General features: G+C 62.5%; 49 protein-coding genes (2 of these 49 running past the window's edge). 18 read left to right on the top strand and 31 right to left on the bottom strand.

The features are described 5' to 3' along the window. Positions 1 to 992 carry the 5' portion of an asparagine synthase (glutamine-hydrolyzing) gene (locus ACSMXM_RS13065; RefSeq protein ID WP_460316757.1) on the bottom strand. Its footprint begins 748 nt before the window's first position, so only the first 992 of its 1740 coding nucleotides appear in the window; it begins with the start codon at positions 990 to 992; the stop codon falls past the left edge of the window. A 61-nt stretch (positions 993 to 1053) separates the two neighbouring features. On the opposite strand from ACSMXM_RS13065, the gene ACSMXM_RS13060 reads away from it, so the two are divergent. After that, entirely contained in the window at positions 1054 to 2187 is a 1134-nt protein-coding gene (locus tag ACSMXM_RS13060; RefSeq protein ID WP_460316756.1) for a glycosyltransferase family 4 protein, read from the top strand. Between the two features lie 75 nt (positions 2188 to 2262). Next, positions 2263 to 3555 (top strand): DUF2254 domain-containing protein, encoded by a 1293-nt coding sequence (locus ACSMXM_RS13055; RefSeq protein ID WP_460316754.1) that lies wholly within the window; start codon positions 2263 to 2265, stop codon positions 3553 to 3555. On the opposite strand, the gene ACSMXM_RS13050 is transcribed toward ACSMXM_RS13055, so the two are convergent. Together ACSMXM_RS13050 and ACSMXM_RS13045 are read right to left on the bottom strand one after the other, a co-directional pair. Beyond that, positions 3548 to 5437, bottom strand: a complete 1890-nt coding sequence (locus ACSMXM_RS13050) for a DUF885 domain-containing protein (protein WP_460316753.1) — start codon at positions 5435 to 5437, stop codon at positions 3548 to 3550. The genes ACSMXM_RS13055 and ACSMXM_RS13050 overlap by 8 nt on opposite strands. A 35-nt stretch (positions 5438 to 5472) precedes the next feature. Then, complete coding sequence (locus ACSMXM_RS13045; protein WP_460316751.1) at positions 5473 to 6750, bottom strand: metal-dependent hydrolase family protein; 1278 nt, start codon at positions 6748 to 6750, stop codon at positions 5473 to 5475. A gap of 318 nt (positions 6751 to 7068) precedes the next feature. Between ACSMXM_RS13045 and ACSMXM_RS13040 the strand changes: the two genes are divergently transcribed. Both ACSMXM_RS13040 and ACSMXM_RS13035 read left to right on the top strand, forming a co-directional pair. Next, complete coding sequence (locus ACSMXM_RS13040) at positions 7069 to 7848, top strand: cold-shock protein (protein ID WP_460316748.1); 780 nt, start codon at positions 7069 to 7071, stop codon at positions 7846 to 7848. Positions 7849 to 7882: 34 nt separating this feature from the next. Further along, positions 7883 to 8500 carry a ribonuclease D gene (locus tag ACSMXM_RS13035; protein WP_460316746.1) on the top strand — a complete coding sequence of 206 codons (618 nt, stop codon included), beginning with the start codon at positions 7883 to 7885 and terminating at the stop codon, positions 8498 to 8500. 17 nt (positions 8501 to 8517) lie between these two features. On the opposite strand, the gene ACSMXM_RS13030 is transcribed toward ACSMXM_RS13035, so the two are convergent. The 17 genes from ACSMXM_RS13030 to ACSMXM_RS12950 all read right to left on the bottom strand — a co-directional run bounded on the left by ACSMXM_RS13030 (position 8518) and on the right by ACSMXM_RS12950 (position 26495). Then, entirely contained in the window at positions 8518 to 9768 is a 1251-nt protein-coding gene (locus tag ACSMXM_RS13030; RefSeq protein ID WP_460316744.1) for an adenosylmethionine--8-amino-7-oxononanoate transaminase, read from the bottom strand. Continuing rightward, entirely contained in the window at positions 9765 to 10385 is a 621-nt protein-coding gene (bioD, locus tag ACSMXM_RS13025; RefSeq protein WP_460316742.1) for a dethiobiotin synthase, read from the bottom strand. The genes ACSMXM_RS13030 and bioD overlap by 4 nt, the downstream gene beginning before the upstream one ends. Next, the gene (locus ACSMXM_RS13020; protein WP_460316741.1) at positions 10382 to 11506 is read right to left on the bottom strand and encodes an 8-amino-7-oxononanoate synthase; all 1125 of its coding nucleotides are present in this window, start codon (positions 11504 to 11506) and stop codon (positions 10382 to 10384) included. Before ACSMXM_RS13020 ends, bioD begins: the two co-directional genes overlap by 4 nt. Positions 11507 to 11598: 92 nt before the next feature. Next, positions 11599 to 12015 (bottom strand): Fur family transcriptional regulator, encoded by a 417-nt coding sequence (locus tag ACSMXM_RS13015; RefSeq protein ID WP_460316740.1) that lies wholly within the window; start codon positions 12013 to 12015, stop codon positions 11599 to 11601. A 161-nt stretch (positions 12016 to 12176) separates the two neighbouring features. Beyond that, positions 12177 to 12980, bottom strand: a complete 804-nt coding sequence (locus ACSMXM_RS13010) for an energy transducer TonB (RefSeq protein ID WP_460316739.1) — start codon at positions 12978 to 12980, stop codon at positions 12177 to 12179. A 50-nt stretch (positions 12981 to 13030) separates the two neighbouring features. Continuing rightward, on the bottom strand, positions 13031 to 15226 hold the full coding sequence (locus ACSMXM_RS13005; RefSeq protein ID WP_460316737.1) for a TonB-dependent receptor: 2196 nt from the start codon (positions 15224 to 15226) through the stop codon (positions 13031 to 13033). 87 nt (positions 15227 to 15313) lie between these two features. Further along, entirely contained in the window at positions 15314 to 15997 is a 684-nt protein-coding gene (locus ACSMXM_RS13000) for a Fe2+-dependent dioxygenase (RefSeq protein ID WP_460316736.1), read from the bottom strand. A gap of 18 nt (positions 15998 to 16015) precedes the next feature. Next, positions 16016 to 16948 (bottom strand): FAD:protein FMN transferase, encoded by a 933-nt coding sequence (locus ACSMXM_RS12995; protein WP_460316734.1) that lies wholly within the window; start codon positions 16946 to 16948, stop codon positions 16016 to 16018. A gap of 56 nt (positions 16949 to 17004) precedes the next feature. Continuing rightward, a complete protein-coding gene (locus tag ACSMXM_RS12990) occupies positions 17005 to 17820 on the bottom strand; it encodes a DUF4198 domain-containing protein (RefSeq protein WP_460316733.1) in 816 nt (271 codons plus the stop codon). A 20-nt stretch (positions 17821 to 17840) separates the two neighbouring features. Continuing rightward, positions 17841 to 18353, bottom strand: a complete 513-nt coding sequence (locus ACSMXM_RS12985; protein WP_460316731.1) for a DUF2271 domain-containing protein — start codon at positions 18351 to 18353, stop codon at positions 17841 to 17843. Between the two features lie 10 nt (positions 18354 to 18363). Continuing rightward, a complete protein-coding gene (locus ACSMXM_RS12980) occupies positions 18364 to 19020 on the bottom strand; it encodes a PepSY-associated TM helix domain-containing protein (protein ID WP_460316730.1) in 657 nt (218 codons plus the stop codon). 170 nt (positions 19021 to 19190) lie between these two features. Beyond that, a complete protein-coding gene (locus ACSMXM_RS12975) occupies positions 19191 to 21080 on the bottom strand; it encodes a CocE/NonD family hydrolase (RefSeq protein ID WP_460316728.1) in 1890 nt (629 codons plus the stop codon). Positions 21081 to 21134: 54 nt separating this feature from the next. Further along, positions 21135 to 21764: a helix-turn-helix domain-containing protein gene (locus ACSMXM_RS12970; RefSeq protein ID WP_460316727.1), complete on the bottom strand. Its 630-nt coding sequence runs from the start codon at positions 21762 to 21764 to the stop codon at positions 21135 to 21137. Between the two features lie 256 nt (positions 21765 to 22020). Next, a complete protein-coding gene (locus ACSMXM_RS12965; RefSeq protein WP_460316726.1) occupies positions 22021 to 23334 on the bottom strand; it encodes a dihydrolipoamide acetyltransferase family protein in 1314 nt (437 codons plus the stop codon). After that, positions 23321 to 24340: an alpha-ketoacid dehydrogenase subunit beta gene (locus ACSMXM_RS12960; RefSeq protein WP_460317605.1), complete on the bottom strand. Its 1020-nt coding sequence runs from the start codon at positions 24338 to 24340 to the stop codon at positions 23321 to 23323. The genes ACSMXM_RS12965 and ACSMXM_RS12960 overlap by 14 nt, the downstream gene beginning before the upstream one ends. An 11-nt stretch (positions 24341 to 24351) precedes the next feature. Continuing rightward, positions 24352 to 25572 carry a thiamine pyrophosphate-dependent enzyme gene (locus ACSMXM_RS12955; protein WP_460316725.1) on the bottom strand — a complete coding sequence of 407 codons (1221 nt, stop codon included), beginning with the start codon at positions 25570 to 25572 and terminating at the stop codon, positions 24352 to 24354. A gap of 14 nt (positions 25573 to 25586) precedes the next feature. Beyond that, positions 25587 to 26495: a branched-chain amino acid aminotransferase gene (locus ACSMXM_RS12950; protein WP_460316723.1), complete on the bottom strand. Its 909-nt coding sequence runs from the start codon at positions 26493 to 26495 to the stop codon at positions 25587 to 25589. A gap of 278 nt (positions 26496 to 26773) precedes the next feature. Here ACSMXM_RS12950 and ACSMXM_RS12945 point away from each other — a divergent pair, with 278 nt between their 5' ends. From ACSMXM_RS12945 to ACSMXM_RS12935, 3 genes are read left to right on the top strand one after another with little or no spacing between them, the layout of a single operon-like run. Further along, positions 26774 to 28723 carry a serine hydrolase domain-containing protein gene (locus ACSMXM_RS12945; protein ID WP_460316722.1) on the top strand — a complete coding sequence of 650 codons (1950 nt, stop codon included), beginning with the start codon at positions 26774 to 26776 and terminating at the stop codon, positions 28721 to 28723. Between the two features lie 20 nt (positions 28724 to 28743). After that, a complete protein-coding gene (locus tag ACSMXM_RS12940) occupies positions 28744 to 29877 on the top strand; it encodes a dipeptidase (protein ID WP_460316721.1) in 1134 nt (377 codons plus the stop codon). A gap of 9 nt (positions 29878 to 29886) precedes the next feature. Then, complete coding sequence (locus tag ACSMXM_RS12935; RefSeq protein WP_460316720.1) at positions 29887 to 31560, top strand: N-acyl-D-amino-acid deacylase family protein; 1674 nt, start codon at positions 29887 to 29889, stop codon at positions 31558 to 31560. 465 nt (positions 31561 to 32025) lie between these two features. Here ACSMXM_RS12935 and ACSMXM_RS12930 read toward each other — a convergent pair whose 3' ends face one another. The 6 genes from ACSMXM_RS12930 to ACSMXM_RS12905 form a co-directional block, all read right to left on the bottom strand. Further along, positions 32026 to 34779 (bottom strand): TonB-dependent receptor domain-containing protein, encoded by a 2754-nt coding sequence (locus ACSMXM_RS12930; RefSeq protein ID WP_460316719.1) that lies wholly within the window; start codon positions 34777 to 34779, stop codon positions 32026 to 32028. A gap of 255 nt (positions 34780 to 35034) precedes the next feature. Then, positions 35035 to 36948 carry an N-acyl-D-amino-acid deacylase family protein gene (locus ACSMXM_RS12925; RefSeq protein WP_460316718.1) on the bottom strand — a complete coding sequence of 638 codons (1914 nt, stop codon included), beginning with the start codon at positions 36946 to 36948 and terminating at the stop codon, positions 35035 to 35037. 122 nt (positions 36949 to 37070) lie between these two features. Continuing rightward, positions 37071 to 38192, bottom strand: a complete 1122-nt coding sequence (locus tag ACSMXM_RS12920; RefSeq protein WP_460316717.1) for a YkvI family membrane protein — start codon at positions 38190 to 38192, stop codon at positions 37071 to 37073. Further along, entirely contained in the window at positions 38189 to 39202 is a 1014-nt protein-coding gene (locus tag ACSMXM_RS12915; protein WP_460317604.1) for a DUF1611 domain-containing protein, read from the bottom strand. Before ACSMXM_RS12915 ends, ACSMXM_RS12920 begins: the two co-directional genes overlap by 4 nt. Positions 39203 to 39557: 355 nt before the next feature. Then, positions 39558 to 40562, bottom strand: coding sequence for a dipeptide epimerase (locus ACSMXM_RS12910; protein WP_460316715.1), 1005 nt, complete (start codon positions 40560 to 40562; stop codon positions 39558 to 39560). A 154-nt stretch (positions 40563 to 40716) separates the two neighbouring features. After that, complete coding sequence (locus tag ACSMXM_RS12905) at positions 40717 to 43473, bottom strand: TonB-dependent receptor domain-containing protein (RefSeq protein WP_460316714.1); 2757 nt, start codon at positions 43471 to 43473, stop codon at positions 40717 to 40719. A 497-nt stretch (positions 43474 to 43970) separates the two neighbouring features. Here ACSMXM_RS12905 and ACSMXM_RS12900 point away from each other — a divergent pair, with 497 nt between their 5' ends. Further along, on the top strand, positions 43971 to 45473 hold the full coding sequence (locus ACSMXM_RS12900) for a serine hydrolase domain-containing protein (RefSeq protein WP_460316713.1): 1503 nt from the start codon (positions 43971 to 43973) through the stop codon (positions 45471 to 45473). Between the two features lie 77 nt (positions 45474 to 45550). Here ACSMXM_RS12900 and ACSMXM_RS12895 read toward each other — a convergent pair whose 3' ends face one another. From ACSMXM_RS12895 to gluQRS, 3 genes are all read right to left on the bottom strand, one after another. Continuing rightward, positions 45551 to 46330 carry a class II aldolase/adducin family protein gene (locus ACSMXM_RS12895; RefSeq protein ID WP_460316712.1) on the bottom strand — a complete coding sequence of 260 codons (780 nt, stop codon included), beginning with the start codon at positions 46328 to 46330 and terminating at the stop codon, positions 45551 to 45553. Positions 46331 to 46456: 126 nt separating this feature from the next. Next, on the bottom strand, positions 46457 to 47344 hold the full coding sequence (locus ACSMXM_RS12890) for a DUF481 domain-containing protein (protein WP_460316711.1): 888 nt from the start codon (positions 47342 to 47344) through the stop codon (positions 46457 to 46459). 63 nt (positions 47345 to 47407) lie between these two features. Then, positions 47408 to 48235, bottom strand: coding sequence for a tRNA glutamyl-Q(34) synthetase GluQRS (gluQRS, locus tag ACSMXM_RS12885; protein WP_460316710.1), 828 nt, complete (start codon positions 48233 to 48235; stop codon positions 47408 to 47410). A 217-nt stretch (positions 48236 to 48452) separates the two neighbouring features. Between gluQRS and ACSMXM_RS12880 the strand changes: the two genes are divergently transcribed. The 5 genes from ACSMXM_RS12880 to ACSMXM_RS12860 all read left to right on the top strand — a co-directional run bounded on the left by ACSMXM_RS12880 (position 48453) and on the right by ACSMXM_RS12860 (position 52217). Next, entirely contained in the window at positions 48453 to 49031 is a 579-nt protein-coding gene (locus ACSMXM_RS12880) for an HNH endonuclease (RefSeq protein ID WP_460316709.1), read from the top strand. Positions 49032 to 49128: 97 nt separating this feature from the next. Beyond that, on the top strand, positions 49129 to 50196 hold the full coding sequence (locus tag ACSMXM_RS12875; protein ID WP_460316708.1) for a type III polyketide synthase: 1068 nt from the start codon (positions 49129 to 49131) through the stop codon (positions 50194 to 50196). Beyond that, complete coding sequence (locus ACSMXM_RS12870; protein ID WP_460316707.1) at positions 50193 to 50861, top strand: methyltransferase domain-containing protein; 669 nt, start codon at positions 50193 to 50195, stop codon at positions 50859 to 50861. The genes ACSMXM_RS12875 and ACSMXM_RS12870 overlap by 4 nt, the downstream gene beginning before the upstream one ends. Next, positions 50858 to 51937, top strand: a complete 1080-nt coding sequence (locus tag ACSMXM_RS12865) for an NAD(P)/FAD-dependent oxidoreductase (RefSeq protein WP_460316706.1) — start codon at positions 50858 to 50860, stop codon at positions 51935 to 51937. The genes ACSMXM_RS12870 and ACSMXM_RS12865 overlap by 4 nt, the downstream gene beginning before the upstream one ends. Before the next feature lie 118 nt (positions 51938 to 52055). Continuing rightward, complete coding sequence (locus ACSMXM_RS12860) at positions 52056 to 52217, top strand: hypothetical protein (protein ID WP_460316705.1); 162 nt, start codon at positions 52056 to 52058, stop codon at positions 52215 to 52217. Positions 52218 to 52242: 25 nt separating this feature from the next. Here ACSMXM_RS12860 and ACSMXM_RS12855 read toward each other — a convergent pair whose 3' ends face one another. Further along, positions 52243 to 52482, bottom strand: a complete 240-nt coding sequence (locus ACSMXM_RS12855; RefSeq protein ID WP_460316704.1) for a hypothetical protein — start codon at positions 52480 to 52482, stop codon at positions 52243 to 52245. Between ACSMXM_RS12855 and purS the strand changes: the two genes are divergently transcribed. The 3 genes from purS (at position 52481) to ACSMXM_RS12840 (ending at position 54546) form a co-directional block, all read left to right on the top strand. Continuing rightward, positions 52481 to 52708 carry a phosphoribosylformylglycinamidine synthase subunit PurS gene (gene purS / locus ACSMXM_RS12850; protein WP_460316703.1) on the top strand — a complete coding sequence of 76 codons (228 nt, stop codon included), beginning with the start codon at positions 52481 to 52483 and terminating at the stop codon, positions 52706 to 52708. The genes ACSMXM_RS12855 and purS overlap by 2 nt on opposite strands. Next, positions 52709 to 53371 (top strand): phosphoribosylformylglycinamidine synthase subunit PurQ, encoded by a 663-nt coding sequence (gene purQ / locus ACSMXM_RS12845; protein WP_460316701.1) that lies wholly within the window; start codon positions 52709 to 52711, stop codon positions 53369 to 53371. 137 nt (positions 53372 to 53508) lie between these two features. Then, positions 53509 to 54546 carry a GGDEF domain-containing protein gene (locus tag ACSMXM_RS12840; RefSeq protein ID WP_460316699.1) on the top strand — a complete coding sequence of 346 codons (1038 nt, stop codon included), beginning with the start codon at positions 53509 to 53511 and terminating at the stop codon, positions 54544 to 54546. A 12-nt stretch (positions 54547 to 54558) separates the two neighbouring features. Here ACSMXM_RS12840 and ACSMXM_RS12835 read toward each other — a convergent pair whose 3' ends face one another. Then, a complete protein-coding gene (locus ACSMXM_RS12835; protein ID WP_460316698.1) occupies positions 54559 to 56271 on the bottom strand; it encodes a class I adenylate-forming enzyme family protein in 1713 nt (570 codons plus the stop codon). 122 nt (positions 56272 to 56393) lie between these two features. Between ACSMXM_RS12835 and lgt the strand changes: the two genes are divergently transcribed. Beyond that, positions 56394 to 57266 carry a prolipoprotein diacylglyceryl transferase gene (lgt, locus tag ACSMXM_RS12830; protein ID WP_460317603.1) on the top strand — a complete coding sequence of 291 codons (873 nt, stop codon included), beginning with the start codon at positions 56394 to 56396 and terminating at the stop codon, positions 57264 to 57266. Continuing rightward, positions 57263 to 57671, top strand: partial view of a class I SAM-dependent methyltransferase gene (locus tag ACSMXM_RS12825; RefSeq protein ID WP_460316697.1) — the 5' end (the start) only. The gene runs 581 nt beyond the window's last position; 409 of the gene's 990 nt are visible here — the first part of the coding sequence; its start codon is at positions 57263 to 57265; its stop codon lies beyond the right edge, outside the window. Before lgt ends, ACSMXM_RS12825 begins: the two co-directional genes overlap by 4 nt.

Below are 57671 nucleotides of genomic sequence, written 5' to 3'. Positions count from 1 at the left end.
CGCGCGTGGCGCGCCTCTGCATTGCCGCCATTGTCGAACAGGCCGCCATCGGTGACGAGGGCGTCGGTTTCGTGGAAATTGCGCTCTACGGTTTCCGCGAAATCATCGGGGGTGATGCGCGCATGCTTCGCCTTTTCGAAGATTTCGAGGTCGAACCCCTCGTCCTCGGCAATCTTTTTCGCGATCTGCACGTCGGGCAGGTGCGGCGCCCCGTAGACATAGACGTGCGGGCGAACGCCGGCATCACGCAGCAGCGACAGGGCCAGCCGCGAATCGAGCCCGCCGGACAGGGGACATTGTATCTTGTCGCCATAATATTCGGCGAAGGGCGCGATGAGGGCGCGCAACTGCGTCGCGGTTCGTTCGACACGATCCTGTAGCGGTTCCTGCGTCGCGGTTTCCGGCAAAGGCTTTTCGACCTCAATGGCCTTTACCGTCTGCCCCAGTTCCAGCTGGCGCCGGGGGCCGAGGCGCTGCAATTCCCGCAGGACAGTGTCATTGCCGGTGGGAAATACATTGAAGGCGAATTCGTAAACGCCCTGCGCCTGGAAGCTGACCCGGTCCAGGCTCTTCGCCGCCGCCAGAAAGCTGGTCGAGAACATGTCATGATCGGCGTCATGGAACAGCTGGAACGCGGCGAAATAGTCGGTCAGCAGATAGGCACGGCCATTTTTTCGCACAAAAAGAACGAACTGTCCGTGCAGGCGGGTCCAGTCCGTATAAGGAAACTGAAAATCCCGAAGCAGCGCCGACAGCGCCGGCCGCCCCAGTTTCCGATCATAGCTGAGCGTGCCGGCGACGGCGATGACGTCGTCCCCGTCCGCATGGAAACTGTCGGGACCGCCGTGAAAGGGGGCGGCATGGAAACCGGTAAAGCCCGCCCCGCCTATGGGCGTGGTCGTGCCGAACCCATGACGCGCAAATTGCGCGCGCGCGGCGTCCAGCCGTTCGCCGGCACGATCGTTGTCGCGGATCAGATAAAGAGCGCCCATTGCGCGCGCTTTAATGCGGCATCCCTTTATACGCTACTACTGCCCGCCTATAGGATGAGCGATGGCACCGCCCCGCATCCTGCACCTGCATTCCACATTTGACCTGGGCGGAAAGGAGGCGCGCGCGGTACGGCTGATGAACGCCTTCGGCGATGCATTTCAGCATGATATTGTTTCCGCCGTTCCCTCTGCGACGCGCGCACGCGACGCGGTTGATCCCGGTATCGACGCACGCCTGCTGACGGAATTTCCGCCACTGGCCGGGAAACCGACCCCGGCGCGGCTGAAGCGGCTGGCGAAAGCGATTGACGAGGGCGGCTATGCGCTGGCGCTGAGTTATAATTTCGGTGCGATGGATGCGGTGCTGGCACGGCGGCTGTTCGGCAGGACGCCGCTGATCCATCACGAGGACGGCTTCAACGAGGATGAGCGGGTTCGCCAGAAGCCCTTGCGTGTTCTCTACCGGCGGGCGGCGCTGCCCTGCGTGGAGCGGCTGGTGGTGCCGTCGCAATTGCTGGAGGGGCTGGCGCTGGGGCAGTGGCGACAGCCGCGATCCCGCGTCATGCGGATCCCGAACGGCATCGACACCACACGGTTCGAGAAAGCGCCCGCCGCCGATGCGATTCCCGGCCTCGACAAGCGGGACGGGGAAATCATCGTCGGGACGCTGGCGGGGCTGCGACCGGTCAAGAACCTGCCGCGCCTGGTGGAGGCGTTTGCGATGGCGACACAGATGGCCCAAATTCCCGCGCGCCTGGTGATCGTGGGCGATGGGCCGGAACGGCAAAGGATCGAAGAGACGGCGGTGCGGGCGGGCGTCGCGGATCGCCTGGTCATGCCGGGTTTTCTGGCCGATCCATCGCGATATGTCGGCCTGTTCGACATTTTTGCCCTGTCGTCGGACAGCGAGCAGTTTCCAATCAGCCTGGTCGAGGCGATGGCGGCGGGACTGCCCGCGGCGTCGACGCGGGTCGGCGACATAGAGGGGATCGTTGCCGCCGAGAACCGGCCCCTGCTGGCGCGCACGGCGGATGCTGAGGCGCTGGGCCGGGGACTGGCGCGCCTGATGGGGGATGCGCAGCTGCGCGCGACCGTCGGCGCGGCGAACCGGACAAAAGTACGCTCCGAATATGATGAGGCGGGCATGATCGCCAGCTATCGCGCGCTTTACGAGGGCGCGATGCGCGGGCAGTAACGTTGTTTATGTGGCGCCCAATATGAAACCGCAGCTTTCGAGAGCCGCCGCCCCGGCGGGCGAGTAGAGAGAGACATGTCGGCATCCACGGGGGATTATCTGATCGGCCGGGGCCGCTGGCTGTTTCGGCAGTTCGGCAAGCGCATGTGGGTGCGTGCGACGATGTTCAGCGTGGCGGCCGTGCTGACCGCGCTGCTGGCGGTGGTCGCCGGTCCCTATATGCCGGCATCCTGGGAATTGAAGCTGGCGTCCGGATCGGTCGGCAATATCCTCAACATCCTCGCCTCCTCCATGCTGGCGGTGACGACCTTTTCCCTGTCCATCATGGTGTCCGCCTATGGCAGCGCGACCAGCAATGTGACACCGCGCGCCACGCAATTGCTGATCACCGACAGCGTGGCCACAAATACGCTGTCCACCTTTATCGGCACCTTCCTGTTTTCAATCGTCGGCATCGTTGGGCTGGCCGCGAATATTTATGGCTCCAACGGGCGCGTCATCCTGTTTTTCGCGACATTGGCCGTCATCTTCATCGTCGTCGCCGCGCTGCTGCGCTGGATCGAGGAGCTGAACTATTTCGGTCGGGTGGCCGATACCACGACGCGCGTCGAAAAGCGGGCTATGGCCGCCGCCGAGAATTGGGGGCGCCGCCCCCGATTGGGCGCAAGGCCCGCCATCGACATTCCGGAGGATGCCGCGCCCATTTATGTCGAAAGGGCGGGATATGTGCAGCATATCGACATCAAGGATCTGCAGGAAATCTGCGACGATTGCGAAGTCGAGGTGCATATCGTGCAACTGCCGGGCCGGTTCGTGACGCGCAGCACACCGATCGCCTACACGGTGCCCGAATTGGGCGGCGAACGACGAGACCGGGTCATGGCCGCGTTCAGCATCGGGCATGATCGCAATTACGATCAGGATCCGCGCTTTGGCCTGGTCGTCCTGTCGGAAATTGCAAGTCGCGCATTAAGCCCGGCGGTGAACGATCCCGGCACCGCCATCAACGTGCTTGGGTCCGGCGTGCGCGTGTTCCTGGCCTATGCGGACGGCGCGGGAAACGCGGAGAGCGACCTGTTCGACAATGTTTATGCGCCCGATCTGGACATAGCCGCACTGTTCCGCGACTTTTTCAATGCAATCGCCCGCGATGCCGCCGCGACAATCGAAGTGCACACACGCATACAGCGCAATCTGGAGCTGATCGCATTGTCGCATGTCGGCCTGTTCGGCGCAGCGGCGCGGGCGGAAGCCGACGCCGCCGTTGCGCATGCGGAAACGCAGCCATTGACCGAGCGCGAAATGGAGATCCTGCGCCGCGTGTCGGCCTGGATGCCGCCCGAGAACGGCACCCAGTCGCTCAGCTAGACTGGCCGCCCGCCGCTGCGGCAGGGACGCCCTTGTCCGCGATCCAATCGTCGATCTTCCGCTCCAGCACCGGCAGCGGCAGCGCCCCCGTCATCAGCACCTGCGCATGGAATTCACGCGGATCGAACCGGTCGCCAAGCGCGGCCCGGGCGCGTGCCTTCAGCTCCTGAATCTTCAGGGCGCCGATCTTGTAGGCGACGGCCTGGCTGGGGATGGCGATATAGCGTTCCACCTCTGCCACCGCCTCCGTGCGAGTCATGCCGGAATTGGCGAGCATATATTCAATGCTCTGATCCCGGCTCCAATTCTTCGAATGGAGGCCGGTATCGACGACCAGCCGCATGGCGCGCAGCATTTCATCGTTCAGATGGCCGAAGCGCTGATAGGGATCGGTAAAGAGGCCAAGCTCATCACCCAGCGTTTCGGCGTAGAGCGCCCACCCCTCGACAAAGGCGGTGTTGCCGCCAAAGCGCATGAAACTGGGCAGTTCCGTCTGTTCCTGCGCCAGGCTGATCTGGAAATGGTGGCCGGGCGACCCCTCGTGCAGATACAGCGTTTCCATGCCCGGCGTCAGCCGTTCATCGAGATTATAGGCGTTATAATAGAAGACGCCCGGCCGCGAACCATCCGGCGTGCCGCCATTATAGGAACCGCCGGCCGCGTTTTTCTCGCGGAACGGCTCGACCGCGCGGATTTCCAGCGGACTTTTCGGGATCGTCGAGAATTGTTCGCCGATGCGTTTGTCGACCTCGGCGCCGATCTCGTAATAGCGCTCACCCAGCCATTCGCGGCTTGCCGGCTTGAACTGGGGGTCCGTGCGGATGAATTCGAAGAAATCGGACAATGTCCCATCAAAGCCGACCTCTGTCTTTACCCGCTCCATTTCCTGCGTGATGCGGGCAACCTCGCTGAGGCCGAGATCGTGGATATAGTCGGCGGTCAGGGGCAGCGTCGTCGTCGACTGCAGCAGCTGATTATAGAGTTCCTCGCCGCCCTTCATCGTACCGAGGCCCACCTCTTCGCGGGCATTGGGCAGATATTCGCTGGCGAGGTAATCGCGCATACGGCGATAGGCGGGATAGATGTCATCCTCGATCGAGGAGAGATAGGCCGCGGCCAGCCGGTCCTTGTCCGCCTTTGGCAGGCTGGCCGGGAAGGCCAGAACCGGGGCATAATAAGGCGATGAACGCGGCGCCTGAGCCAATTGCGCTTCAAGCTGTTCTATCACATTGCGGATCGACAGCTTGGATTCATAGACGCCGGTCGCCTGCCCCTCCCGAAAGCGCGCCAGCGACCGGTCGAGCATGATGACGAAATCGCGATTGCGGCTGAGATTGTTCTCGTAATCCTCCACCGTCTTGAACGGGGCCGCGCCCTGGCCGCCGGCCAGCACCGGGTAGAATGTGTGGATGCCCTGAAACCCGCTAATCGGGCGAACGGCGGTCAGCGCCAATATCTCGTCCGACAGAGCGCGTAGCTCGTCCTCTTTATTATATTCGAAGACGTCATAGGCGATCTTGTCCGCCTCTGACAGCGCATCGCGCGGGATCTGCCGCAGCGCCGCCAGTTCGGCCTCTGCCGCCGCTCGCTCCCCCGCATAATATTCGTCGGTAATATAATCGCCCAGGCGGTCGGCATAGCGCATGTCGCCGCGAAACAGCGCCGTCATGGGATTGCGCCGCAGATCATCCTCGTCGCTGCGCTCGAACAAGGCGTAGAGGGCAGTATGCGCCGCCGTCTCCGTCATGGCCGGGGCCGGGGCCGGGGCGGCAGCATTGGCGGAGGGGGTTGCGACACCCTCTTGCCCTTCATTCATCGGCACCGTCGCGCAGCCGGCGAGGCCCGCCGCGGCAAGAGCAATCATGGACGGACGGAAGAGCATTGGATTTCCTTTGGTGGGTTTAGAGGGGTGCGGGCCTACTCGCCGATCGTGTGTTCGCGGCCGCGCGCCATGACATAACGGATACGATCCAGGGCGCGAATATCCTCCACCGGGTTCCCCTCCACGGCGATCAGATCGGCGGATTTTCCGGCTTCGAGGGTGCCGGTCTCATCGGCGATACCCAGGAGATCCGCCGCGCCTTTGGTGGCCGCGACCAGAACCGCGCGGGGCGGCATTCCGCCGCGTTCGACCATCATTGCCGCCTCCTCATTATTGCGGCCATGGGCATAGACGCCGGAATCGGTGCCGAATGCGATGGGGACGCCGGCGCGGTAGGCCGCGTTCAGCCCCTTGCCGACATATTCCATGGTCTGGCGAATCTTGTCCTCGACAACGGGAGTATAGATGCCGGTGCCCAGCTGCTCCTCTATTCCGCGATAGGCCATCAGCGTCGGCACGTACCAGGTGCCGTTCTCCTTCATGGCCTCGATACCGGCCTCGTCGACGAAGGTGCCATGTTCGATGGAGGTGATGCCGGCGCGGGCCGCCGCCTCTATACCGCGTGCGCCATGGGCATGAGCCGCGACCTTCAGGCCGAGCGAACCCGCCGTCGAGGCAATGGCGCGCATCTCCTCATCGGTGAAATGCGCTTCGAGGCCGCGACCCTGTTGCGACAGAACGCCGCCCGTGGCCGTGATCTTTATGACATCGGCGCCCGCGCGGCTGAATTGACGCACGCGTTCGGAACACTCCATAGCCCCCGTGCAGGTATTATGGCCGGTCATCGCCGTCAGTATCTCGGGCCGGGCCTTTGACATGTCGCCATGGCCGCCGATGATGGAGATGGCGGGACCGGATGCAAGAATGCGCGGCCCCTCGTGCAACCCCTCATCAATGGCGCGGCGGACGGCGAACATGGTCTGCGGTGCGCTGCCCAGATCGCGAACCGTCGTCATGCCTGCGTCCAGCGAGCGGCGCGCGTTCTTCAGTCCGACAGTGACGCCATATTCGTCCGTATCGATGAAGCCCTGCTCGTATTTGGTGTCATGATCCCCCTCCAGATGGACATGCGAATCGATCAGGCCGGGCATCACGGTCAGCGCCGACAGATCCACCAGCGTCGCCCCGGCGGGTGCCGGTTGCAGGCCATCGGCGATGGCGGCAATGCGCCCATCCGTGACCGTTATGGTGGAAGGGCCACGCGGCGCCTCCGCAGCGTCGGAGATCAGCGATCCAGCGTGGATGGTGTAGGTCTGTGCGAGTCCCGGCGTTGCCAGAACACACGCGGCCAAGGTGGCGGCAATGCGGAACATGATAGGCTCTCCCCCAGAATATATGCGCCGACGGAGGTACGGCCATGCCGCCCCGTCTGCAAGCGGAGGTTTGTGAGAGGCGGAGAAGGGCGCCCGAGAGAGCAATCCATAAATACCTGTTCGTTGCGTCGTTTATGCGTTATGCCAGAAAGCTGCTCGTGCCAGGTGGTGCGAGTCGGGCCTCGCGGTGCGAGGGGCTGTTACGTAGCAAAGTAGTGAATGAGGCTTCGAGGCGACCCGCAAAAGGCGGACGAACAAGAGAAGGCTACCGGCACGGATCGCGCCCGCCGGCACGAATGAAGAGATGGACTGAATTAAATGGGTTATGAGGGACGCCGGCGCGGCCGGGGTGATCGGGATCGTCACGGTGGTGGCGGGGATTTTTACGGCGGCAATGATTCCTACGGCGGCGGTGGCGGCGGCGGTTACGACCGCGGCGGCTTTGGCGGCGGCGGATTCGATCAGGGCGGCGGTTATGGCGGCGGTGATCGTGGGGGCGGTTACGGCGGCGGCGGCGGTGGCGGTGGCTATCGCGGTGGTGGCGGCGGCGGCGGCGGTGGTGGCCGCGATGCCGGCATGTCACTCGGCCAGGCCAGCGGCACCGTAAAGTGGTTCAACCCGACCAAGGGTTTCGGCTTTATCGCGCGTGACGAGGGCGAGGACGTCTTCGTCCACATCAGCGCCGTGGAGCGTGCAGGTCATACGTCGCTTGGCGAGGGCCAGCCGGTTCAGTTCGAGCTGATCGACAAGGGCGGCCGCCTGAGCGCGACCGAACTGCAGATCGAGGGCGATCCGGTTGCGGCACCCGCCCGTGCACCGCGCGAAGATCGCGGCGGCCATGGCCAGGGCGGCGGCAATCGCGATGAAGACGTCGACTTCACGCCCGGCGAGCGCGTCGATGGCACGGTCAAGTTCTTCAACGCGATGAAGGGCTTCGGATTCGTCTCGCGCGATGATGGACAGCCCGACGCATTCGTGCACATCAGCGCAGTGGAACGCAGCGGCCTGCAAAGCCTGACGGAGGGACAGAAAGTCTCCTTTGAACTGGCACGCGACCGGCGTGGGCGTGTTTCCGTGGACCAGATCGAAGTCATCTGATTTCCCGACTTTTATCTAGCAGGACTCCACATCGATGACCGCATATCTGCACGAGGGCGACCTGCCCCAAGGCGTCTTCGGCAGTAGCGGTTCGATCGCCGTCGATTGCGAGGCGATGGGCCTGAACCCGCACAGGGACCGCCTGTGCGTGGTTCAGCTGTCCAATGGCGGGCCGGACGAACATCTGGTCCGCCTGGACCGGGGCGAATATAATGCACCGGTGCTGAAGGCGCTGCTGGCCGATCAGAACCGCCTGAAGATCCTGCATTTCGCACGGTTCGACATCGCGGCGGTGAAGCGCTGGCTGGGCGTGACCATGGCGCCCGTCTATTGCACGAAGATCGTGTCGAAGCTGATCCGCACCTATACGGATCGTCACGGACTGGCAGAGCTGGCGCGTGAAACGATCGGCCAGGACATGTCGAAGAAGCAACAATCGTCCGATTGGGGCGCGCCGCGCCTGTCCGATGCACAAGTCGAATATGCCGCATCCGACGTCCGCTATCTGCACGAGATCAAGCAGGTGCTGGATGAACGCCTGGCCCGCGAGGGGCGCACGGCGCTGGCGCAGTCATGTTTCGATTTCCTGCCGATTCGCGCGGAACTGGACCTGCTGGGGTGGGACCAGGTGGATATTTTCGCGCATAGCTGAGGGCGACGAGCCCAATATCAGGTGCCGAGGCTCGCTGCCTCCGCGATCGCGCGGTGCGACAGGCCCAGATCATCATCGCCAATGCAAAAGGGCGGCATGACATAGACCGTGTTGCCGAGCGGCCTGAGCAGCAGGTCGCGGTCCCTGAAAAATGCCAACAGCGACGGCGCGGCGGCGTTCATATAGCCGCTGCCATCGCCAATCTCGCACGCCAGGATCGTTCCGCACCGGCGGGTATTCACGATGCCCGGCGTGTCAGCGAGGAGGTCGAGGCCGGCCTGCTGCCGTTCCTCCAGGCCTGTGATCCGCTCTCCCACCGGTTCCTCTCGCCAGATGGCGAGATTGGCATTGCCCGCCGCGCAGGCGATGGGATTGGCGGTATAGCTGGACGAATGAAAGAACATCCGCGCCCGGTCCGTCGAATAATGCGCCTGATAGATGGGTTCGCTCGCCATGGTGACGGCAAGGGGGATTGCACCGCCGGTCAGCCCCTTTGACAGGCAGAGGATGTCCGGCACGATCCCCGCCTGTTCGCAGGCCAGCAGGGTGCCCGTGCGGCCCCAGCCTGTCATCACCTCGTCGGCGATGAAGATCGTTTCGTGGCGGCGGCAGATTTCGTGCATGCGCGCGAGAATTTCCGGCGGGTAGAACAGCATGCCGCCTGCGCCCAGCACCAATGGTTCGACGATGAAGGCGGCGGCATCGTCGGCGCATGCGCGTTCCAGCGCATCCAGCGTTTCCTGTTCCCGCCCCGGCGCCGGAAACGGTACGGTCACCACATCGAACAGCAGCGCATCATAGGCCTGATTGAAAACACCGCGCGCGCCGACCGACATCGCGCCGATGGTGTCGCCATGATAGCTGTGTTCCAGAACGATGATGCGGTTTCGCCTGGTTTCTTGAGCGTGCCAATATCCCAGCGCCATTTTCAGCGCGACCTCGACACTGGTGGAGCCGGAATCGGAAAAGAAAACCCGCGTCAGCTCGGACGGCATGATCTCCAGCAGCCCGCGCGCCAGATCCTCCGCAGGCTGGTGCGTCCATCCTGCGAAAATGATTTGATCAAGACGCCGCGTCTGATCGGCGATGGCGTCCATGATGCGCGGATTGCCATGACCGTGGGTCGTGACCCACCAGGATGATATGCCGTCGATAATGCGGCGCCCATCGGCAGTATGAAGCGCGGCCCCCTCCGCATGGGTGACGAGCGGGATCGGTTCCTGCAATCCATGTTGCGTGAAGGGGTGCCATACCGGGCTGTCGGTCATGTGAAAGTTCCAGAAGGGAAAGCGGCGTCGAACGCGGCGGAGAGCGTCTCCGCCCTCAGATCGTCCAGCCGGGGAAGACGCCCCAGCCTGCGTACCTTACCAAGAGCGGCGATGATATTCTCGCTGTCCTCCTGTGGTTCGCCGATGAAGGCGACGCCATGAATGGGGACATTCCGCTGCCGCAGCGCCTCAATCGACAGCAGGCTGTGGTTGATCGTGCCGAGGCCGGTGCGCGCCACCAGAATGACGGGCAATCCCCAGCGCGCGAAGAGGTCGGCATAGAGGATCTGGCGGGTGACGGGCACCAGCACACCGCCCGCGCCTTCCACCACCAGATGCGCGGGTCCGGCCGGCGGCGACAGACGCTGAACGTCGATCTCCACACCGTCCAGCTCTGCAGCACGGTGCGGCGAGCAGGGGGTCGCCAGCCGATATGCCTCTGGAATGATGCGGGCGGGGGGCACGCCCAGGCGTAGCGCCGCGCCGATATCGCCACCCTCCTCCGTGCCGGCCTGCACCGGCTTCCAATAATGCGCGCCCGTCGCAGCGGCCAGCGCGGCGGCGAATACGGTCTTGCCGACATCGGTGTCCGTGCCCGTGACGACGAACCGACTCATGGCAGCAGGTCCGCCAATCTATCTGCCAGTTCGTCCACCTCTGCCACACCGACGTTCAGCGTCAGCGAAATCCTGAGCCGCGCGGTTCCCGCCGGAACGGTGGGCGGACGTATGCCACGTATGTCGAAGCCCGCCGCCTGCAGCGTCTGGGCAGCGGCCATGGTCCGCGCATCCTCACCCAGGATCAGCGGCATGATCTGCGATCCGGTGGGCGCGACACCCACCGCCGACAGCCGCGATTCCGCATGGGCGATCAGAGCGTGCAGACGCGCGCGGCGCTGCGGTTCCTCCTCCAGATTGCGCAATGCCGCCATGGCGATGCGCGCCATCAGCGGCGAGGGCGCGGTAGAGAAGATGAAGGGACGTCCACGATTGATCAGGAAATCCCGAACAATGCGGGGTCCGCAGATCAGCGCACCCTCGCACCCCAGCGCCTTTCCCAGCGTGCGGGTGATGATGATATTGGGCCGCCCCTCCAACGCTCCGGCCAGCCCCTCGCCCCGGTCGCCAAACACGCCGGTGGCGTGCGCCTCATCGATCAGAAGGATGCCGTCATGGCGGTCGGCAATGGCGGCAAGATCGGCGAGCGGCGCGCGGTCGCCATCCATGCTGTAAAGACTTTCGACCGCGAGCCATGGCGTTCCCGTACCGCCCCCCTGTCGCCATGCGCGGATGCAATCCTCAAACGCGGAGGCATCATTATGTGCCGCCGCGACGGTTTCGGCACGACCGTGGCGCATGCCGTCATGGGCGCTGGCATGCACGAACGCGTCATGGACGACGAGGTCGCCGGACTGCGGCAGGGTTGCCAACAGGGCGCTGTTGGCCGCGAAGCCACTGCCGAAGAAGAGCGCGGATTCGCTGCCGAATTGCTGCGCCACGGCATGTTCCAGCGCCTCATGTTCCGGTGCATTGCCGCGCAGCAGGCGGGATCCGCCCGATCCCGCAGCCACGCCGTCGTGGAGGGCAGCCTCCCCCGCCGCCCGCAGCCAGTCACTGTCCGCCAGCGCGAGATAGTCGTTCGAGGAAAAATCCTTGCCATTGGCGGGGCTGAGCCGGCGCAGGCGGTCCCTGGCCCCCAGGCGCGCCAGATCTTCATATTGGGCGGAGAATAGCTGCATCGCGCCCCCCTAAAGCCAGTTTCCAGCATGATGAAAGGGGGTGCGCGCGGCGGCGCCCATCCCGGGGACCGAAAGAGTGTTGGAACCGGACGCTAAGCCTTTGCTTTTCGCTTTCCGTACAATTCCATGCGGTGATCTACGAGATCATAGCCGAGGCGCTTTGCAATGCGCTTTTGCAGCTCCTCCAGTTCCTCGTCGAAAAATTCCACGACATTTCCGGTTTCGACATCGATCAGATGGTCGTGATGATCGTCGCCCGCAGGCTCGTACCGCGCCTTGTGTTCACCGAAATCGTGCCGTTCGACGATGCCAGCCTCTACGAACAGGCTCATCGTGCGATAGACGGTGGCAATGGAAATGCCGGGATCGACCTCCCGAACGCGGCGGTGCAGTTCGTCGACATCCGGGTGATCGTCTGCATTCGACACGACACGCGCGATGACGCGGCGCGGCTCCGTAATGCGAAGCCCGCGTTCCTGGCAAAGTGCCTCTATATCGATTTTCGTCATCGGACGGCCTCCGGCTACTGAGCGCCCCCTATCCTCGCTGCCATGCCGATCCGCAAGTCCGCAGAAGCCGGGATGTTAAGGTTTTCAGCAAAAACTACGACTTTCCGTTAGCATGCCGTCGAAATTGCACGCTTTTCAATTCGGGCCGAGTCTGGCGGGGTTCAGGAGAGCGAAAAGGTGACCGGCACCAGCACCCAGGCGGCCACCGCCTCGCCCGCCTGCTTTGCGGGGAGGAAGGACCATTTCGAGACCGTCTTCAGCGCGGCCTTGTCCAGACGTTCGAACCCGGAGCTTTCCGAGATTTTGATCTCGTCGGCCTTGCCCTCCTCGGTCACGAGCACGCGGAGAAGGACGACGCCCTCTTCCCGGCTGCGGCGGGACAGATAGGGATATTTCGGCCCGGGATTGTTGAGCTGCGCAGCCGAAAAATCCGGCGGAACGACAGGAGCCGGCGCCGCCGGCGGGGCGGCGGGCGCGGGGGGCGTCACCGCCGCGCCGGCCATGACGGGCGGTGGCGGCGTCACACGATGCACCGCACGTAAGGGAGAGGGCGCCTTTACCGGCACCTCCACAGGCGGCGCGACGATCAGAGAGGGCGGTGTGACGTCCACCTCAACAAGCTCCACCGGTTCAAGCGGGGCAGTGGGGGCGGGCGGCTGCGGATTGGCGATCATGAACGTGTCGAGCGCCTCGGGCACCGCCTGCGGCATGACACTGCGCGCCATCAGCACGGCGGCCAGGGCGCCGAGATGCGCCGCCACGATGATCGCAAGCGCCCGGTAACGCGGCGTTTCCTGTGTCAAAAAGCCGGAGGGCGCCGTGTCATGCCCCGAAACGGAGGGGTAGGACCGGGTTTGCGGGCGCCGGTGGAGGTGATGCCAGGCACCCCCCAGACCACCCGCAGACTTGCCCAGTCGCCCGGACAAGGCGCCCTGTTCGGCCGGCATGTAGGAATGCGCATGCATGGACATAGCCCCTGTTAATGCAACTCATTCGCACATGCCAACCGATTCCGTTACAGCCGCCCCGTCAAGGTCAGCAGCGCCTGCCGCCCCCGCGCGGGCACGGCAAAGTGCGGGTTCCTGAGCTGGGTGATGTAACGCTCGTCCCCGACATTCTGCACGTTCAGCCGCACGCCCAGATGATCGGACAGCTGATATTCGGCATGCGCGTCGAAGCGCCAATAGGCGTCGGCACGGATCAGATTTCCGGTATCGGCGAAGCGTTCCGATGCATGATAGGCACCGCCGCCCAGGCTGAACCGAGGCGTCGCCTGCCACGTGGCGGTCATGGCGACATTATGCTTCGGCGTCTGGGGCAGGCGGTTGCCATCTTCGGGGCTGCCGTCCTTCACCTCGCTATCGAGATAGGAATAGCCGGCGAGCAGGGCGACGGGGCCGAGCTGGCCGCGCACACCGACTTCGGCGCCCCGGATTCGCGCCTTGTCGGCGATAGGTATCGGTCCGGCAATCGGATCCTGATTGATGACATTGTCGCGATCGATCTGAAACACGGCACCGGTCAGGCTGAGCGCGCCGTCCAGCAGGTCTGCCTTTGCGCCAACCTCCCAATTCTCATTGCGCTGGGGTTCATAGAACTCATTGCCCGCGTTGATCCCGCTCGACCCCTCTCCGACGTCGGCGCCCGGCGGGTTCGCGGAGTCGGCGTAGGAGAAATATAGGCTGGTGAGGTCGGTCGGCTTGTAGATGATTCCCGCCTGCCATGTGACGAAGTCGTTCTTCGCCTCGACATCATAGGCGCCGCCACGGCCGCTGCCTGCCGCCTCGACCTTGAAGGTTTCCCAGCGAATGCCGCCGTTCAGCAATAGCTGCGGAACGATGGTCACCGTGTCGAAGGCGTAGATGCCAAAGCTGGTCGCCTCCGCCACGCTGGGCGTCGCGCTGCGGCTGATGGCGCCGTTCCATGGGTCGGCCGGGTTGGGATTCTGCAGGTCGGTGCAATTGAACTGCGCGAACGCGTCCGCAGGGCAGTTCCTGTCGCCGGTATCGACGGAAAAATTGCGGTTCGACGTGTCTGAATAGGTATATTCTCCGCCGATCGCGATGCTGTGCGACAGGGAGCCGGTCGCGAAATCGCCGGACAGCGTCAGATTGTCGACCAGGCTTTTATTGACGGATCCGCGGCTCTTGATCGCGCGCCAGACGGCACCGTCGACGACATTGCCGGCGCTGTCATCGGGGTTCGTGACGATATATTCGTTCTTGGAACGGCCATAGCGCGCGATATTGGAAATGGCCCAGCCATTGCCGAAATCATGTTCGATCAGAACCTCTGCCGAATCGACCTGCGTTTCCTGAAAGTCGCGCACCAGCAGGCCATAGAAATTGTCCGGGTCGACGTCCGCCGGCTCACGGATTCCACCAGGCAGTTGCTCGCGGGACGTGAGAGGGATGCCATAGTCCGGCACGCCGTCCGTTTCGTAATGATAGTAGAACAGCGTCATCTTCGTCGGCGAATTCATACCGAGGGTGACGGAGGGGGCGATGCCCCAGCGGTCATCGTGAATGGCGTCACGGCCGGGCACGTCGGCATCCTGATAAAGGGCATTGATACGGACGCCGATGAAGTCGTTCACCTGCTGGTTCACATCGACGGTGGCGCGATAGAAATCGTCCGTTCCGACCGTACCCTGGGCGATGGCATGGTTTCCATCGACTGGCAGCTTGCTGACGATATTGAGGGACCCGCCCGCGCCGCCACGACCGCCGAGCGCCGCATTCGGTCCCTTGAACACCTCGATGCGCTCGACCGCGAAGGTCTCGCGCAGCTGCGAGCCGACATCGCGCGCGCCATCGACATAGGTGTCGGACGTCGCGTCGACCCCGCGGATCAGCGGAATATCGGCGGCGGCAACACCGCCCTCACCAGCGCCTAGCGTGATGCCGGGAACGGTGCGCAGCGCCTCCTGCAGCGAATAGGACGCCGTGCTTTCAAGGACGGCGCTGGTAATGACATCGACGGTGCGCGGCGTGTCGAGCAGCGGCGCGGTAACCAGCCGCGACTGCACCTTTTCCGTCTTATACTCCTCCTCGATGGCGCTGTCGGTGACAACGACGCCCTGCAATTGCGTTGCCTCTGCAGCGGGCTCCGCATCCTGCGCCAGTGCGGGCGCGGTGGCAAGGAAGCCGACGCACCCCAGTGCGACGAAGCTGGCGGACGTGGCCGGGCGGCCGGTGGAACTTCTGGACATCTCGATACCCCTCTTTTTTATGTGAGGGCGCTAATGCGAATGATTAGCAGATTCGTCAAGGTGCTTCTGCGAACTATTATCGATTTGTCAGGCGTCCCCCCAGCGGCGCAAAAGATTGTGATAGAGATTCGTCAGTTCGACGACGAGCGGATCGCCGCCGCCCCTTTCCGCCGACAGGGTCTGCACGCTGCGATCGAGGCGGAATAGCTGCTCCCGCGCCTCATTCTCTCGCACCATGCTTTGCAGCCAGAAAAAGCAGGCCGTCCGCGTGCCGCCGGTGACAGGCGTAACGCGATGGATGCTGGCGGCGGAATAGAGAACCGCATCGCCGGCGGCGAGCTTTACGCGATGCTCACCGAACAGATCCTCCACGACCAGTTCGCCGCCCTCGTAATTTTCCGGATCTTCAAGGAACAGCGTGCAGGACAGATCGCTGCGAATGCGAAATTCGCTGCCGCGCAGCTGCCGCATCGCATTGTCGACGTGATTGCCGAACGCCTGCCCGCCCTGGTAGCGGTTGAAGAGCGGCGGAAAGACCTTCAGCGGCAGGGCGGCGGCGACGAATGTCGGGCTGCGGCCGAGCGCGGCGAGGATAAGCTGGCCCGCCTCCCGCGCGGCGTCGCTGCCCTCCTTCAACTGGGCGTTGTGCTTGGCCAGGCGCGACTGGTGGCCGGACGTCTCGTTACCATCCACCCATTCGCCGGCATCGACGATGGCGCGGCAAGCCTGCACCTCGTTTGGCGACAGAATCTTTTCGATTTTCAGCATCATGTCTCTTGTCCCGTCAAATCAGCCAAATTGCCGCCATGCCGCACTTTCCCGAACCTCGCCCGCGGCAGTGACGATGCGGACCGGCAGGTCATGCCGATTGGCAAAGTCCAGCGCCCGGTCAGGCGGCATCACCATCATCACCGTGGCGAGCGCGTCCGCCTGCATACACGCACGATGCAGCACCGTCGCGGACCGGCTGCCGCCCCTTAACGGCGCGCGGGAGGCTGGCGACAGGGTATGCGACCAGCTGTCCGCGCCGCTGTCCCGACGCCGTTGCCAGTCGCCCGAGGTGGCGACCGACCAGCCGCAGAGGCCGAGGCGCGTGGGCCGGGTGGCGAGGCCAGGCACGGGATCGAGGTCGACCCACCACGGCATGCCGTCGGGTTTCACTCCGCTGGCGGCAAGCTCCCCGCCGATTTCGACAAGTGCGCTGTCGATGCCCAGTTGGCCGAGCGTGGCCAGAGCATCATCGACGGCGTAGCCCTTTGCGATGCCGGACAGGTCCAGATGTACACCGCCCGGCTGCCACAGCCGCGCCTTGCCACGGTCCAGCCTGATGTCGCGCCAGCCGTGCGCCGGGACGACTGGGGGGCGCATGGGCACTCCCAACGGGGCAGACGCCGCGCCGAAGCCCCAATATTCCGTCGCCTGTCCCATGGCCGGATCGAATGCCCCGTCGCTGGCACCGGCGATCAGGAGTGCGCAGTCGATCACCGCGAGGAAACCCGGCGAGATCGCGTGCCATGTTCCGCCGGGGGCGCGGTTGAAGCGGCTAAGCTCTGACATGGGATCCCACTGGCTCATCTCAGAAATCACAGCGGAGAATACTGCCTCGACGGGGGCTCTCAGCCTTTCCGCATCGGCGGCATGGGGGACGACTGCGCGGATGCGCCAGCCGGTCCCCATTGTCGTCCCGGTAAGCGTGACCACATCGCCCCGGGGCGGGCGCACGGCATGCGGCCCACCCCGGGGCGGGGGAATGATGATTTGCGGTTCGGCGGCCCGTATCAGAGCGGCAGAAACTCCAGCACGCCGGTATAGCTGGAGCGGCTGCCGGCGATCGCGGCGTCCGCGGGTGGCGTGCCCTCCATGCCTGCCTCGATATAATAATAGCCCGGCCGCTCGGCGGTCAGCTCGACCATCCCCTCCGCATCCGTGGTCAGTTCCTGCGACCCGGCCGCATCGCGATAGCGGGTGCCGCCCTCAACGAATTCGACCTTCAGATTGGCGGCTGGCTGGCCATCGCTGAGAAACTGGAAGCGCGCCGGTTCGCCGACGACGATGTCGTTGGGATGGGTGACGGGAACCAGTTCCAGCCCCTGGCCAGTCGGCTGCAGCGCCGCTTCGTTCGGAGCACCCAAGGTCACGAATGTCTCGATCCGGCCATTGGTCTGAATGAAGCGCGCTTCGGTGCCGCCCGCCGGGACGGCATTTGCCATTTCCGACCGCGTACCACGCCAGCGCTTGCGCTCTCCATCCAGCATATAGGTGCCCATCAGGCCGTCATTTACCAGCGCGATGCGATAGGTGCCCTGCTGAGCCAGCGGGACGTCGAACGCGCTGCGATAATCGCCGCTGCCGATGATCTTTGTCGCCACGGGCTGTCCGTCAGGACCGGTCACGGTCACACCGTCCACCGGCAGGGGCCGGTGTTCGAATACGAAAAGCTGGTTCGACGAGGCCGCATCGACGGTGACCAGTTCCGTATCGCCCGACAGGACGGTCGCGGAGGGCAGCAGCCAGCGGCGATGCGCATCGGCGGACGTCGCCAGCAGGGCGAGAGGGAGGGCAGCCAGGGCCAGCGCACGGATTTTCAAAGTCATGATCATCTCCAGAAAGGAATTCAGTTCTTCAGTTTCAGGCTGACAGTGCCCAGTTCGGATTTTCCCTTGGCGGATTTGGTCTCGCTGTCCTTTGGCGGCCATTGGAACGGGATCGAGAGCATTTCGCGGCCGCCCACCTCTCGCGCGGCCTCCACCTTCAGCGTGTAGCTGCCCGGTTTCAGCGTCCCGAGGGGCTTGGCACCGCTGCGGAAATCGACCTGGTGCACGCCGGGGGCCTTTGTCGGGCCGCTGACGCCGTCAATCGGCATGTCCATGCTGCGCCCGGCCTTTCGCCACCAGCCGCGCAGGTCGGCGAGCCATTTCTCGCCCTCGTCATTGCGCATTTCGACGTCATACCAGACGTTCAGATTGCTGGCGGCGCGGCGGCCGGAATCCTCGATCCACATGGCGACATAGGGGCGGTGATACTCCGCCACCGACAGGCGCGGGATTTCCACGCTGACCGACAGGCCCGCCGCCTGGGCGGAGCCGGTGGCAAGTCCGAGGGTAAGGACGGCAAGATTGGTTTTCATGGGCACCCTTCTAATTGTGCATGAACAGCAGGATCAGCAGTGCGGGGATGGCGACGCCCGCCCCCACGATTGGCCAGGTCGATTTGCGGTGCCGCGCGTGAAGCTGCAGCAGGAAGAAGCCGGTCACGCAGAAGATCACGCAGGCGACGGCAAAAATATCGATGAACCATGACCAGGCGGCGCCGGTGTCGCGCCCCTTGTGCAGATCGTTCAGCCAGGCGACGAGCCCGCGATCCGTGCGCTCGTACAGGACGTCGCCGGAAAGCCTGTCGATGGCGATCCATGCGTCGCCGCCCGGACGGGGCAGCGCCACATATAGCTCCTCCTCGCTCCATTCCGGGGCGCGGCCGCGCATATCCTCCCCCAGTTCGCCATCGGCCCACGCGGCGACCGCCGCCGGAACCGGATCACCGTCGCCGGATGCGGTGATACTTTGCAGCACGTCGGGCGGCAGCCGCGCCTCCTGACTGGTAATCTGCGCGTCGGCTTCGATCTGCGCAGCATGGTTGAGGGTGATGCCGGTAATGGCGAACAGCAGCATGCCGATCAGGCAGATGGCGCTCGACATCCAGTGCCAGCTGTGCAGCTGCCGGGTCCAGAACGGCGACAGACGCCGCTTTTTCTTTCGTATCCCCGCCGATCGGGCGAGAGACGCAGACTGATCCATGACACCCTGTGCGCAAACGGCGACAGCGGTGCACCAATGCACCCCTTTCGACCTGTTATGCCGGACCTAGTCCTAATTGAGACTGAATTGCAATAGCACTCTGGCAAAATGCAAAAAGGGCCGCGCGCCTCAACAGCGCACGGCCCTTTCAGCTTCTAAAATCGGCGCCGTTACCGGACGACCGGCAGTTCGATATAGGAGGCGTTGTCCACGCCGTGATGCACCTGGTTATCGGCGACAGCGGTTTCGGTACTGCTCTCATTATTGCCGCCGGTATTCAGATTACGGGCGAATTTCGGGAAGTTGGAGGAGGTGACCTCCACCCGGATGCGGTGGCCAGGCAGGAATGTATTGCTGGTCGCCATCGGCGTCGGCTGAAGCGTATAGACGTTACCCGGCTGCATCATGGCAGGCTGTTCGAAGCCGTCGCGATAGCGCGCGCGCAGAATCGTATCGGCAAGAATATAAGCTGTCCCGTCGGGCGCCACATCGACCAGTTTCACCGCAAAATCGGTATCCGGCACGTTGGACGACACGTTCAGAACCGTATCGATGAAGCCGGTAACCTCCAGCGGTTCGGTCAGCGGCTCGCTGGTATAGACGAGGACGTCATTGCGCGCCTCTATCAAGCGCTGGTCGAACGCGCCCGCCTGGACGAGGCCGCCATTGCAGCAGTCGCCGCCGCCAATGGTCTGCACCGGGTTCATGGGGTCATAGGTGAAACTGTCGGCTGGTTCCGCCGCCGACGGAGCCTCCGGCGACAAACGGCCATCGCCGTACAGGCTGTTCGCCGCGCCGCCAGACCGCAGATAGAAACGCACGGTCTTCGCGTCCTCCGGCGGCCATTGCTGCGCCGCCTTCCACTCATTGCCGCCCATGTTGAAATAGCGGACATGCGGCGTCGACTTGGGGAAGGCGCGGTCCTCGCCCTTCAGCCATTTGTCGAAGAAAGCGTAGATCTGGGCATCCGCGTCGAAGCTGGTGTCGCCCAGATTTCGGTCGCCGGATTTGTAATTCGGGCCGTAATTGGAAAATTGGCAGTGCGTGTTCGGGCCGATGACGGCATATTGATTCTCGCTCGCCTCCGGCTCGCTATTCACCTCTCTCGCATGGTTGAAGAGAGCGAGATTGGGGCCGATGGACACGTCATACCAGCTGTTGAACCACAGGGCGGGAACGCCCCAGCCCATATCATCGTGATAGAGGCCACCCTCTCGCCAAGCAGGGTCGGCCGGGGTGCGCGCGATCAATTCCTCAAACGTCGCCGCCGGCTCGCCAAGGTCTGAAAGCACTTCGTCGAGCGGCAGATGCTTGATCTGGTTCGGCCAGTCCACCGGGGGTTTGGTAGCCGCAAGATCATTATACCGGGCAATCCGCGCCTGAATTTCCGGATCTAGACCCTCTGGCAATTGCGCGCGCAGCGGATTGTCGACGCCGTACAGCCAAACAAAGAACAGGCTGCGCGGCACGCCGCCGGTGTACCAATTGCCCTGTTCCTGAAACTCGCCGACCTTGCCGATGCCCGCGCCCGACGCCATGGGAATCATCGCCGTGTGCGCGGGGTGGTTCTGTGCAGCAAGGGCAAGTTGCCATTCGGCGGAGGAGGAGCAGCCGAGCGTGCCGACCTTTCCGTTGGAAAAGGACTGTTCGGCAATCCAGCTGAGCATGTCATAGCCGTCCGTCTGCGGCTTTCCCAAGATCTCATAATCGCCCTGAGAGAAATAGCGACCACGCTCGTTCTGCACGACATAGGCATAGCCGCGCGACACCGCCTCCAACGCACGACGGGTGGTGCGCGCCTGATAGGACAGCTCGTTATAGGGGGTCTTCCAGAAGATCGTCGGCAGAGGGCCTTCGGCGTCCTTTGGCAGATAGATATTCGTCGCCAGCTGCACGCCGTCGCGCATGGGCACCATGCGGATCATGCGGACATCGGCCATTTCCGCCAGCGCCTTCTGCGCCGCCTCGTCGGTCAGATCCGAATAGGTCTGCGCGTCCGCGCGGCCAGCCGTCAGGCCGACACCCAGGGTCGCGAGCACGAACGCTATCAGCAACTTCATCGGAATATTCCCCCCTCGAAAACTTATCGTTCGGGGTTGTGACACAATATACCCCTAAAGAACAGGCTCGCCATGCAGGCTCATCAGCGAATCCATCAGATTTTCCTGTTCGCTGGAGCACATTGCGAGGACCAGGGCTTCGTCGCACCCATCGGCCACCAGATAGGCATGGCCCATGGTGGAATCGATGTAGATCGATTCCCCCTGCTTCAGCGTGACCGGGTCGTAATATTCCGTGTGAACGTCGATCTTGCCCTCCACCACATAGATGAACTCCTCACCATTGTGGCGCACGAGCGCACCGAATTCCTCACGGCTCTTGGCGCGGATGCGCGCCAGGATCGGGATCATCCGCTTCCGCCGCAGGTCGGGGCACATGTAATGATAGTCGTAATTGTCGGTTTCGACACGAAAGGCGCTGTCCAGCGTCCCGAGGCTGCGACGCGCCATCACCTGCTTCTGCGGCTGGGCGGCATCCTCTGCGAACAGGTCTGACATGCGAATGTCGAGCCTGCGGCTAAGCTGCTGAAGCTTGTCGTAGGTGAGGGTCAGCCGGTCATGCTCGACCTTGGAGAGAGTCGAAAGCGGGATGCCCGTTTTCGTGCTCATCTCCTTCAGGGTCCAGCGATTGTTGAAGCGAATGCGCCTGATGACGCTCCCCAATGTAGGGTGGCTGTCGCTCACAGGCCGTTCGCCGAGCGGGGGAAGGGAAGCAGATTTCCGTTGAGGTTCATTTTAACCAATTGGGGGCTGTTGACGTTCAGGCATATTGCTAAACGACGTTATAAATAAGCGCAACGTTGCCGACCCCTACAGCAACCGCGAGGGTGAACGTCAACATAGCCAGAGATGCGGTTCCGCCGCATAAAACGCCCCGGACGCGGCCAAAGCATTGCCTGCCCCCCCTTCAAATGAGGGAGGCAGGACCATGCGGCCCCCGTTAGATGGCGAAAAGCTGCACGGGCGCCTCGATCAGCTTTTTCAGCGCCTGAACATAACTGGCGGCATCATGACCGTCGACGACGCGGTGGTCGCAGGAAATCGACAGGTTCATCTGTTTGCGTATCTCGATCTCGCCATCGATGACGGCGGGACGCTCGATAATGCGGTTCGGGCCGATAATGGCCACCTCTGGCCGGTTGATGACGGGTGTTGTCGCAATGCCGCCGAGCGGTCCCAAGGAGGTCAGGGTCAGCGTGCCGCCCGACAATTCCGCGCTGGTCGCCTTGCCGGTGCGCGCAGCCTCCGAAAGGCGTCCGATTTCCGTCGCCAACTGCCAGATGTTCATGTCCTGCGCATTGCGGATCACGGGGACGACCAGCCCCTTTTCCGTCTGGGCGGCCATGCCGAGGTGAACGGCGCCGTGATGCGTTACGACCCCCTTCTCGTCATCATAGGTGGCGTTCAGCATGGGAAAGCCATCCAGCGCGCGGCAGATGGCGACGATGATCATCGGCAAAACCGTCAGCTTTGGCCGGTCGCCGCGCGTTTCGTTCAATTGCTGGCGCAGCGCCTCCAGCGCCGTCACGTCCATTTCCTCGACATAGGTGAAGTGCGGGATGTTGCGCTTCGATGCGGCCATGTTTTCCGCAATGCGCCGGCGCATGCCGATCACCTTTACCTCGACGTCGGGCCGCTTGCGCGAGGGGCCGGGCGGGGCATAGCCCTGCGCCGCGCCATAACGCAGATAGACGTCGAGGTCGGAGTGGCGGATCAGCCCCTCGCCGCTCTTTACGTCCGACAGGTCGATGCCCAGCTGCGCGGCGCGTTTCCGCACCGCCGGCGATGCCAGCGGCTGGCTTCTCGCAGGCTTCGGATCGGCGGAGGCATTCTGCGCCGCCGGGGCAGCTTCAGGTTCAGATTTGGGCGCCGGTGCCGGTGACGGGGCGGGTGACTGGGCCGGTGACTGGGCAGGCGGGGGCGCTGGCTGTTCAGCGGTGTCTTTCGTCGCCGCGCTCTCCTCGACGGGCGGGGGCACCTGCGCCTCAGCCACATCGGCGGGAATTTCCTCCTCGTCCGTTTCGATGACGGCCAGGATGGTGCCGATGGGGATGATGTCGCCCTCCGCGCCCGCCAGTTCGACGATGCGGCCCGACACCGGCGATTCCATCTCGACGGTCGCCTTGTCGGTCATGACGTCGGCAATGCCCTGATCCTCGACGACCTGATCGCCGACCTTTACATGCCAGGCGACGATTTCCGCCTCGGCAATACCCTCGCCAATATCGGGCAGCCTGAAGCTAAAGTTCGCCATCGATATCCTCCATCACCTTTCTTAGCGCCGCGACGATGCGCGCCGGGCCGGGGAAATAATCCCATTCGAATGCGTGCGGATAGGGCGTGTCCCAGCCGCATACGCGCGCCACGGGCGCCTCGAGATGGTAAAAGCAGCGTTCCTGCACCAGCGCCGACAGTTCACCGCCGAAGCCGCCGAACCGCGACGCTTCGTGAACGATCAGGCAGCGGCCCGTCTTCTTCACCGATGCGACGATCGCGTCGATGTCGAGCGGGACGATGGAACGCAGGTCCAGCAGTTCTGCATCGAGGCCGCTCTCCTCGATCGCGGCCAGCGCCACATGAACCATCGTGCCATAAGCGAGGATCGTTACATCGCCGCCCTCGCGCACCGTGGCCGCCTTGCCGAGGGGGACGGTGTAGTGCCCCTCCGGCACTTCCGCTGCCGGATGGCCGGCCCAGCTTTTCACCTGTTCTTCGTGCCGACCGTCAAAGGGACCGTTATAAAGCCGCTTCGGTTCCAGGAAGATCACTGGATCATTTTCCTCCACCGCCGCGATCAGCAGGCCCTTCGCATCATAGGGGGTGGAGGGAATGACGGTTTTCAGGCCAGTGATGTGGGCAAAGATCGCCTCCGGACTCTGGCTGTGCGTCTGGCCGCCGAAAATGCCGCCGCCATAGGGCGACCGCACCGTCAGGGGCGCGGTGAATTCGTCGTTGGAGCGATAACGCAGCCGCGCCGCCTCCGACACCAGCTGGTCGAACGCCGGCAGGATATAATCGGCGAACTGAATCTCGATGATGGGACGCAGGCCGTGCGCCGCCATGCCGATTGCCGTCGCCGCGATGCCGCCCTCCGAAATCGGCGCGTCGAAGCAGCGGGCGAGCCCGTGTTTTTCCTGCAGGCCCGCCGTCACGCGGAAAACGCCGCCGAAATAGCCCACATCCTCGCCATAGATCAGCGTATCGGGGTCGTTCGTCAGCAATGTATCCAGCGCCGAATTCAGCGCCTGCACCATGTTCATCTCTGCCATCGTCAGAGCCCCATTTCGCGGCGCTGCTCAAGGACGCGCCAGTCGGGCTTTTCAAACACCCCTTCGAACATTTCCGACACGGGCGGTTTCGATTTCCCCAGCGTACCGACGGCTTCGCCCTGTTTCACCGCCTGGCGCACTTCCTTGTCGAAATCCGCCTCCATGGCAGCGTGGCGTTCTTCATCCCATTCGCCAATGCGGATCAGATGCTGTTTCAGCCGCGCGATGGGATCGCCCAGCGGCCATGCGCCCGCCTCTTCCTTGGGCCGGTATTTGGTGGGGTCGTCGCTGGTCGAATGAGCGGCGACGCGGTAGGTAAACAGTTCGAGGAGGGTTGCGCCATAGCCCTGCCGCGCGCGTTCGGCGGCCCAGCTGGTGGCGCTCCACATGGCCAGGAAATCATTGGCATCGACGCGAAGGCCGGGAAGGCCGTGACCGGTGCCGCGCGCGGCGAATGTCGTGTGCTCGCCGCCGGCGATGCCCGCGAAACTGGAAATCGCCCATTGGTTGTTGGTGACGCACAGAATGGCGGGCGCCTTGTAGACCGAGGCAAAGGTCAGCGCCTCGTCGAAATCGCCCTCGGCCGAGGTGCCCTCGCCAATATGGCCGATGGAGATGTCGCTGAGGCCGCGATAGGCGGAGGCCATCGCCCAGCCGACGCCATGGCCGATACGGCTGCCGACATTGCCGGACAGCGAATAGAAGCCATAGTCGCGCGCGGAATAGAGCGTCGGCAATTGCCGCCCCTTCAGCGGGTCGTCACGGTTTGAGAAGATCTGGTTGACGAGGTCCAGCATCGGATAATCGCGCGCCATCAGCCATGCCAGCATCCGATATGTCGGAAAGCACATGTCGGCCTTGCCCAGCACGAGCGATTGCGCGGCGCCAATCGCCTCCTCCCCCGTCGAACGGATATAGAAGCTGGTCTTGCCCTGGCGGTGAGAGCGAAACATGCGATCCTCGAACAGGCGCGTCTTGACCATCGCCTTCAGCCCTGCGCGCAATTGTTCGGGATCCACATCGATCTGCCAGGGACCGACAGCCTGCCCCTCTTCATCCAGAACGCGGACAAGGCCGAAGGGCATGTCGCGCATCTGTGATTCGGAATCGAAAATTTCCGGCCGTCGCGTCTCACCCACCGCCGGGATGGCGAGGTGGTCAAAGCCGGGATTGTCCCCCGGCCGTGCCGTCGGCTGGGGGATGTAGAGGGAATTTGAACGCATGATCTAGCCTCCGATCAGCCGGCGCGGGCGCCGCCATTGACGAGGTTCAGATAGTCTTTTCTGAGGTCCAGCGACATGTCGCCGACCTCGAACGACCAGGGTCCGATTTCGGAGACGGGGGTCACTTCGGCGGCGGTGCCGGTGAGGAAGCATTGTTCGAAGCTTTCCAGCTCTTCCGGCCAGATGGCGCGTTCGACGATCTCGATGCCCTTGTCGCGTGCCAGGCCCATCACGGTGCGGCGGGTGATGCCGTCAAGGAAGCAGTCGGGCGTCGGCGTGTGGAGGGCGCCGTCCTTCAGGAAGAAGATGTTGGCGCCGGTCGCCTCCGCCACCTGGCCGCGCCAGTCCAGCATCAGCGCATCGCCATAGCCGCGATCGGCGGCAGCGTGCTTTGCCATGGTGCAGATCATGTAGAGGCCCGCCGCCTTCGCCGCCGTCGGCGCGGTATAGGGCGCGGGGCGGCGCCACTTGGCGATGTCGAGACGCACGCCCTTGCGGATCGCCTCCTCGCCGAAATAGGCGCCCCATTCCCAGACGGCAATGGCAAGGTGCGGCTTCGACTTCTGCGCCGCCACGCCCATCTGCTCGCTGCCGCGCCAGGCGACCGGGCGCTGATAGCAGTTCGTCATGCCATTCTTCTGCATGACCTCGATGCAGGCGGCGTCGATCTCCTCTCGCGACCAGGGCAGTTCGAAGCCCAGGATGCGGCCGGAATCGATCAGGCGCTGGCTGTGCTCCGACAGCTTGAAAATCTCGCCATTATAGGCGCGCTGCCCCTCGAACACCGACGAACCGTAATGCAGCGCATGCGTCAGCACATGCACATTCGCTTCGCGCCAAGGCACAAGCTGCCCGTCAAACCAGATCCAGCCGTCGCGGTCGTCAAATGTGGGCTCGGGAAGAGGTTCGTTCGAATTCGTCATGGTCAGGATCACACCCAATGTTTTCTTTTCCGAGAAAATTCTCTGGCGGCGACATAGCAGGGTTTTTGGAGATGCCAAGACTGGGGAAGCCAGCGGGAATTGCCTGTCATTCGCGTGATCATATCGAAAAGAATGGATTTCCGCAAAAGCACGATGGCGAACGGGATGCAGCAATTGACTTTCTTTCCATTCCGGCTCAACGTCTCCTGATCAGGCTAATTGGGGGGATTTTTCTGACCATGGTTTTGCGTTTTCTTATTGCTGTTTCGACAATGCTGATGTCTGCTTGGGCCGTGCCCGCGCAGGTTCCCGCGCCTCTTGCGCCGGAAGCTTCCGAAGTTTCGGGGGAAACGGACCTCTCTCCTGCCGAGATGCCGCTGGACGACGGCAATCCGCAATTGACGAAAAGCGATGTGGATGCGTGGCTGGACGGCTTCCTGCCCTTCGCCATGGCGCGCGGCGATATTGCCGGTGCCGTGGTGGTCGTCGTCCGGGACGGTCAGATCCTGACCGAAAAGGGCTATGGCTATTCCGACGTCGAGGCCGGCACCCCGGTCATTCCCGATGAAACGCTGTTCCGTCCCGGTTCCGTCAGCAAGCTGTTCACCTGGACGGCCGTCATGCAACTGGTCGAAGACGGGCAGCTGGACCTCGACACCGACGTCAATGAATATCTGGATTTCGAGCTTTCTCCTCCTGACGAAACGCCGGTAACACTGCGCAACATCATGACGCACACCGGCGGATTTCAGGAATCGGTGCGCCATCTGATGTCGTCCGACGCGGAAAGCATGCTCCCCCTCGACGAAATGCTGAAGCAGAGCGTGCCGGACCGCATTTTCGAACCGGGCACGACCCCCGCCTATTCCAACTATGCCACTGCCCTGGCCGGCTATATCGTCGGGCGCGTGTCGGGCATGTCGTTCGACGACTATGTCGACCGCAATATCTTCGCGCCCCTGGGAATGACGCGATCCTCGTTCCGCCAGCCGCTGCCAGAACGCCTGAAGCCATTGATGTCGAAGGGCTACCTGTCCGCCGATGCAGATGCAAAGCCGTTCGAATTCGTCGCGCCCGCGCCCGCCGGCAGCCTGTCGGCAACCGGCCATGACATGGCGGCCTTCATGATCGCGCACCTGAACGACGGCGGCCCCCTGCTGTCACCGGAAACAGCGCGCCTGATGCACAATTCGACCTTTACCGCCCTGCCGCCGCTCGATGGCATGGCGCTTGGCTTTTTCGATGACTCGGTGGGCGGTATCCGCGGGATCGGGCATGGCGGCGATACGCAATATTTCCATTCAGACCTGATGCTGTTCCCGGAACAGGACGTCGGTATTTACGTATCGTTCAACAGTAGCGGAAAGAACGGCATTACCGGGCCATTACGCGCGGCGCTGGTATCGGACTTCGCCGAACGCTATTTCGGCAGCGATCCCCTGGGCAATCAACGCGTCGATCCGGAAACGGCGAAGGCGCATGCCCGCCAGATGGTCGGCACCTACGCCTCCAGCCGGGGTTTCCAGACAAACTTCCTGGCCGTCCAGAATTTGTTCGGTCAGGCCAAGGTCGGCCTGACGCCGGAAGGCGGCATTTACGTCGAATCGGCCACGAACGCCGCCGGCAATCCGCGCACCTGGGTGGAAATTGCCCCCTATGTCTGGCGCGACGAACGCAGCGACGAGTATCTGGTCGCGCAGGTCGTCGATGGAGAGGTCGTCCGCTGGTCCACCAATGCCGTCACCGTATATGATCGGGTACCCTGGCACCTGAACAGTTCGTGGATCATGCCGGCCCTGATCGCGGCGCTCGCCATTCTGGTCATCACCGTGATTGCGTGGCCCGCTGGTGTCATTGCCCGCTGGCGGTTCCGCGCGGCGCGTCCCTTCGAGGGCGAGCAGCTGCGCACGTTCCGGGCAACGCGCATCTTCTCTCTGCTCGTATTGCTGGTATCGGCGGGCTGGGCCTATTTCATGTCCACTGCCTTCAGCAATCTGGGCCTGCTGGGCGGGGCGCTCGATCCGCTGCTCTATACGCTGCAGATCGGCTCGATCCTGGCCTATGTCGGGCTGTTCGGCCTCGCCATATGGAACCTGATCCTGGTCTGGACGCACGGCAATAATGGCTGGCTTTCCAAGCTGTGGAGCGTGCTGCTGGTATTTGCCGCCTTCATGTTCGTGTGGGTCGCGTTCAATTTTCACCTGATCGGCTTCGGCACGAAATATTAAGATACCCGAGGAGGAAGATTTTGCAGAAGACCAACTCTCCCATCGCCCGGCGCACCTTCATGGCGGGCGTAGGCGGCGCCGCGCTGGCGTTCCCGATGATCAATCGCAATGCCTATGCGTTCAACCAGTCGACTGAGACCTATTCCAAGCGCGCCATCGACCTGGTCCGCGAAACGCTGGTCATCGACATGCTGGCGCCGCTCTATATTACGCTGGACCCTGCCGCTTATGCGAAGCCGCTGACCGAGAAGGCAAAGGCCGAGTTCAAATCGAGCGGCATTACCGGTTTTCACCACGCCTATGGCCTGGCCGGTTATGAGTCCGTGCTGACCTACATCGCCGGCTGGCAGGGCTATTGCGGCCGATACCCCGACGTGTTCCGCCTGGTCGGCCGCGCCGAGGATCTGGACGAAGCGAAGGCCAGCGGCAAGGCAGCGGTCATTATGGGCGTACAGAACTCCCAGCACTTCCGCCGCGCCGACGACGTGAAGACCTTTTACGAGCTCGGCCAGCGCTGCTCTCAGCTGACCTATAACAGCCAGAACATGATCGGTTCCGGGAGCACGGAGCGCGTGGATGGCGGCGTCAGCGATTTCGGCGTGTCGATCATTGAGGCCATGAACGAGGTCGGCATGCTGGTCGACGTATCGCATTCCGGCGACCAGACCACGCTCGACGCAGTCGAACTGTCGCCAGTCCCCATCGCCTATACCCACAGCAATTGCCGCGCCATTTCCGGCCACCCCCGCACGAAAACGGACGAGGCCATCATCGCGCTGGGCAAGAAGGACGGCGTGATGGGTATTACCGGCGTCCGCAACTTCGTCAGCAAGACCGACCCCACCAATGTCGGCAATATCGTCGATCATATCGACCATGTCGTGAAGCTGACCTCCATCGACAATGTCGGTGTCGGATCGGATGCCGACCTGAATGGATATGATGCCCTGCCGCCCGATCAGGTCGAGGCGCTGAAGGCATCGTACAAAGGCAGCTATGCCTTTCGCGACAAGATCGACATCGACGGCTTTAATCATCCGCGCAAGATGTTCGACCTGACCGAAGAACTTATCCGGCGTAACTACTCTGACGCCAATATCTCGGCCATTCTGGGTGGCAATTTCCGCCGCCTGCTCGGCCAGACCTGGAAATAGGAGCCATCCATGCATATCGGCCGCACTCTCGGGATCGTACTGGCGGGGCTTTGCATGGCGGCCGCGCCGCCGCCGCCTTCGGAGGCTGGGAACGCGGCCATCTATGATATCGTCATCCGCAATGCGCGGGTGCTGGATGGGGCCGGCAATCCGTGGGTTCGCGCCGATGTCGCGATCAAGGGTGGCCGCATAGCGGAAGTAGGGTCGATCGCGGGACGCGGAACGCGGGAAATCGACGCCGGAGAGCGCTATGTCGCCCCAGGCTTCATCGACATGATGGACCAGTCGACATACGCCCTGATGGAAAACGGCCTGGCGGAAAACAAGCTGTTGCAGGGGGTGACCACCGTTATCGCCGGCGAGGGCGGGACGCCGGGCACCGCCGCCGATATCCCATCCTATTTCGGTAAGCTGGAAACGCAGGGAATCTCTGTTAATTTCGGCACCTATTTTTCGTCGACCCAGGCACGGGTAAAGGTGATGGGTGATGGCGCGGGTGAGCCGACAGCAGCGCAGTTGAGCGAGATGCGAAGAGAGGTCGCCGACGCCATGCAGGCCGGTGTCTTTGGCATATCGAGCGCGCTGATTTACGCCCCCAGCAGCTTTCAATCGACGTCTGACCTGATCGCCCTTGCCGGCGAGGTCGGGAAATGCAGCGGCTTTTACGCCACCCATATGCGCGACGAGAGCGCCAAGCTGGTCGAGGCGGTGGATGAGGCGATCGAGATCGGCGAAGAGTCCGGCGTAAAGGTCGAAATTTTCCACCTGAAGGGCGCCTATGCGCCGCTGTGGGGCAAGCTGATGCCGGAGGCGCTGCAGCATGTCGACGAGGCGCGTGCGCGCGGCGTCGACGTGGCAGCCGACCTTTATCCCTATACGGCGGGCGGCACCGGCCTGGAGGTAACGGTCCCGAGCTGGGTCTGGGCCGAAGGCGAGACACGCGGCCTCGAAATGCTGCGCGATCCCGAGGTGCGGGCGCGGGCGAAACAGGAACTCGCCGCCGGGTCCCTGCCCGGATGGTCCAACCTGGTGGAGGCATCCGGCGGGTGGGAGAATGTCCGCCTCGCCAATGCGAATTCCGAGGAATATAATCGCTTCAACGGGCAGAATCTGGCGCAGATCGGCGAAAGCCTGGGCGTGGATCCCACCGACGCCGCATGGGACATCGTGCTGGCGGCTGCGCCTGAAAAACGCGCCTATGCGCTCTATTTCATGATGGACGAGCAGGACATCGAGACCGCGCTGCAGCGGCCGTGGGTCAGCATTGGCAGCGACGCGTCTGCGTCTGTCGAACTGGGCGGCGTCGATGGTCTCGGCCTGCCACATCCGCGCGCCTATGGCACCTTCCCCCGTGTGATCACCGAATATGTGCAGAAGCGCAATGTACTGACGCTGGAGAACGCCGTTCGCAAGATGACAGGCTGGCCGGCGCAGCGCATGGGCCTCAGCGATCGCGGACTGGTGCGCCAGGGTATGCGCGCCGACCTGATCCTGCTGGACCTCGACCGCCTGGACGAGGGCGCGACGTGGGAACAGCCTACGGCACTGCCGCAGGGGATCGACACGGTGATCGTGAACGGCGTGCTGACCATCGACGGCGGAGAGCACACGGGCGCCCGCAGCGGCATGGTGCTGCGCCACCAATGCCCGCTGCCGGAAAGCACCACGGCTAGCGCGGGGTAATCGCCGCTCGCGACATTCGTCAGGCGCGAGATTGATCGGTTCCGCTGAGGTCGCACTTGGTGGTTCCGATAGCCTTATGGTTCCCGGGAGGATCGCGCGCGCCCTGAAACGGGGTGGCGCGGCTGCTGGCCCTGCCCGCCGCCAAGGCACTGAAGGGGCGATCTTCGCTCAATAGACATTTTGCAGCACGCCAGCGGTGCCGTCAGCGGGTCACGTGCCCATCATGCAGGCGCGCAGCAACAGCCAAATGTCTCGCCAGCGTCGGGGACGTCTGCTGACCGAATGCCTATCCAATCAGCTGAGCGCGGCGCCAGAACCCGGCGTCTCGCGCTACGCCATCGGCACATGCTTCGCCCCCGCAGCCCGAAAGAAAAAGGCGGCGGGACATTTCTGTCCCACCGCCTGAAAACGGAAACGCAGTCCTCCTGATCAAGATTGGCTGCGCCCCTTATGGTGTACGTGCTACTAGAACGTGCCCCGGACACCCACATAGAATTTGCGGCCGATGACATCGTAGATGCCGGCATTGGTCGCCGAGTTGGAGATGAAGGTGGACGGAACCAGCGGCGGATCGCGATCGAACAGATTGTCGATACCGCCGTACAATTCGACTTCGTGTCCGACCATGTCGGCAAGGTCATATTTTGCCGAAATGTCGACATAGGAGACGTCGCCGATATTATTGTCGGCGTCGGACAGGTCCTCCGGGCCGAACTGATTATTGTACTTTCCCTCGGATATATAGCGGAGCTGGGCATAAACGCCCCACATATCCGCGTCATAGCCAGCACTGAACGTGGCGCGTAGGTCGGGAAGCCCGCCTACGTTTTCACCACCGACTTCGCCGGCAACGTCTTCGGCTACGCCGCCCGTCGGGGCTATCTTCTTGCTGATAAGATAGCTACCGATGGCGCCCAGATTGATCCGGCCGGCACCAAGGTTCGTCGTATATCGAGCCTCAACATCGACGCCTTCTACCTCGAAGGTACCGAGGTTCAGGTTCTGGCTGGGAATTCTGACGATACTCTGATCAGCGCCAAACTGGATATTGTCACACAGGGCAGTTTCCCCAGCGAAACACCGATTAACCACTGATTGCGGTCCGAGAGGGCTGATGGCGTCATCAAGATCGATATTATACCAGTCAACGGACGTTCTCAGGCCCCCGACAGTCAGGACAGCACCAAGCGTTTTCGTCAGCGCAGACTCTTCGGTCAGGTTTCGATTGCCGACGGTTGGCGTTTCGATGAATTCTTCCTCACCAGTGAAAGGATTGGTGATTGTCGAAAACAGTAGAATTGATTCGACGAAGGACTCACCAATACTGGGCGCCCGAATGTCGCGTGAGATCGTGCCGCGGAAACGCAGAATGTCGATAGGCGAATAGGTGAGGCCCACCTTCCACGTTTCAACGCCACCGACCGTGCTGTAATCGGTATATCGGCCGGCGGCATTCAGTTCGAGGCTCTGGTCGCCGGAAAGCAACGGAACGCCAAGCTCACCATAGACTTCCTTGACGTCGAACTTGCCCCTCAATGGCTGCGCGTTCACGATGCCGAAGCTGCTGCTTTCGTTCAGTGCGCTGACCTCGCGATCAAGAGATTCATCACGATATTCTGCACCGAAGGAGGCCAAAACCGGCCCAGCCCAATTGGTGAAGAGTTCACCGCTGACGTTCGCAGAAGCGATATACTGGTTGATTTCCGTATAGGATTCGCCGCGGCCGGTTACATAACCGAGAGCCGCAGCGCTAGGCGATCCCTGGCCAAACAGATTGATCGGAACGCAGCCTGGCGCGCCGTTGGCTCCACCAAGATTTGCACGACAGACGATGTCGCCTGAGTTCGGATCCACCACAGCATCCGCCGCCAGGCGAAGGCGCGGCGGGATCAGGTTATTGATCTGGTCGTTTTCATACCTGTTCTGACCGTAGACGCCGGACACGTCCCACGTCCACAAATCGCCAATTTCGCCCTCCACACCTACGACGGCGCGGAAATTGCGGTTCTTTGATATCGACGTAATCGGCCCCACCTCGGAGAAAGTCCGGAACAGTGCGAAGGGCGTGTCCAGCGCCGCGACGTCGTCCGGCAGATAGGGATTGTCAGGCTGGATGGTGACGCCACCGAGGGAGAAGCCGTCAATCAGCGCGCCCTCCGTTTCCGACTGGGCATAGCTGAGTTCCGAGAAAACTCGCACTCCGCCACCGACATCATATTCGGCTGCAGCCAATACGTTGAAGCGCTCGACAGGGATGAATAGGGCCGTGTTGTCGCCAAGGCGGGAACCGCTGCCACCAAGCATGAAGTTGCCGCCAATAACGCCAAGTTCGCGATCGCGAGCCGTGCCGTCCGGGAAGAATTCCAGATTACCGGCAGCGCCACCCGGCAAGGTCACGCCGTTGGGCGACCCAACGAACAATACGGCATCTTTCGCGAAGATGAATGCCGGAATACCATCGTCTGGCCCCGTATTATCGGGGTTAACAAAACGCACCGGGCTTTCGCGCTGCCATTTGCGGTCTTTTCCGAAGGGGATACCCGTATTCTTGTTGTAGTCCGCAGCGACGAGGAGATGCCCCTGTCCACCGCCGAGATCGGCGCCATAGGCGGCGGCGAGACGATAATCGTTCGCGTCATTTTCGTCCGTCTGGCCGTATTGGGCGTTAAACTTAAAGCCTTCGAGCTCGGTATCGTAGATCAGGTTGACAACACCCGATACAGCGTCCGAACCGTAGGCCGCGGACGCACCGCCGGTGACGACCTCGACCCGGGCGATCGCCAGCGACGGCACGGAATTCAGGTCGACGTTTGCAAATTCATCGAAAGGCGTGCCGCGACGGCCATTCAGCAAGACGAGATTGCGGTTAGTACCGAGGCCACGCAGATCGACGGCGTTGACGCCGTTCTGGCGGCTGTTCAGTTTTGATGATGACGGTGTCAGGGTGCCGGTAAAGGCAGGCAGTTCGTTGATGATGTTGGCGACGTTGGTGGCGCCGCGATCCTCGAGCAGTTCCTCGCCCACGACGGAAACCGGGGTCGGCGCTTCGAAGCCGGAGCTGCGAAGGCGTGTGCCGGTAACCACGATCGTTTCCGGAGCTGCGAGATCCTCCGTATTTTCCGGAAGCTCGTCCCCCGACGGCGTCTGCGCGATTGCTGGCTGAGCGAACGCGATCAGCGCGGCCCCCGCCATCAGGCTACCAACATAACGACTTTTCATCACCCATTCTCCCTTTGAAATTGCGGGCGTTGATTCAACGAATCGAGGCTTGCCCAACTGGCCTCCACAAAATCTGTCGGCGCTGATCCTGAAACGCAATTTTTCTCTGATCAGCGAATTATTCCCCGAAAGGTCCTATCTGTCTAGAGGGGTCCGCTTAGTAAACCCGTCTCGCCGCGCTGGGCGCGGAACCCTTTGCCGCTGTGGCATTGGCGCCACAGGGTCACCCCCGATGGGGTGGGCGGTGATGACGCATTAACCGGCCTGTTCGCGCACCTCGACCGACCCGGCGGGCAAGGACCCGGCGCCGCGCTCCTCGCCATTCACAAGAACCGTGACGGACGGCTGGTCGCCTGCGAATGGATCCCGCTGTTCGACGATGACGGTGACCGCAGCCTGACGATCGTCGGACCATGTTCCGACGCCAGTTATGCTGCCCCAGTTTTCGGTCGTCTGCAGAATGCTGGGAACCAGCGTCAGCGTGCCCTCGGCCAGGCCGTCTATCTGGACAGTCCCGGTTGGCGCTGCGGCACCGGCATCCTGCGCCACTCGGATATCAACCGTCATGCCATTGTCCACGGTGGCGCCGGTCGCCGTCAGAGAGCGGGTCACGTCGAAATTCATCGCGCGGGCGGGCTCGTGCGGGGAACGAAACAGCGCCTTCCCCCTCGGAGCGGCGCTGACCATCTCGCCATCCAGCGCGATGGCGCCATTCACCAGAACCGCCTCGATCCCCTGTGGCGGTTTCACGGGTTCCGCGGTGGTCGAACCGTCGATGATGGTTTCGGGATCGAAAAGCACAACGTCCGCAATCATTCCCGGCAGCAGATATCCGCGCTCCGTCAAGCCGATCATGGTCGCGGGCAAGGCTGTCATCTTGCGCACCGCCTCTGGCCAGCTGACCAATTGCTTTTCGCGAACATAGCGGCCCAGAAAGCGGGGGAACGCGCCCCATTGGCGCGGGTGACCGGTCAGTGCGCCACTGGCGCCGCAGTCGCAGGAAACAGCCGTCAGCGGATGGCTGACGATTGCCTCCTGATCCGCCTCCGTGCCGAAGCGCAGCAGCACCCGCCGTTCCCCCGCTTCGAGCAGGCGCATGATTGCCTCCCCCGGGGAAACACCGCCCATTTCCTCTATCGCGTCCGTCAGTTCCTGCTGACGCGCCGCCAGATAGACGCCGCCGGGGCCGCCCCACCGCGTTTCAAGCTGCTCATTGGTTTCGGCATCGATGCGGGCGCGCAGCTCAGGATCCTTGAAGCGGGCCAGCATGGCCTCTTCGCCGCCCTCCTGCGCCCAGGCCGGAATGGTCAGCTGGTGCAGGCTGGTCGACCCGAACGTATAGGGATAGGCATCCATGCCGACGGTAAGGCCGCGTTTCGCACCATCGGTCGCGAGCGCCAGTGCTGCATCGCTCTTGCCCTGGTCGCCCCCCTGTAATTTCATGTGGGTGATAACCGGCATGACGCCAGCGGTCTCGCCGATCTCCACCGTCTCCTCCATACCCGCCATGGAGCTGTACCCATTGCCGGGATAGACCCGCTCGTGATTGGTGAACTGGGTACGCCAGGGCGCCGCGGCACCAGTTACGGCCGCGACCTCCTCCGTGCTTGCCCAAAAGCCGGGCTTGTAGTCGAGGCCGGCGGACAGGCCGAATGCGCCGGCGCGCATACCCTCCTCTACCAGGGTCTTCATCTGCTCGATCTCTTCGGGCGTCGCGCGGCGGTCGTCCATGCCCACCGTTTCCTGCCAGACGCTGTTGAAGCCCAGATAGGCGCCATAATTGATGCCCGAAGGCGTGCGGATCTGTCGGGAGAAATCGAGCGGCCCGCCGCCATCCGGATTGACGATGGCGGTCGTGATTCCCTGCACCAGTAGATTCACCGGCACGGCGTAGGATTCGCGGACGGAATGATCATGCACGCTGACGAAACCAGGAGTGACATAAAGGCCGCTGGCATCGCGTTCCGTGGCGGCTGTCGCGGCGGACAGGTCGCCGATCGCCATGATGCGATCGCCGGTAATGCCCACGTCCGCACGCCGCCCCTCCGTGCCCGTGCCATCGAGGACGGTGCCGCCACGAATGATCACATCGTAATCCGCCGCCATGGCCAGCGTCGACATGCCGATTGCCATCGCCGCGCTGGCGACCTTCAGGAAACTGTTTGCCATCCCCTTACCCCTCCACTCTTCGACCCATTCGGCGCCGCATGGACGCCGCCCAAAATTCTTCCCGTCGCGGCGCTGCGCATCCCCCGCGTCAGCCGCCCCGCATATGCGGCTATGCGGCACCCTCAGGCCGCGTGTGCCGTTCCGCGGCGGTCCTTCAGCAAGCGCCACAGACCGACGGTGACAACAGGGAGCACCAGGATCGCCAGCATGATGTAGCCAAAGGCGACATAGCCGGAGGCGATCAGATCAATGAGGCCGACACTGACGGCGAAATAGCCGGATCCGGCCAAAAGAACGATGCCGACAAGGAAACGCTTGCCCGGCCCGTACGCATGGCCCCGCAATTTCACGGCTTCGGAAATGCGTTCGTGCAGGGCGTTGACGGCACCAACGCCGGTTTCCAGCAAGGCGATGAAGATCATCAGCTGAAAACAGATGGCGAACCACGGCATGTTGAGGCGCTGGATCAAAAAGTCGGAAGGAACCGCGATATCCAGGATCTGTGGATAATAGGCTGTCATGCAGACGAAGAAGATGATCGCCGGCAGCATCGCCATCGGCCCGGCGAGCATACCCGCCACAACTGCATCGCGGGTGCCGCGCATGTGCCGTACGAAGGGCAGCACCGCGACCGCCGCAACGACATTATAGCTGGCATAGGTAAAGCCGCCGGTGACCCAGTCGCCGACCGGGGGCGCCTCGAACTGCGGCGGGATCAGATCGCCGAATGCCATGATCGCGAATATCAGGAAGAACGCATAGACGAGATAAAGAAGCGACGACGTCACCTTGAACATGCGTTCGGCGAGGTCATTGCCGAAACTGGTGACGCCGGCGATCAGCAGCAGCAGCAATCCCGATCCGAGGATGAGGGGAAAATCGAACACAGCCGCGCCGATTTCGCCGGCGGCGGCGGACATGACCGCCAGGATCAGGATGAGGAAGAGGAGGTACATCACCTCGAACACCACCCAGCCAGGACCAAGCAGCATCTTGAAAAGCGTACGGTAATCATATGCCGCGAAGCGCTGGGCCATCGCAAAGGCGATGGCGCAGACAACGCTCCACAGCGCCATTGATATCAGCATACCATAGAGGCCGCCCGACGGGCCGGCCCCCATGAAGAATTCCACAAGCTCTCTCCCGGTGGCATATCCACCACCGACGACCACAGCCTTGAACGCCAGTCCTGGTAGAATCAGGCGTTGAAAGACGTTCCCCGAGCCTGCGTCTGTGCGGCTCATCCGTTAAGGCAGCTATCGACGAGAGCGGAGAATTTGGCGCCGCCCCGGATGGGGTCGGCGACCGGCATGCCGAGCGCTTCGCTTTCCTGCTTCATGTAATTCTCCGCCTCTTCTTCTGTCAGGCGCGACGTATTCACGCTGATGCCCGCGCACCGTGCGTTGGGATTGGTGCGTCGCGCAAGCGTCAGCGTCAGGTCGATCGTCTCCTGAAGGCCGGGCAGCGCATATCCCGGCACGCCGAGCACGCCATCGCGTGACGGATCGTGGCAAACGACAATCACGTCAGGCTGACTGCCATGCAGCAGGCCGAGCGAAACGCCCGAATAGGCCGGATGGAACAGCGACCCCTGCCCTTCGACCACGTCCCAATGTTCGGCGTCCGCATCCGGGCTCAGCACCTCTGCGGCGCCCGCCAGGAAGTCGGAGACGACGGCGTCGATGGGGATACCCTCGCCCGCGATCATGATGCCGGTCTGTCCGGTCGCGCGGAAATCGCAGGCGATGCCGCGATCCGCAATGTCACGCGCCAATGCCAGCGCTGTGTATTTCTTGCCCAGTGCACAATCGGTTCCGACCGTCAGGATGCGCTTGCCCGACCGGGGGCGTCCCGTACCCACGGGCAGCTTTTTCGGCGGCACGCGGACATCGATCAGCCTGCGGCCAAGGCGGTCGGCCAGCGCTTTCAGTTCGGGATAGTCCGACAGGCGGCTGTGCATGCCGCTGATAAGGTCGAGACCTGCCTCCAGCGCCTCCTGAAGCGCAACCATCCAGCTGTCGGGAATGAAACCGCCCGGATTCGCCACGCCGATGATCATCGAGCGCGCGCCGGCAACCGCCGCTTCGGCCGGGTTCATCGGCGGCAGGCCGGTGCTGACCGAACCGGCGGGGAGAACATATTCGCCGACGCACTTTTCGTTCGCCCAGTCGCGCAAGCCGTAAGCGGTCTTCGCATAGCCCTGCTCGGTGCAATCGCCGAGGAACAGGAGATAGGGCAGCGGCAGCGTCAGCATGACAGTGCCCTTTTCAGGCGTTTCCGCCGGTGCAGCGACGCGGGGGGAGATGGTGTCTGCCATGGTTTATGCGCCTTTACCCAAGAGGGTTGCTGAATGATCCCGATAGTGGAGCGGCCCCGACATTGCAGACAAGGGCGACGTCGCCCTGCCCCCGGCCACTGAAGAACGCATACTCGTCATCTATTTTACTTCCCCTTGTGCGCGACCTGCCAACCGAACTGCGTCACCCAAAACGCATCCTGCAATGTCACAGCAAATTCTCTTATCAGGATCATTATGTCTCTATTTGGCAGGTGTCAAACCGGATGTGCGTTTTCGGTTGCGCCTGGGAGCCGATTTCCTTGCGCTCGCCTCAGGCATTCCTGCCGGAGCCCCAGACGTCCAGTCCGCAGGACACCTTCCCGTCCGAATAGACGAGGCCTGGCTTGCGGTCTTCCTTCAGGAATATGGGACCGTCCAGATCGACAATCTTGCAATATTGGCCGAGGATATAGGCCGGCGCCATGGCGAGGCTGGTGCCGACCATATTGCCGACCATTACGCCCAGGCCATGCCGTTCCGCCGCGCGCGCCATGGCGAGCCCCTCTGTCAGGCCGCCACATTTATCGAGCTTGATGTTGATGACATCGAATAAGCCGACCATGCCCGCCACATCGGCAAGGCTAAGGACGCTTTCATCGGCGGCGAGCGGGATGGGGCTCTTGAACCCTTTCAGATCCTCTTCGCGCCCGCGCTTCAGCGGCTGTTCGAGGAGGTCGACCTTATTATCGACGAGAACCTGAACCAGCGCATCCAACCCGGAACGATCATAGCCCTGATTGGCATCGACGCCGATCCAGGCGTCGGGGCGGGCGGCCCGGACGGCGGCAACGCGTTCTGCATCCACATCGGCTTCACCGGTCAGCTTTAGTTTCAAGGAGCGGGCGTGATCGAACGCAAGCGCGCCCTTTGCCATCGTCTCCGGCGATTCCGCGCCGAGGGTAAAGGTGGTAATCAGCGGCTTGGGTTCGGGCGAGGACGCCAGCTGCCACACGGGCCTGCCGGCCTTTTTGGCTTCCAGTTCCCAATAGGCCGCGTCGATGGCGTTGCGCGCGCCGCTGGGCGGCAACAGCGCCTGCAGGTCGTGCCGGTCGGCACCCGCCTCGATCGCCGGACGTACGCGCTCGATCATTTCCATCATATTGGCGGCGTCGTCGTTCAGATAATAGGCACCGGACGCTTCGCCGCGCCCGCTATGGCCGTCCTGCTCCAGCGTGACCACGACGACTTCTGCGGTTTCAAACACGAAACCCGAGATGCGGAACGGCGCCGCCAGGTCGAGCTTTTCGACGGTCGCGGACAAGGTGATTTTCGACATGCCAATAGTCTCCGAATTTCGATGCTCAAAAGATGTTGATCGCCATAAGCCAATCGCCCTGCACGACCGGGGCCGTACAGGGCGAAGGAAATCATTGATCCAGGGTTTTGCGGTTAAACACCACTCAGCCTCAGAACCCCGGATCCAATTACCGTCAGAAGTTCACCTTGGTGCTGACGGTGTAGTAGGTTCCGTAAATGTCGTAGAGAGCAGGCGCGACAGTCGAAAGCGGGGCGTTCACGTCGAAAACATTGTTGACGTTGAACGCGACCCGGAACTCGTCGCTGACCTTGAACCGCAGGCCGAGATCGACATAAGTCCTTGAATCGACACTGTTGTTCACGAGCGGCGTTGCACTGGCGGCTTCGAATCTGTGCACACCGCCATCAACGTAGCGGACACGAACGTCACCACCGACATTATCGTCATCGTAGCCCAGGCTGACATTCGCACGCCATTCGGGGATGGCGAAGCTTCCGCCCGCGCCCACAAGACCGGCGCTATCAACGCGTGCTACACCATCTTCGAAAACGAATTTGTCGATGTAGGTTGCGACGCCCCGCACGCGCACATTACCATTGCCCAGCGGACGAACATAAGACGCCTCGAAGTCGATGCCGCTCGTCTGGAAGGTTGCGATATTCTGCTGGTTCGCAAAGATCGTGGTGATCGTGCCATTGCCATCGCGTTCGATGTTGTCGCAGGCGACCTGATTGCCCGCCGCACAGGATATAACCGTATTGTCCCGTCCGAGGGCAAAGATCGCGTTGCCGATGTCGATGTCGTAATAGTCTACCGACAGGTTGAACCCCGGCAGGAACGACGGCGTGATGGACGTGCCGAAGGTAAGCGTGTTGCTGACCTCTGGAACCAGATCAATGTTTCCGCCTGTATAGGTCTCTACCTGCGTCGGGTTTTCCTCATAGCCCGGGCCGAGGTTAGCACCCGGGATACTTCGATCGTCCGCGACCGAGCCCAAGTTAAGCGAACGGTTTCCGAATAGCTCCCCCGTACTGGGCGCGCGGATGTCGCGTGAGCGCGTAACGCGCAGCAGGATATCGTTGAACAGACGGGCCGTTCCGCCCAGCTTCCACGACCAGATACCGCCACTCTGGCTATAGTCGGAATAGCGGGCAGCGCCGTTGAAATCGAGGGCGACCGTATCGACAACGTCAAGCAGCGGCAGGGCGGCTTCCACGAACCCTTCCTGGACGTCGATCTGACCCTCTACCGGCGTGTTGTAGACGGGAAGTCCAAAACCACCGGCCTGCGCTTCGGCACTCAAGGCGCCCGTAACTTCGTTCCAGCGCGATTCAAAACCAACGGCCATCGTCAACGGACCAGCCCAAAGGTCTAATATATCGCCCTGAACCTGAATGCCCATCGAATCTAGCTTGGTTGTCCCGGTAGTGCCCTGCGTACCAGTGGTATAATCAATGCCTTCCTGGGAAATATTCCCCACACCGAAAGGATTAATGGGAACACAGGCGGGATCGTCATTGCCCGGGTTTGCGTCCGCATTGATGGCGCAGACGATCTGGCCACCCGAAGAAACCGCATTAATCGCGTTGGCGAAGTTCCCTGCAAGACGAGTGTTGGCTAGTTCCTGATCGGTATCGACTTCGCCATGGCTGAAATAGGCGCTGTACTGAAAGCCCCGGCCAAACTCGCCATCAATGCCGATGGCGGCCTCCATATTCTCGCGCACACTGTCGAACATCAGAGAATAAGGCCCCGCGAAGTAGCGGCTGAACGTGAACTGATCTTCGCCCGCCGCTGCAAGCTGATTGCGGATACCCTGCGAAAGGAAGGGATTGTCCGCGTCGATGGTAAGCGGGGGGATCGTGATGTCGGGAATGAACGGATACGCGGATTCTGCACGACCATAGGTTCCGTCAACCCAAACCGTGGCGCTGCCAACATCGTAGCTGAGGCGTGCATAACTGCTAATGCGCTCGAATGGTGTGGAGGCATAAATGGTGTCATACAGGCTGATACCGTCACGGCCCCCAATACCGCGCGCGTTCGGGCCGTCGAAGGGCCGAAGGCTGCCATCGGGATTGAAGGTCTGGCCGGCGAGGGCGCCCGAGGTGATAACGCCGCCAAGGCTGGTATTCGGAGTGTTTACGTCCTCAACCAATTCCACGCCTGTGCCGTCGGCCGTCGGCACGATGCCCGTGCTACCGAGGTTCGGACGGGAATTACGGTCTGAAATCCCCTCGTCCTTCAAATATTCGGCACCGATCAGGAAGTGGCCGCGCCCATCCGCGAAAGACGTGCCAAAGCTGCCGTCGAAGCCATAGCGGAAAGCATCACCACGTGACGCAAGACCGGCGTTCGCGCCGAGGGATACGCCCTCAAGATCCTCGTTGAGGATGATGTTCACGACGCCTGCGACAGCATCGGAACCCCAGGCAGCCGATGCGCCGCCGGTGACGACGTCGACACGGCTGATCAGGTTGGTGGGGATATAGTTGAGGTTATTGTCGCCAACGAAGCGGCGACCGTTCAGCAGCGTAAGCGTACGGGCGGTGCCGAGACCGCGGAGATCGACAGGCGCCGTGCCGCTGCTCGTATTGCCGCCGGAAACCTGCGGCGTCACCGTCTGCCGGAACTGCGGCTGGTCGTTCAGGACCTGCTGAATGTTCGGGCGCGCACCCTGCTGCAGGACATCACCGCCGAGAACCACAGTCGGCGTCGGAAGGTCGAAGCCATCACGTTGAATACGCGATCCCGTAACAATGATGGTTCTGTTTGTCGAAGCCTCAGAGGCGACGCCATCATCATCGTTCGGTTCGGCGGGCAGTGCCTGTGCGAAGGTGGCGGTCGATGCGAGTAGTGCGATCGACATGGCGACCATGCTGGAACCCGAAGAAACCCGGCGCCCCATCTGCGAAATTACGTTTCTCATGTGTTTTCCCCCTACGGAAACTTTGGAAATAACGTCCACATTCGTTCACACAAACTGGCTTGAGACTCCACGCCTTCTCATTTCAGGATCGGATTCTCTTAAGCCGCTGATTGCATGTTTCTCTAGGCCTTTCAATATCCAGCGGCTGACCGCACGATCCGCCTGCCCCTTGCGAGAAGCGTTTTGCCGCGCTGCATCAAACTTAAAGGTGCTCCGCCAGCGAGGGCGAGATGCCCTTGCGATAAGATAAATTTAACTTATTTTTCAGAAGGTAAAGTGGATAGTCTCGCTTCGTCATCATTTCGCTGTAAACAGGCTGCAATGCGTTAGTAGCTATTCGCCCCGGCAGAGCCGCCGCAGTGCACAGGGTACAGAATTGCCGGACGCTGTGCCTTATTTGACACACCGTCGCCCTTCTGCCAGTGCATCCTCAACGGAGAATCCTTGATCGCTGAAGAGAGGGACGTGGGAATATGCGTACAAGAAGTGGGAAGAGAATGACGACAGCCGGTTTCTGTCGCGGAATGGCAAGCCCGCTGGCCGTTGCCCTTGCGACATTGATGATCACGCCGGGTGCGGCGCTGGCGGCACAGCCTGCCACCGAGACAGCGGTCGCGGAGGTCGATGCAACGCGGCTGGCGCAGCTGCCGGCGTTTATCGACACGATGGTCGCCGACCAGCTGGAGAATAGCGAAGTCGCGGGCGCGGTTGTTTCGGTCGTGAACGATGGCGAAGTGATTTTCAACAAGGGCTATGGCTATCAGAACATCGAGGCGGGCACGCCGGTAAATCCGGACGCGACGCTGTTCCGCCCAGGTTCGGTGTCGAAGCTGTTCGCGTGGACCGCGCTGATGCAGCAGGTCGAGCAGGGGAAGGTCGATCTGGACGCGGACATAAACGAATATATCGATTTCGAAATCCCGCGTAACGGATTTGAGCCGATCACCGTCCGCAACCTGTTTTCCCACACGCCGGGGATGAGCGACGTCGGCGGCATCATCGTACGCGATCCCAAGGACGTTCTGGAATTCGAGGAGTGGATCAAGGCGCGCGTGCCGCGGCGCGTCTGGGCGCCCGGCGTTGAAACCGCCTATTCCAATTATGGATCGGCCATCGCCGGTTATATCGTGCAGCGCGTATCGGGAGAATCGTTCGAGGATTACGTCGAACGTCACATCTTCCAGCCCCTGGGCATGGACAACACCACCGTTCGCGAACCATTTGACACGCCCGAAATGAAGGCCAATCTGGCGACCGGCTATCGGGTGGAAGACGGCAAGATGATCCCGCAGGATCCCGAATATGTCGGCAATATCCTGCCGGCCGGCTCATCCTCCTCAACCGGTGCCGACATGGCGAAGTTCATGATGGCGATGGTGAACGGCGGTGAGTTGAACGGCAACCGCATCCTGCAGCCGGAAACCGTGCAGATGATGCAGGGCAATCTGTCCAGCTTTACCGATAATCTGCCGGGCATGGCCTATGGCTTCATGGTGTACCGCGATGAAGGACCGCGCCTGATCGGCCATGGCGGAAATACCGGCGATTTCCACTCGGATCTGGTCATCGCACCGGATCTGGACCTGGGCTATTTCATCTCGATGACGGGCGGCGAGGGCAGTTCCGAGGCGCGGACCGTGCTGAAGCGCGCGATCGAGGGCTTCCTGTTCCCGCAACAGCCCGCCCCGCGCTGGGACGGCGAAGAGGAAACGGCGCCGCTTGGCAGGTACCGGTCGAACCGCCGGGATTTCGGCCGGCCCGTCAATCCCGAATATGATACGATCGTCACCTCGCTGGGCGAGGGCCGTATCGAGATCAAGGGCTATGACGACACCAGCACGTGGGAGCGTATCGGCCCGCATTTGTATGAAAAGGTGACGGATGTGCCAGAAGGCGGACCCTATGACCGCGTCGAGTTCTACGACACGCCGCGCGGCCCGCGCATGGCCTATGGGTCGTCACCCTATACGGCGTATCATTACGTAGATTCCGAGGAATAAGGGTACAGGGAATCAAGGGCAGCGCACCGGCCAGTCCGGGCGCTGCCTTTTTCTATTCAGCTTCTTGGAATTCGCACCTATTCGCGAAAGCCTGGGTCGATGCGGTCCAGCTTCCTGAGAAGTGCGGGCCAGGCGAGCATCTGGCTGACGGCGGCCATGCCCTGCGGTGCGGTTTGCTCGGCTACCTTTTCGGGCGTGCCCTGCGGCGGCGTGTTCAGATTTTCGCGGCCCGCCGACAGCATGTAGACCTGCGCCTCGCACGCCCGTTCCAGGAAATACATGCGCAGAAACGCGTCGGCGACCGACTCGCCCACCGTCAGCGTGCCGTGATTGCGCAGGATCATCGCGTGCTTGTCGCCCATATCCTCGACCAGGCGCGCGCGCTCCTCCATCTCCGTCGCGATGCCCTCATAGTGATGATAGGCGATGCCATGGCGGGCGATCATGCCGGTCTGGGTGTGCGGCAACAGGCCGAATTCCATGGCGCTGACCGCCTGTCCATGCGGTGTGTGCAGGTGGAGCACGGCGCGCGCATCCTCCCGCGCCATGTGGATGGCGGAATGTATCACGAAGCCGGCAGGATTGGTCATGTAGGGCGTGTCGATCACCGGATGCCCCTCCATGTCTATCTTCACGAGAGAGGAGGCGGTAATCTCCTCGAACATCAGATTATAGGGGTTGATCAGGAAATGATGTTCCGGCCCCGGCACGCGCGCCGACAGATGCGTGAAGATCAGATCGTCCCAGCCATAATGCGCCACCAGTCGGTAGGCGGCGGCCAGATCGACGCGGATCGCCCATTCCTCTTCGGATAGCTGCGAACGTAGATCCGCGTGCGGTTTCAACTGCGTGGCCATTTCATCCTCCCAGATGCATCAATGTCGACGCCGGAATTTGCCCGCGCCCATGCCTTTCGGGATGATATAGCAATATCTGCCGCCATGCGCCCCTCTCTTCCGGGGGGGGGAAGCGGCAAGGCGCCGTCAGAAGCCGTAGACCAGGCTGGCACGGGTGATGGTGTCGGTTTTCTGACGCCCCTCGGGCGGATCTGTTTCGTGCAGCACGTCATAGCTGAGGCGGGCGGAAAGGTCGCCGAAGATGGTCGTGGTGATCGCCGTCTTTGAATAAAGGCTGCTATTCTCACCGGACAGCAGGAACCCGGCGCTTTCGGTAAGGCGCAGATCGGACGAAAGTTTCCAGTCGATATCCGTGCGCCCCAGAAGATCGACGCGGCTGAGATCGCCGCCATCGGTGAACTGCGTCTGACGGGCGGCGGGGCCACCCTCCAGCGTCCATTGGAAATTTCCTGTATCCGCAAGGCGATAGCCGATGCCCAGCGATTCGGTGAAACGACTGTCGATGCCGGAAAAACGATCCCGCTCGAAACTGAGAAGACCGAAAGAGAAGAAGAAGGAACCGCCGAAATCACGGCGCCCGGTATAGCCGGCATAGATCCGCTCTCGCCGCGTCTGGCCGTTCGATTTCAGATAATCGAACTGCACGTTGATATCATGTTCCCAGGCCAGGCTGCGCTTTGACAAGGCAAGCGATGCGTTGCCGCCAATCTCCCTGGTGTTGCCGGTGGAATAGGTGCCGCCGACGCCGCCTTGCCCGGCCCAACCGTCGAGAAAGGACTGGCTGGCGAGCCGCTCTCTTTCCGCCTGCGTTTCCTCCGCGACCAGACTGGCGACCAACTGATCGATCTCTTCCGACGAAGATGCTGCCGCACGTTTCGCCACCTTTGCAACCGTCGCCCGTTCGGCCGACGACGCAGAACGAATCATCTGCTCGATCGGCTGCGGAATCGGATCGGCATGGGCGGGCAGTGCAACTGTTACCGAAGCAAGCAAGGCGAAAGGCAGGCGTAGCAATTGTCTATCCAAATTCGTGTCGGTTTCGCGAGGCCCGCACCTAACAGGGCGGCCCGCCATTTGTCAGGGGCAAAGACCCAGATACCGACGGATTTCATGCGGTGTCACCCCCTCCGCGCGCAACGCCGCCAAGGGTTTGGCACCATTTCGCTTCGCCAGCCGCTCGCCATCGTCGCCCCTTATCAGGGCATGATGATGATAGCGCGGTTCGGACAGGCCCAGCAGTCCCTGAAGCACGCGATGCACATGCGTCGAGGGCAGGAGGTCGGTGCCACGGACAATGTCCGTCACCCCCTGATCGGCATCGTCGACGGTGCAGGCGAGATGATAGCTGGTACCGGCATCCTTGCGGGCGATGACGACATCGCCGAGCAAGGCGGGATCGACGCTGATCTTTTCGCCATTATCATCGAAACTCAGCGCGCCTGTGCGGGACGCCGCCTTTGCCGCGTCGAGCCGCCAGGTATGCGCGTCCTTCCGCATGCGTGCATCGCGCAAAATCGGGTCAAGGGCTCGGCAGGTTCCTGGATAAAGGACGCCATCCGGCCCGTGCGGGGCGGCAACGGCAGCGGCGATGTCCTTTCGCGTGCAGAAGCAGGGATAGGCGACATCAAGGTCGATCAGGCGCTGCAAGGCATCGTCGTAGAGCGCGCGCCGCTGCGACTGGTGCAGGACGGGGCCGTCCCATTGCAGGCCCAGCCATTGCAGGTCCACCAGAATGGCATCGACGAATTCGGGGCGGGATCGCCCCTCGTCAATATCCTCGATCCGCAACAGGAACACGCCTCCCCGCGACCGCGCGAAATCATGGGCGCGAATTGCCGAGGCGGCATGTCCCAGATGCAGCAACCCCGTCGGCGAGGGTGCGAACCTGCCGACGGTCGCACTCATGAAATGCGGCCCCCGGACGCACGGCGCTTGACGGAAGAATCGGGATTTGGTGTCATGCGCCCGTCATAGGGGCGGTTTACGGGGCGCTCCAGAGATAGAGGGCAGGCACAAGGTCTGGTGCATGCTTTCCTTGGGGACCGCCATCTCTTGTTGGTCCTTGTGAGACGGGAAGGACCATCGCATCCGACCTTCGCCTGACGGCGAGGGAGAGCGGGTCGTGTTGCATGCCAAACGGATCGAGGACCGGGTCGAACCGCTGGAGGCGTGTCCCGCCCTGGTGCTGAACGCGGATTATACGCCGCTCAGCTATTACCCGCTCAGCCTGTGGAACTGGCAGACGGCGATAAAATCCGTCTTTCTGGATCGTGTCGCGGTGGTCGCCGAATATGACCGGGCCGTGTCGTCGCCCAGCTTTCACATGCGCCTGCCCTCCGTCATTGCGTTGCGCGATTATGTGAAGCCTGCGACGCACCCTGCCTTTACCCGGTTCAACCTGTTCCTGCGCGACCGCTTCATGTGCCAATATTGCGGCTCGCGCGAGGATCTCACCTTCGATCATGTCGTGCCCCGGCGTTATGGCGGGCGGACGACATGGGAAAATGTCTGCGCCGCCTGCGCACCATGCAATCTGGCGAAGGGCGGTCGTACACCGGCGGAGGCGCACATGGCGCTGGCAAATGAACCGCGCAGGCCGACCACGCACGAATTGCAGGCCAATGGCCGCGCATTTCCGCATCGACATTGCCACGAGACCTGGCGCGATTTCCTGTACTGGGACGTGACGCTGGAACGTTGAGGGCCGCGCGCTCGGGGCAAATTGCAGCATGTGCAGCGCGCATCCTTGCCCCTAAGGGTAAGCGAAGCCGTGATTTTGCAAGGAGCGTATCCGACCGATGGCAATTGCCCATATCAACGCCATCGCGACGGCGAACCCGCCCAATGACATTCACGGCGCCTATGTCGACCTGATCGCCAACCGCCTGGACCCGCGCCAGCGCCGCTTGTTCAAACGCATGGCGGGACGGGCCGGAATTTCGCACCGCTATTCCGTGTTCACCCCCGGCGAAGCCAATGGCGAAAGTGCCGATGCGGAGGGGTTTTTCCGGCACGGCGATTATCCCGGCACGCAGGCGCGCATGGCACGGTACGAGGCGGAGGCGCCGGCATTGGCCATGGCGGCGATCGCCGAACTGGACCCGGATGCCGCGACGATCACCCATCTGGTCGTCTGTTCCTGCACCGGCTTTACCGCGCCCGGGCTCGACCAGCACATCGCCAAGGCGCTTGGCCTGCGTGCGGATGTCGAGCGCACGGTCGTCGGCTTCATGGGGTGCTATGCGGCGGTCAACAGCCTGCGCCTGGCGCATCATATCGTGCGTTCCACGCCGGAAGCGCGTGTGCTGGTGGTAAATGTGGAGCTTTGTTCACTGCATTTTCAGGACACGGTGGACCTGGAAAAGACGCTGTCGTCCATGCTGTTTGCCGATGGCGCGACGGCGGCGCTGGTAACGGCGGACGAAACCGGCTTCGCGCTGGAGGATTTCCGCGCCGCTGCCATCGCCGACAGTGCAGAGGCGATCACCTGGCGCATTGGCGATTCCGGTTTCGACATGCACCTGTCGGGGGAAGTTCCGCGGCATATCGAAACCGCGCTGAAGGCAGGCGCGGATGCAGAGGATGGCGGCCTGCTGCGCGGCATGCCAGCCGACAGCTATGATGTGTGGGCCGTCCATGCGGGCGGGCGCACGATCCTGGACGCGGTCGAAAAAGGCTTTGGCCTGCCGGCGGACGCGCTCGACCGCTCTCGCAAGGTTCTCGACACCTATGGCAATATGAGTTCGGCGACGCTGATGTTCGTGCTGTCCGGCCTGCTGAAAGAGGATACGCGCGTTAAGCGCGGCGTCGGCATGGCGTTCGGCCCCGGCCTGGCGGCGGAGAGCTTCCGCTTTCACAGCGCGTGAAGACGCGCAGCCTGCAGGCGGAGATCATCGACGACGCGGCCCTGCCAGAGGCGGAGTTCGCCGCCGCGATCGACGATCTGGCAAAGGTCAATTTCTGGCTGCGCGGCCATGCGCCGACGCTGTCTTTCCTTGATCGCCACGCCGCGGGGCTGCGCAGCTTTACCCTGCTGGACGTTGGCGCCGGGCAGGGCGATCTGCTGCGCACCATTCAGAAATGGGCAGAACGGCGCAACATCGATGCGCATCTGACCGGCATTGATCTGGCCGCCGGGGGCGCGCTCGCCAGCCGCCGGGCAGGCACGAGCGCGACCTATCTGACGGGGGACGTCTTTGCGCATCGGGGCCGCTATGATTTTGTCGTCTCGTCCCTGTTCACCCACCATCTGCCCGACCCCGCGATCATCCGGTTCCTGCAGTGGATGAACGGCCATGCCGTGCGCGCGTGGCATATCAACGATCTGCACCGACACAGGCTGGCGCTTTATGGCTATACCGCCTTGTCGAGCGCCATGCGCTGGCATCCGATCGTCCAGCATGACGGCCGCCTGTCGGTGCGCCGCGCCTTTACCCGCGCGGACTGGCACCGTCTGTTGAAGGACGCGAATATCGCTGCGGAGGTACGCTGGCATCCGCTGTTCCGCTGGGGTGTTACGGGACGGCCGTGACAGCGGACGCACGCATTGGCGACCATGCCGTTATTGGCGGCGGGCCGGCAGGGGCGATGCTGGCCGCGGGACTTGCCCGGGCAGGCGGATCGGTCGCCCTGCTGGAACGCAGCGACGGCCCTGTCCACAAGATATGCGGTGAATTTCTGTCGTGGGAAGCCTGTGCGCTGCTGAGACAGGAGGGTGTCGACCTGGACGCGCTGGGCGGCGCGGCCATCGACTGTCTGAGGATCGTTGCCGGCAATCGTTCCGCGGGAACCCCGCTGCCCGGCACGGCCCTTGGTATCAGCCGCTATCGACTCGATGAAGCGCTGCTGACCCACGCCGGGCGGTGCGGCGCATCCATATGGCGTGGTACGCATGTGCGTGCGCTGGAGGGAGACATGATCCGGCTGGCAGACGGCACGCGGCTGCGCCCCAATCGCCTGTGGCTTGCGACGGGAAAGGCGGATGTGCGCGGCGCGGCGCGGGATCCGGCGGGGCAGAAGGTCACCCGTGATCTCGTCGGCTTCAAACTGCACCTCGATTTGGCGGCGGCGGACCGCAGCGACCTGGCCCGCACCATAGAGCTGCACCGCCTGCCGGACGGCTATGCCGGTCTGCAGCCAATCGAGGAGGGGAGGGCGAATTTGTGCCTGCTGGTCAGCGAAGAGGTGGCGGCGGATGGCTGGGAGGGGGTGCGAGCCTATCTTGCGCGCGTTGCCCCCGCACTCGACGGGAGGCTGCGGCGCGGCCGGGCGCTCTATGATCAGCCGCTGGCCATATCCCGCGTGCCCTACGGCTATGTCGACAGGGGCGCGGCAGGGCCTGTCAGGGTGGGCGACCAATTGGCGGTCATACACAGCTTTACCGGCGACGGCATGGCCATCGCCATTGCAAGCGGTATTGCGGCCGCGGCAAGCGCCGAGAATCCCGAACCTGCGGCGCGCAAGCAGCTACACAATATGGTGCGCAAGCCGGTAGGACGCGCAGCATTCCTGTACGCTGTGCTGGCAAATGGGGGGATGGCGTTCAACGCAGTCATGACAGTGCCTGCCCTGGCGCGGGTGGCGGCACATCTTACGCGGATCGCCTGAAATCAGGGGGAAAGTACGAGCCAAGCACGGCTATTACGGAACCATTTCAATTCAGCGCGGTTAATATATCGCAAGAAGATGAGGTAATTTAGCCGCGTTATTTGGATTGGATGGAACGGTGCAACAGACGGACAGAAACAAGGAGGACCGGATTCAGGAAGAGACCGGCGATCTGCGCGCCTTGCTGTCGCTGCTCGACAATCCATGCGACGCAAAATTGGTCCGAAGCGGCTATGAGCGGCTGTCGGAGGCCCTGCAACAGCGCGCGACCCGGCGCTGATCCGGATTGACCCCGAAACACAGCATTACCGATTGGTCGTCCAGCCGCAGATGATGCCGAACAGGAACGATGCGAACAGCGCCAACTGCATGTTCGCCCCCTCCATCCCGCCGATGAAATCCTGCCCAAAGCCGAACAGCAGCACGAAAAGCGTCAGTGCAAGCGCGCCCATCTTTTCTATTTCCCTGAATTCGTCCGGATCGCCTGCCACCTTGCCGGAAAATGCTTTCGCGTTCGTTGACGTATTGGCATAGGGGCGCGGCATGAAGGCACGCATTTACATAACGCTGAAATCCGGCGTCCTCGATCCGCAGGGCAAGGCTGTCCACCACGCGCTGGGCACGCTCGGCTTTGAGGAGGCGCTCGACGTCCGGCAGGGCAAATATATCGAACTGGAACTGGCCGACGGCACCAACGAGGCACGCATCGAGGAGATGTGCCGCAAGCTGCTGGCCAACACCGTGATCGAAAACTACCGGATCGAAATCTAGATGAAAGCGGCTGTCGTCGTCTTTCCCGGCTCAAATTGCGACCGCGACATGGCGGTGGCGCTGCGCGATGTCGCGGGAGCGGACGTGGAGATGGTGTGGCACGGCGAAGCGAGCCTGCCCGATGTCGACCTGATCGCGCTGCCCGGCGGCTTTTCCTATGGCGATTATCTGAGGACGGGCGCCATCGCCGCGAAATCTCCGATCATGCAGGCGGTGGTAAAGGCGGCGGAGGAGGGGCGCTATTTGCTGGGCGTCTGCAATGGATTTCAGATGTTGGCAGAGGCCCAGATCCTGCCGGGCGCGCTGCTGCGAAATGCAAACCTGAACTATGTCTGCCGGGATGTAACGCTGCGGGTCGAGGATTCCGACACGCGCTTTACCGACAGCTATGCGGCGGGGGAAACCATCCGCATTCCCGTGGCGCATCATGACGGCAATTATTTTGCCGACGCCGAAACGCTGACGCAGCTGGAGGATGAGGGACGCGTGGTGTTCCGCTATCTGGACGCGGTCAACGGTTCGCAGAACGACATTGCCGGCATTCGCAACCGGCGCGGTAATGTGCTGGGCATGATGCCGCACCCCGAACGGCTGGTCGAGGAGGATCAGGGCGGTACGGACGGGCGCGGGCTGTTCCGGGCGCTGGCCAGCGCATTTCGCTGATTCCCCTGTGCGCCGTGCGTGAGCGGAAAAGCGGCGGTAATCTCAAGACGATGGTAAGAATTGCCTGCCAATGGTGGTGGTGACATAGCCGCATGGCTATTCGCCTTCTTCCGTGCTCTTTCGGATGCTAAATTTCGATGCTCGCAACGCCAGATACCGTGAACCTTTCAGACCGCCTGGGCCTGATCGATTCGCTGCTGGTGCAATATGGGCTTCCCCTGACGAAGGCGACGCTGAATTTCGCCTGGTATGCGACCTCCCCCACGGGCCAGTCGTTGCGGCGGGAGCTGGAAGGCTACGCCGCCGAAGGACATGACATCACCGAAGAGTGGGTGGCACAGGCCCTGAGCGTCTATCTGGCGCTGATCGGTGTCGAAACCAATGGAATCAGCGGCGAAATCGCTGCGCGCGCGGAAACGGTAACAAAGACGCTGGAAGGTGTGCTGGCGCGGCAGGAGGCCGACGTCAGCGAATTCGCCGGCGAACTGCGCCAGGGCCGCGAAGGGCTGAACGGGGCGGATCCGGCCGATGCGGTCAGCCGCCTTGGCACCTCTGTCACCACGGCATTGGGTCGCATAGCTGAAACGGAAGCCGAGCTGGCCGACGCGCGGCACCAGATCACGAAAATGAAGGGCGAACTGGAAAATGCCCGTCAGGAGGCGCGGCAGGATCATCTGACCCGGCTGGCGAATCGCCGCGCATTCAAGGCAAAATTCGAAGAGACCATCCGCGCCGGCCAGAACAGTTGCCTTGCGATCCTGGACCTTGACCGCTTCAAGGCCGTCAATGACCGGCACGGCCATCTTGTCGGCGACCGGGTTTTGAAAACGGTCGCGAATCATCTGACCAAAACCCTGCCCCATGCATTTGTCAGTCGTTATGGCGGAGAGGAATTCGCCCTGCTTTTCAATAATGCGCATTTGGCCGATGCGCGCGCGGCGCTGGAGAATGCGCGAGCCACGCTTTATGCACGGAGATTAAGGCTGAAAGATACGGACACCTATCTGGATCCGCTGAATTTTTCGGCAGGCGTCGTTCAGTTGGAACAGAACGAATCCTATGAGCGCGCCATGAGCCGCACGGATGAACTGCTTTACAAGGCGAAGGAATCCGGCCGGGGCCGGACGGTCACCATGCAAGATGCGGAGCGCATAAGAGGCAAGTTCGCGGCCTGATCGCGCGTTTCGTTACGCTGCCGCCTCTTGCTCGCGATAGGTTTTCCTCAGCGCCATCTTGTCGATCTTCGCGGACCCCAGCTTGGGCAGCGGTTCGGCCACCAACCAGACTTTTTCGGGCAGTTTGAACGCTGCCAGTTCATTCCGCGCGAAATCGACAAGGGCGTCGGATCCGATTTCTTCCCCCGGCTTCAGATAGACGACTGCGGCGACGGTTTCGCCCATATGTTCGTCGGGCAGGCCGAAAACGCTGCATTCGGCAACCGCCGGGTGGGCGTAAAGCGCCGCCTCCACCTCCTGTGCGGCGATGTTCTCGCCGCCCCGGATGATGATGTCCTTCTTGCGATCGACGATGAACAGATAGCCGTCCTCGTCCAGATAGCCGATGTCGCCGGTCAGGAACCAGCCGTCGCCGGGAAAAGCGGCCGCCGTTGCCGCCGGGTCACGCCAATATCCCCGCACGTTGCAAACAGACCGGATGCACACCTCCCCCCGGACGCCCTGGGCGACTTCGTTCAGGCTTTCATCGCGAATGGCGATTTGCACCATCGGTTTCGATGCGCGCCCGGTGGAATTGGGCCGGGCGAGATAACTGTCGCGCAGATTGCCCGCGCCGACGCCGTTGGTTTCCGTCAGGCCATAGCCGATGGCGGGCGTCTTTCCCATTTCGTCCATGATGCGGCGAACATGCTCTGCGGGCCGGGGGGCACCGCCGGCGGCAATGTCGACCAATGTAGAAAGATCGTATTTGTCGCGGTCGGGATGCTGCAGCATTTCCAGGCTCATCGTGGGCACGCCGACAAAATAGGTCACGCGCTCCTCCTCGATCCGGCGCAATGCCTCGCCCGCATCCCATTTATGCATGATGATCAGCTTTCGACCGATCGCCACCGAGACAAGCAGGATGGGGACACTGCCGGTGATGTGGAACAAGGGAACGTTCAACAGCATGATCTGCTGTTCCGGCAGGGTCGTCCCAGCCGCCTCCGCCAATTGCAGCATGGAGAGGGCAGTGACGAGATAGTTCATCGCACCGTGGACCAGCGCCCGATGCGTCGATACCGCGCCCTTCGGATGGCCGGTGGAGCCCGAGGTATACATCAGCGTGGCGTCATCATCCGGGCTGATCGGCGGCACATGCCACATCGTATCGGGATTTTCCGCCAGCACATCCTGCCAACGCCGGGCACCATGCGCAGCGGCGGCAGCGACCGAGGCGCGCACGGCGATCAGCGGCATGTCGCGACCGGCGGCGGCGCGGACGCGTTCCAGCCGCTCCTCATCCGCAATGACGATACGGGCGCCCGAATGGTCAAGAGCATATCCCAGTTCCTCTGCCGTCCACCACGCGTTCAGCGGCACCACGACCGCGCCAAGGTAAAGGCCGCCGACATAGGCGCTGATCCATTCGGGGAAATTACGCATGGCGATGGCGACCCGGTCACCCTTTGCGATGCCGAATTCATGCTGCAGCACCGCCGCGATATGTTTCCCCTCGCTGAGGATCTGCGCGAAGGTCTTTCGCTCGTCCGCGTAGACGGCGAATTCCTTTTGCCCGTGTGCGGTGAAGAAGAAATCGAAATATTCCCGCATGGTAGGGGGTGCCGCAGTGAAAATCGGCAGTTCCACGCCATTCACATCGGCGACCTTCACGGCCATCGCGGTTCCCTCGGCGGTCAGTGCGGCGATGGTGGCGTCATGCGCCTTGTCGAGTTCGGTCAGCATCCATCCTCCCAGACGGTCCCGCATTAGGGATCAACGGCACAATTGCGTCTATGTTTTCCGGCACTATGGTTCGCGCGAACCACCAGGGCAATGCTGCCAAATATAGCGGGGGCGCGGCGACGATGTTCGACCTGTTTCAAAGCGTGATCGATTATCCGAACATCGACCCGATATGGTTTACCATACCGGTCCCTTTCGCGGATTTCGGATTGCCGATCAGGTGGTACAGCCTGGCCTATATCGCCGGGATCGTCCTGGCCTGGTGGTATGTGGCGAAGATGATCCGCCTGCCGGGCAGCCCGCTTGCCAAGAGGCACGTTGACGATCTGGTCACGTGGATCACCATTGGCGTGATCGGCGGCGGCCGCGTGGGATCCATCCTGTTCTACAATCCCGAGCGCTATTTCGGGCCGGACGGCAGCCTGATCAACATGCTGAAACTGTGGGAGGGGGGCATGTCCTTTCACGGCGGCGTATTGGGCGTGACGCTGGCGATCGTGCTTTATTCGCTGAAGGAGAAACTCGCGATGCTGAGGCTGGGCGACTATATCGCCTGCAGCATCCCCTTTGGCCTGTTTTTCGGGCGGCTGGCCAATTTCATCAATGGCGAATTGTGGGGCAGGCCAACGGACGTGCCCTGGGCGATGGTTTTCCCCACGGGCGGCAACGTGCCCAGACATCCCAGCCAATTGTACGAAGCCGGGCTGGAGGGCCTCGTGCTGTTCGGCATATTGTGGTTCCTGTTCTGGAAAACCGATGCCCGCTATCATCCGGGAAAGCTGACTGGCACGTTTCTGATGGGCTACGGCTCGTTCCGTTTCCTGGTCGAGTTCTTGCGGACGCCGGACGCCAATCTGGGTTACCTGACGCTGGGCCTGACGATGGGACAATGGCTGAGCGTGCCGATGATCCTGATCGGCGCATGGCTGATCCTGACGTCAAAGGCGCGGCGCCACCGCGTCGAACCCATCGCAGGCACCGCCGCACAGCAGTGACCGCCTTCGCCCAGGAATTACGCCGGCATATCCGCGCCGCCGGCGGCATGTCCGTTCACGATTATATGGCGCGCTGCAACGCGCATTATTACGGCACCCGCGACCCGCTGGGCGCGGCGGGCGATTTCACCACCGCGCCCGAAATCAGCCAGATGTTCGGCGAATTGCTCGGCCTGTGGGCGCTGGAGCTGTGGACGCGCGCGGGCGCGCCGAAAGACATCATGCTGGTGGAACTGGGCCCCGGGCGCGGCACATTGCTGGCGGACGCCCTCCGCGCGGCGCCGCCGCTGGCCGCTCAGGCGCGTATCCACCTGATCGAAACAAGCCGCAGCCTGCGGCAATCGCAGGCAGGGCGCATTCCGGGCGCCACCTGGCACGACAGCATCGACGACATTCCGCGCGGCG

It is taken from the genome of Pacificimonas sp. ICDLI1SI03, assembly GCF_054740865.1.
Note: the sequence above shows the minus strand (reverse complement) of the source record. Positions and strands in the feature narration are given on the sequence as shown.

Excerpts from the sequence above, each read along its gene's own strand:
- ACSMXM_RS13060 (WP_460316756.1), top strand. The coding sequence starts at position 1,054 with ATGGCACCGCCCCGCATCCTGCACCTGCATTCCACATTTGACCTGGGC.
- ACSMXM_RS13055 (WP_460316754.1), top strand. The coding sequence starts at position 2,263 with ATGTCGGCATCCACGGGGGATTATCTGATCGGCCGGGGCCGCTGGCTG.
- ACSMXM_RS13050 (WP_460316753.1), bottom strand. The coding sequence starts at position 5,437 with ATGCTCTTCCGTCCGTCCATGATTGCTCTTGCCGCGGCGGGCCTCGCC.
- ACSMXM_RS13045 (WP_460316751.1), bottom strand. The coding sequence starts at position 6,750 with ATGTTCCGCATTGCCGCCACCTTGGCCGCGTGTGTTCTGGCAACGCCG.
- ACSMXM_RS13040 (WP_460316748.1), top strand. The coding sequence starts at position 7,069 with ATGGGTTATGAGGGACGCCGGCGCGGCCGGGGTGATCGGGATCGTCAC.
- ACSMXM_RS13035 (WP_460316746.1), top strand. The coding sequence starts at position 7,883 with ATGACCGCATATCTGCACGAGGGCGACCTGCCCCAAGGCGTCTTCGGC.
- ACSMXM_RS13030 (WP_460316744.1), bottom strand. The coding sequence starts at position 9,768 with ATGACCGACAGCCCGGTATGGCACCCCTTCACGCAACATGGATTGCAG.
- bioD (WP_460316742.1), bottom strand. The coding sequence starts at position 10,385 with ATGAGTCGGTTCGTCGTCACGGGCACGGACACCGATGTCGGCAAGACC.
- ACSMXM_RS13020 (WP_460316741.1), bottom strand. The coding sequence starts at position 11,506 with ATGCAGCTATTCTCCGCCCAATATGAAGATCTGGCGCGCCTGGGGGCC.
- ACSMXM_RS13015 (WP_460316740.1), bottom strand. The coding sequence starts at position 12,015 with ATGACGAAAATCGATATAGAGGCACTTTGCCAGGAACGCGGGCTTCGC.
- ACSMXM_RS13010 (WP_460316739.1), bottom strand. The coding sequence starts at position 12,980 with ATGCATGCGCATTCCTACATGCCGGCCGAACAGGGCGCCTTGTCCGGG.
- ACSMXM_RS13005 (WP_460316737.1), bottom strand. The coding sequence starts at position 15,226 with ATGTCCAGAAGTTCCACCGGCCGCCCGGCCACGTCCGCCAGCTTCGTC.
- ACSMXM_RS13000 (WP_460316736.1), bottom strand. The coding sequence starts at position 15,997 with ATGATGCTGAAAATCGAAAAGATTCTGTCGCCAAACGAGGTGCAGGCT.
- ACSMXM_RS12990 (WP_460316733.1), bottom strand. The coding sequence starts at position 17,820 with ATGACTTTGAAAATCCGTGCGCTGGCCCTGGCTGCCCTCCCTCTCGCC.
- ACSMXM_RS12985 (WP_460316731.1), bottom strand. The coding sequence starts at position 18,353 with ATGAAAACCAATCTTGCCGTCCTTACCCTCGGACTTGCCACCGGCTCC.
- ACSMXM_RS12980 (WP_460316730.1), bottom strand. The coding sequence starts at position 19,020 with ATGGATCAGTCTGCGTCTCTCGCCCGATCGGCGGGGATACGAAAGAAA.
- ACSMXM_RS12975 (WP_460316728.1), bottom strand. The coding sequence starts at position 21,080 with ATGAAGTTGCTGATAGCGTTCGTGCTCGCGACCCTGGGTGTCGGCCTG.
- ACSMXM_RS12965 (WP_460316726.1), bottom strand. The coding sequence starts at position 23,334 with ATGGCGAACTTTAGCTTCAGGCTGCCCGATATTGGCGAGGGTATTGCC.
- ACSMXM_RS12960 (WP_460317605.1), bottom strand. The coding sequence starts at position 24,340 with ATGAACATGGTGCAGGCGCTGAATTCGGCGCTGGATACATTGCTGACG.
- ACSMXM_RS12955 (WP_460316725.1), bottom strand. The coding sequence starts at position 25,572 with ATGCGTTCAAATTCCCTCTACATCCCCCAGCCGACGGCACGGCCGGGG.
- ACSMXM_RS12950 (WP_460316723.1), bottom strand. The coding sequence starts at position 26,495 with ATGACGAATTCGAACGAACCTCTTCCCGAGCCCACATTTGACGACCGC.
- ACSMXM_RS12945 (WP_460316722.1), top strand. The coding sequence starts at position 26,774 with ATGTCTGCTTGGGCCGTGCCCGCGCAGGTTCCCGCGCCTCTTGCGCCG.
- ACSMXM_RS12935 (WP_460316720.1), top strand. The coding sequence starts at position 29,887 with ATGCATATCGGCCGCACTCTCGGGATCGTACTGGCGGGGCTTTGCATG.
- ACSMXM_RS12930 (WP_460316719.1), bottom strand. The coding sequence starts at position 34,779 with ATGAAAAGTCGTTATGTTGGTAGCCTGATGGCGGGGGCCGCGCTGATC.
- ACSMXM_RS12925 (WP_460316718.1), bottom strand. The coding sequence starts at position 36,948 with ATGGCAAACAGTTTCCTGAAGGTCGCCAGCGCGGCGATGGCAATCGGC.
- ACSMXM_RS12920 (WP_460316717.1), bottom strand. The coding sequence starts at position 38,192 with ATGAGCCGCACAGACGCAGGCTCGGGGAACGTCTTTCAACGCCTGATT.
- ACSMXM_RS12915 (WP_460317604.1), bottom strand. The coding sequence starts at position 39,202 with ATGCTGACGCTGCCGCTGCCCTATCTCCTGTTCCTCGGCGATTGCACC.
- ACSMXM_RS12910 (WP_460316715.1), bottom strand. The coding sequence starts at position 40,562 with ATGTCGAAAATCACCTTGTCCGCGACCGTCGAAAAGCTCGACCTGGCG.
- ACSMXM_RS12905 (WP_460316714.1), bottom strand. The coding sequence starts at position 43,473 with ATGAGAAACGTAATTTCGCAGATGGGGCGCCGGGTTTCTTCGGGTTCC.
- ACSMXM_RS12900 (WP_460316713.1), top strand. The coding sequence starts at position 43,971 with ATGACGACAGCCGGTTTCTGTCGCGGAATGGCAAGCCCGCTGGCCGTT.
- ACSMXM_RS12895 (WP_460316712.1), bottom strand. The coding sequence starts at position 46,330 with ATGGCCACGCAGTTGAAACCGCACGCGGATCTACGTTCGCAGCTATCC.
- gluQRS (WP_460316710.1), bottom strand. The coding sequence starts at position 48,235 with ATGAGTGCGACCGTCGGCAGGTTCGCACCCTCGCCGACGGGGTTGCTG.
- ACSMXM_RS12875 (WP_460316708.1), top strand. The coding sequence starts at position 49,129 with ATGGCAATTGCCCATATCAACGCCATCGCGACGGCGAACCCGCCCAAT.
- purS (WP_460316703.1), top strand. The coding sequence starts at position 52,481 with ATGAAGGCACGCATTTACATAACGCTGAAATCCGGCGTCCTCGATCCG.
- ACSMXM_RS12855 (WP_460316704.1), bottom strand. The coding sequence starts at position 52,482 with ATGCCGCGCCCCTATGCCAATACGTCAACGAACGCGAAAGCATTTTCC.
- purQ (WP_460316701.1), top strand. The coding sequence starts at position 52,709 with ATGAAAGCGGCTGTCGTCGTCTTTCCCGGCTCAAATTGCGACCGCGAC.
- ACSMXM_RS12840 (WP_460316699.1), top strand. The coding sequence starts at position 53,509 with ATGCTCGCAACGCCAGATACCGTGAACCTTTCAGACCGCCTGGGCCTG.
- ACSMXM_RS12835 (WP_460316698.1), bottom strand. The coding sequence starts at position 56,271 with ATGCTGACCGAACTCGACAAGGCGCATGACGCCACCATCGCCGCACTG.
- lgt (WP_460317603.1), top strand. The coding sequence starts at position 56,394 with ATGTTCGACCTGTTTCAAAGCGTGATCGATTATCCGAACATCGACCCG.